We start from the raw sequence: 57671 nt of genomic DNA on the forward strand, positions 1-57671 counted from the left end.
CAAATCGGAGGCCGCGACAGTTCTATGCCCTATTATTGCTTTTGTCATTTGCGCTAATACATCTTCCTTTACACTTACTGGTCCTGGTATAAATAATTTCTTTTTCATGATTTTGCCCCCTTATAAATTTAAATTAAAAAAGCCCTTCATCCCTAATAAAAGGGACGAAAAGCTTGATTTTCCGTGTTACCACCCAAATTGATCATAGTTAATTTAGATAACAAAATATAATTTTTCTAAAAAATTATATAAAAAAAGCCCTTCATCCTAATAAAAAGGACGAAAGACTGTGTCTACCGCGTTACCACCTAAATTGATCTAATGATCCACTCTATGCATTATAACGGATGCCGCCGTCTTGTTTTTATACAAGACCTCCGAGGTAGCATAAGATAAATCTCAATACTTACTTTCACCAAATGTAAGCTCTCTAGAATTAAGGTTTTATCTCTTTCCCCATCTTCAGTTTATCGTATTAAAATTTATTATACAATATGTATCTATAAAATGCAAGGGTTTTATTTAAATATTTTGAAAATAAAATCTATAGAAATATTAGGTTGCGAAAACTTTATTTAAATATAAAAATTGTACCAATAAGAAGCAAAAACACCTCTTACAAAAATCTTGTAAGAGGTATTTTTATTATAGAAGCCAAGGATCATATTCAGGTAATACATAAGGCTCTGTATTTGTATGGATTTCCCTTCCAGGATCTACTGGTTTAGTAGGTATATTTAGTTCTGGATGTAAGTTATTGGCTTTTTTTAGATTTTCTTTTGAATCACTTGGCGGTAAGTTTAAATCCACATCATCAATGGAGATATTCAATGATTTTGCTACGCCCTTGCCATATTCAGGATCAGCTTTATAACAATGATAGATATGTCTATGTTTGATTTGAAGTGTTGAGTCGCCCATATTTCTGGCAGTATTATCAAAGAGTACTTGTTGTTGATCTTTTGTCATCGCTCGAAATAAGAGTCCGGGTTGTGTGAAGTAATCAGAATCATCTTTTCTAAAGTCGTATCTATAGACATCTCCACCTTTTTCTTTTGGCAAATTCTCTTTTGGATTGTCTTCCCAATTTCCATAGCTATTTGGTTCATAGTGCAGTTCACTACCAAGGTTTCCATCTACACGCATTTTACCATCACGATGAAAACTATGAGGGTTTTCAACTCCCTTAGACATATTTACAGGTATTTGATGGTGATTTACTCCTAGACGATATCTCTGTGCATCTCCATAAGAAAATAGCCTGCCTTGCAACATGCGATCAGGAGAAAAACTAATTCCAGGAACTGTATGGGCAGGATTAAAAGCGGCCTGTTCAATTTCTGCAAAATAATTAGCTGGATTTTCATTTAGTTCAAATTCTCCTACTGGCATAAGAGGAAAGTCTTTTTTAAGCCACATCTTAGTTAAATCAAAAGGATTATTTTTCATGCTATCGGCTTGTTCTTGAGTCATAATCTGGACATACATTTTCCATTTAGGATATATCTTTTTTTCAATAGCTTCGTAAAGATCTCTTTGATGTGATTCTCTATCCATTCCGACTACTTTTTTTGCTTCTTGATCTGTTAAGTTTAGTATACCTTGTTGAGATCTAAAATGAAATTTGACCCATACTCTTTCATTTTCTTTATTAATAAAGCTATATGCGTGGGAACTAAATCCGTGCATATGTCTGTAAGAAGATGGGATCCCCCTATCACCCATAATAATTGTAATCTGTAAAAGTGCTTCAGGTAATGAAGACCAAAAATCCCAGTTGCTATTTGGACTCCTCATATTGGTTCGAGGATCTCTCTTAATTGCATGATTTAGATCGATAAACTTTAGTGGATCTCGAAAGAAAAATACTGGAGTATTATTTCCTACCATATCCCAGTTACCTTCGTCAGTATAAAACTTTAAAGCAAATCCACGAATATCTCTTTCTGCATCTGCTGCTCCTCTTTCACCGGCAACTGTTGAGAAACGAGCTAACATTTTAGTTTCTTTTCCAATTTCTGAAAATATACTAGCTTTAGTATACTTAGTGATATCGTGAATTACTCTAAAAGTTCCAAATGCTCCCGAACCCTTTGCGTGCATTCTACGTTCAGGTATAACTTCACGATCAAAGTGAGCCATCTTTTCTAAAAACCATATGTCTTCTAATGCTACAGGGCCTCGTTTGCCCGCAGTCATAGTATCTTGATTGTCTGTTACTGGAGCTCCTGTTGCTGTTTTTATTTCAGGAATATCTCCTATAGTTTGATTTCTACTAGGAAGATGATTACCTAATCCATTTTTGTCCATGGGATTTTCATTAGCCACTTTTTCATGTTGGTATTTGTTTTCGTCCAAACTAATTCCTCCTTTAAAAAACGCTATACTTATTTCGTATATTCACCTATATCTATTAATTAGTATATTAAAATATGATTATTAAAAAAATAGATAAAATTTTAAAGGAAAAGTGTCAAGAGAGTGCTTGTCTACATATATTATATAGAGGACATTGTCTATAAAAAATATATGGAGGAGTGGAGAAAAATGGTTCATGGGTTTACTAAGATTACTCCAATAAATGGTTTTGATGCAATCAATCCTGATAATGCTAGGCAAAATAATTATGCGTGGTCTATGGCAGAAATGGGAGACTATATTTATGTAGGAACAGGGAGAAATATTTTTTACAATGTTTTTAAAGGTATTTCACAGAGTATAGGTATAGAAATTAATTTTCCTGATATCCTAATTCCTAAAAATTATGATAATAGTGCTGAAATATGGAGATATAAAAGGGACGGTTCAGAAGGATGGAAAAGGGTTTTTAAAGCCCAAGAAGGAATAGAAGGGTTTAGGTTTATGATAAGATATACTACGCCTGGAGGAGAAACAGCAATATATGCAGGTGTAAGTATTGGATATAGTATGGATGATGAAGCAGATGCTGAAGAAGTAGCTTTTTATCCTGGAGGATATAGCATAAAACAAAATATTTCAAATGAAGAACCTAAGGTAAAGATCTTTAAGTCTACAAATGGATATGATTGGGAAGAACTTCGATCAGATATTCCTGGAACTTCAACTAGAAGTATGGTTGTTCATAATGGCAAACTCTATATGTCAGTTTTAAATGAACTATCATCAGATTTTGGAACAAGAATCTATGTTAGTGAAGACCCAGAGTATGAAGGCTGGGAACTAGTTACTAGTCAGGGTGATAGAAATACTAATCCAAATGATGGTGTTGTTATTATGGAAAGCTTTAACAATCACCTATACGCTGGTACTGGACAGGATGAAGGTTTTGAACTTTGGAGAACTATAGGAGTTCATCCAGAGCAAAATAGATGGGTAAGGGTTATAGATAAAGGTGCTGGTGATGCATTAAATCAAGGACCTTTAACTCTTGGTGTATTTAAAAACCATCTATATGTAGGAGCTATCTACTCTCCTTTTGATGTAAATCTTAGATATGGTTCTTTTAAGCCATTTGATTTAATAAGAATAGATAAAAATGATAATTGGGAGTTAGTAGTTGGAGGAAGTCCTTTTGAACCAACTAATCCAGAGACGGGTGTGCGTGGACAAGCTTTAAGTGGATTACCTTCTGGTTTTGGCAATCCATTTAATTTATACTGCTGGCAGCTTCAAGAGCATAATGGAGAGTTTTATTTAGGTACTTTTGATTGGTTAGTGCTAGTTGTTCCAATGCTTCTTGCAAATCTATCTCTTATTACAGAAGATACTTCTATGGGAAACTTACTACAGGAAATTTTAGATTATATTCCAGCACAGTTCTTAAACTATATTATAAACCCACCTTTTAGTATTTTTAGAGGCTTTGATTTGTTTAAATCAAGTGATGGAGTAAGATGGGTTCCTGTTACTATTAACGGTTTAGATAATCCTTATAATTATGGTGTAAGAAATATATTTTCTTCAGAAGATGGACATCTATATTTAGGAACGGCTAATGTATTTGAGGGACTTGAGGTATGGAAGAAATAAAGATGAATTTTTTATTATTAACTACAATGTATTGGCATCATAAAGGCAACTAAATTAGTTGTCTTTATGATGCGTTTTTAGATTTATCAATAGAGACTTCTTCTTGTTTGGAAAGAGATAAAATTCCAAAAGGACAATTTACAACACAAGTGGAGCATTTGATACAGTTGGGATTGTCAAATTGATTCTCTTGTGAGAACTCCAAATATGGTGATAGTTGAAATGGACAAACCTTGGCACATTTTCCACATGAACGACACAATTCTGCATTAGAAATAGTAATCTTTTTCTCAGTCTTTTTAGTAACACCTAGTAACTTTCCAAATGTATGTGATGCTTTTTGTATAGATCCCATAGGACAAAATTGGCACCAAGTTCTTGCATTTAAAAATATTGCAAGAAATCCACCTACAATAAGTACCATTAAGTATGTATTAGAAAATAGCATACCTAGCTTTTCTAAGAAAGCAAAAGAGCCCCAGAGCTTAGAAATCTCTATAAGTTTTCTAGAAAAGTTAAAAGTAAAGAAAACTAAAAATCCTAATATCATAGGTTTTGACTTTATAAATTCAGGAATTTTCTTGTTTCGAGATATCGGTAACAATACTCTATCAAATAAACTTCCATGAGGACAAATATTCCCGCACCAGTACCTTCCAGTAAAGAAACCAGAAATAGTTAATCCAGCCATAATAAATACAACTATTAAACCGAGCCTAGGTTCCCACAGCCCTCCTATTGCAATTAAAACAGTAAGTAGCCAACCGTAATTCCTAAGAGGAGAGAAGATACGATTAGTTTTAATATAATAATTTTTCAAAATAAAACCTCCTAAACATCTATTGCCGACCCGGTGGGGTGGGGGTATGTAATTTAAATTATAATCTATTTATGTAGAAAAGTAAAGTATTATAAAAAACATTCTCATGCATCTTAGTTAACATATTTGACATATATAGTAAATGAATTAGGCTATAACCAAAACAAAGTAATATTTTCAAATATATAAAAAAATTAATATTTAAGATCTTATAATTAATTGTATAAGTATGTCGATTGTAATATACTGAAAGTTGTATACATATTTTAAGGAGGATGAGAAAATGGATGATATGAAATCAAAGTTTTTCAAGGCATCTAGTAGTGTGCAAGAAGGTTTAAAAAAGGGAAAGGAGAAGTTTGAAACTTCTCAAGAGTTAAATGAACTCAAGTTAGAAGTAAGAGATTTGCAACAAAATAGAACCAATCATATAATAGAACTTGGTGAGGCGGCTTATTTTAAGTTTAGAATGGGCAAAGAGACAAGTGTTCCTTTTGTAGAGGAAATCAAAGTATTAGATAAAAAGATATTTGATTTGTTAAAGGTGATTGAAAAAAAGACAAGGATAGAAAGTGCTAAGACATGTGAGTGCGGAAATCCTCTAACTTTAAAGGACAAGTTTTGTAAAGAATGTGGTAAGAGAGTAGAGGTTATTGAGAAAGTTGATATTAAAGATATGGTAGAGTGTTCTGATTGTAAAACTATTAATTTAAATAATAACAAATACTGCAATTGTTGCGGTTATAGATTAGTTTAGGGGGTTGAATTATGTTTTGTAGAGTTTGTGGAGAGAAAAATGATGAAACTTCCCTATATTGTTCTAAGGATGGGGAAAGGCTTGATAAAGATAATAAATCGCTTAATTTAGTAAATGGAAATACAAAGTTTTGTAAGGATTGTGGACAAGCAGTTGCTACCAGTGACTTATATTGTTTAAACTGCAGTTCAAGTTTATATATAGTAGAAGAGTATAAAAATTCAAATAAAGAAAAGTGTCTACAAGATATAAAATTAAAGTCTAAATTTGATATAGTTGATTTATTTAAATATAGTGCAATAGCTTCTGGGCTTGTTTTACTTATAAGTATCATAATTTCCAGTTTTATAAATACAAAATTTATAGAGTTGATGTCTAAAGAACTTGAATTCGATATAACTAATAAATTGATTAATTTTTTAGATGTAAGTTCAATATTGAATGGTTTTTCTCTAAATATAGGTTTAATTAGTAATGGAGCAAATTTATTGGATATAAATCTTAATAGCATGTTTTTTATATTGGCACTAATACCTATAGCTATATTCTCTATCATGGGGATATATATTTCTATAACACACAAAAAGAGAGAGCAAAGGTTGGAAATAAAAGATTGTTTAGTTATTGCATTATTTTATGGTGGTATCATATCATTACTTTCTTTATTTGCTAGTAGAAAGATGGACTTAAACATACCTGGTTTATTTGATGAGTTTGGTATTGGTAAGATAGTATTTGCTAAAAAATATGGATTTTTAAGTGCTTTTATCAATAGTTCGATTTTGTCTTTATTTTCATTGGGACTAGGTAATGGAATATATAGTTTGTTTGTAAATATGAGAGATAAAGAAGATAAATTCAATCCACTAGCTAGCAGTGCTTTTATATTTGTAGTGAGTTCTATATTTGTAGTTGGCTTTATCTTATTTGAAGACTTGGGAAATAGTGGATTTGATATGACAGGTTCAGGTGCTTTATTAGGAAAGATGACTATCCTTCAAATGTTTATATACTTACTTTTATTTGTAAATATGGGTACTTTTAAAATGGGTTATGAGACTGATTTTATTAAAGCGTCTTTATTTAGCAATATGGACGGGTTCAAAGAAACATTTGCTAATGCTCAATTTTTATATATTGGTTTATTTGTTTCAATAGCTTTATTTTTTCTTATTGGAAGAAATCTTAGAAAAAAAGGATATCAGCTTAAAATGATATTTTATACTCCAACATTATTTTCTCTGGGATTGGGTACATTAGCTTATCTTATAAGTACAAATATTAGTATGACTGGTATTTCAGAATATAGTTTTAATTCTATTGGATTTGATTTCTTAGAGTTTAGTTCTATATCTATATTTATATCAAGTTTTATAATTTTTTCTCTTTCAAGTTTTGGAGGATATCTTTTAACAAATGGGGGCAAGGAGAGGGTGGCTAGTCATGAATAGAAAAACTGAGATTTTGATTGGTAGTTTAGTAGTCGCAGTCATTTTAGTATTTTTAGGAATCAAGATATTTGGTGTATCTTTTGATCGCGATATGGTACTTCAAAAGATAGATGAAGCTATAGAAAAAAAAGATGTAAAATATTTAAAAGATCATATCGAAGTAAGAGGGGAGAATAAAGAATTAAGTGAAAAGGTTATTGAAGAGATAGTAGAAGAATTGGAGGACATATCAGTATATAGTTTAAGTGAATATAAAGATGATTCAGATACCAATATCTATATTAAGAAAAAGGGTAAAGAAAATATTATCTTTGATAAGTATACAATAGTTTTAAAACCTTATGATTTAACTATAAGCCAAAATATTGAAGGAACTAAGGTGTTTATAGATGATAATGAAGTGGGAAAGTTTAAAAATGATAAGGATTTTGTATATAAGAATCTTATGCCTGGAAAGCATATTGTGAAGATAGCTTATAAAGATGAGTATGTAAATATTGAAAAAGAAGAAGAGATAATGGCTTTTAATATGGATAATGGCAATGAGATATACTTATCTTTAGAACTAGAGGGAAGATATATAACTGTAGAATCTAACATTGAAGAAGCTACTTTATATATAGATGGCAAAGATACAGAGATAAATATATATAATGAGTACAGATTTGGTCCTATAGATGAAAAGAAGAAGATGAATATAAGTGCAAAGGCAAAGATAGATGGGAAAGAATATGAAAGTGAAAAGATAAATGTAGGAGATACTGATTATAACCACTTTGAACTATATATAGATTATGAAGAACCTATGAGTAGACAAGAGTTGCTTAGAGAAGTTGACAATCTTATAGATGGGTATGAAACAGGACTTGTAAATGCTATAAATTATAATTCTTATAGTTATCTTGATGGGTATATAGAGTATGGTAGTCCATTTATGAAAGCACAAAAGAAACTTATATCTAATCTATATGAAAAAGGCACTACTGAAGACTTGCTGTCTTATAATATTACAGATGTAACTAGTGTTTCAGATAATATTCTGTCTGTAACTGTAGAAGAAAGCCATATGATATATTTTGAAGGTGAAACTAAAAAGGAAGTAAACAATAAATGGAATTATACAGTTGTAAACATAGATGATGAGTTATTTATAAGGGATATAAAGGCTGCTAAATAGTAAAGATATAATATAATAGACCATGTATAAGCTTAAATATTGAAAACATTTTAAATGGGGGCGGGGCAATGGAAAAGCGAAGGATAGGAAGAAGCCTTAGAAAAGTAATTTTATTTACCTTTATTTTATTTACTATATTTAATACGAAAGTTTTAGCAGTAGAAGTTCCTGTAGTAAAAAGACTTGAAGGCAAAAATAGAGTAGAAACTTCTATAGCAGTTAGTAGGGAAGCTTTTAAGGACAAGGCTAATGTTGCCATAATAGTTGGTTATGATGGTGAAGTAGATGCTTTAACTGGAACTTTATTAGCACAAAAAAAGGGTGCTCCTATACTTATAAGTGATAAAAAAAGTCTTAGTGATGGCTTAAAAAATGAATTAAAAAGACTAGATTCTAGAGATATATTTATATTAGGGGGTACCAATGTAGTAAGTGAAGGGATTGAAGCTGAGCTTAAAGCTCTAGGCTTAAATGTAACGAGAATAAGGGGAGAAAGAAGAGAGGAAACGGCTATAAATATAGCTAATGAATCAATAGATGGTGAGGTCAATGAAGCGTTTTTAAGCCTTGGATATGGAGTTTATGCAGATGCACTTGCAATAGGTCCTATAGCAGCTACTAAAAATGCACCTCTTCTCTTAACCAAATCTAATGATATAGATCCTATCACTTTAGATTATTTGAAGTCTTTAAATATAAAGAAGGTAAATATAATTGGTGGGAAAAATGCAGTAAGTGATAATGTGAAAAAAGTTTTAGAAAATATGGGAATATCAGTTGTTAGAATAAGTGGTTCTAGTAGAGAGGAAACTGCTGTATCTATAGCTAATATTTATATAAAAAACCCTAGTAAAATATTTATAGCAAATGGCTATAAATATGCAGATGCAGTTGTTGGAGGATATTTGGCTGCAAAAGAAAATGTTCCTATCCTTTTAAGTGATTCTAATACTCTAAAAGAGATTAATCGAGAGTACATTCAAAAAAATAAACTAGATGTCAATATCTTAGGTGGAAAAGTCTCTATAAGTGATAGAGTATTAAGAGATATAAAGATAGAACTTGGAATTATAAAGGAAGAAATACCTTCAAATATTAAAGAGCTTAAAGAAGTTATAGACAGAGAGTTAAAAGATATAAATAAAAATATTACCATAAAATATCAAGGTACTCTCAAAATGGAGGAATTGACAAAATTAATAGAAGAAGCTTTCAATGATGGCTCATATATATCTGGAGTTTTAAATAGTATTAGCTATACTTTAAGCAATACGGGGAGTCTTTCATCTATCACTATGGATGTGAGCTATTTGCATACAAAGGCACAAGAAGAATATATAGATATAGAAGTAGATAGAATTATTAAAAACATAATAAAGCCCGGCATGATTGAGCTTCAAAAGGTAAAGACAATTCATGATTATATTATAAAAAATGCGGTTTATTCAGAGAAAACTAATACAAGTCCCCATTCAGCATATACTTTGTTAAAAGATGGAAAAGGCGTATGTCAAGCTTATGCACTTGCTACCTATAAGCTTTTAGATGCTGTAGGTATAGATAACTACTATGTAACAGGGGTAGCAAACGATGGAAGTGGATCAGAACCACATGCATGGAATTTAGTAAGAGTGGATGGAAGGTATTATCATATGGATGTAACTTGGGATGATCCTGAAGTAGTTGGTGGTGGGAATGTATTGTTATATGATTATTTTTTGATTTCACAAGAGACTCTATATAGAGACCATTTAATGGATAAAAATTCATTTCCAAAGGCTGTAGATAAAAGATATGAGGGGAAATTTAAATGAAAAAGATGAGTAAAGCATTTATGGTTTTTATTATCATTTTAAACTTATTTCTATACCCTGGTAGTACTGTAAATGCAACTACTGCACCAGTAGTTAAGAGAATTGGTGGAAATAATAGAGTGCTTACTTCGGTTAATGTAAGTAAAAATTCATTTAAAACCTCCGATACAGTAATACTTGTGGGTTATAATGGGGAGATAGATGCATTAGGTGGTACACTGCTTGCAAGTAGATTAAATGCTCCAATACTTATGACAGCTAAAGATAGTTTGACAGATCAAACTAAACTTGAAATCCAAAGGCTTGGAGCTAGAAATATAGTTATATTGGGCGGTGAAGGAGCAGTTTCTAAGGATGTAGTAAAGTCTTTAGATGCTTATAGTGTAGAGCGTATAGATGGCTATGATAGAGAGGATACTGCTATAAAGATAGCTAAAAAAGCTGTTGGAGAAAATGTAGATGAGGTTTTTTTAAGTCTTGGCTATGATGTATATGCGGATGCTCTAGCTATAGGGCCTATAACTGCTAAATTAAACAAACCTCTTCTTTTATCTAAAAAGATGAGTATATCTGATAGCACAGAGGATGCTCTTAGAGATTTAAAAGTAAAGAAGGTCACTATAGTAGGAGGTATGGCAGTTGTTCCAAAGAGTATAGAAGAGAAATTAAAATCTATGGATATAATTGTAGATAGAATATATGGAAACAATAGAGAGGAAACTTCTATAAAGATAGCAGAAGAATATTTAAAAGATCCAAGTGAAGTTATATTGGCAAATGGATATGTATTTCCTGATTCAGTTATAGGGGGGTACTTTGCTTATAAAAAAAATGCACCTATAATCTTGACTCGAAAAGATAAACTGGTAGATAGTACTTTTAGATATATAGATAAGACAAAAAAAGATGTCCATATATTGGGACTTTATAATGCAGTTGGAGATGGTGTAGAGAGATATCTAAATGTAATCTTAAAAACAAGTAGTTTTAAAGCCAAGTTTTTCTTACTCCCTAAAACTGGAAAGTATGAAAGTGTAGAAGCGGGTAAAATGATGGATAGAGTGATGAATATATCTCCTAAGATTATCAATAGTATATATAATGCAGGAGTTAGAATGAAGTTTTGCAATGGACCTATAACAGATGAGCCTGAGTATAGGGATTTAAAGGGACAGGTTCCAAGAGGATGGGAAGGACTGGGCAAGACTTGGGATGATGTACCAGGGGCAGGTGGAACGATTACTCCTATTGCTAGAATAGGATATAGCGAGCCCTCTACTAAAAATGGACACAGCTCTATAAATCTAGAGCTTCATGAATTGGCTCATAGCATAGATAATTATACACAAGGATCACCATATGGTGGATACAAGATTTCAAATGTCAGTAATTTTAATGATATTTGGATGGGAGAAGTTAGAAATATTCTTCCTGATTTTTATTATATCTCTTACAGAGAAGAATATTTTGCTGAGGCCTTTGCTATGTATTATTTAAGTGAAGAAACAAATTCTAATTTAAAGAAAAAAGCACCTAAAACTCATGCATTTATAAAGAGATTGGATTTGACAGAGTCATATGTAGTAGTAAAAAAGATGATGAAATATAGAAAAGTGGATTTACAAGATGCCATAAAAACTAAAGGAATGATTTCGTGATAGAAAAGGTTAATCTAAAGATAAAACCAAAATTTATAGAAAAATATAAGGATGGATATCCTCTAATATTTAAAGAGTCAATTTCAAATATATATGAATTAAAAGAGGAAGGAACTATAGTAGACCTTGTAGATGATAGAGATGAGTTTATAGCTCGGGGTTATTATGGCAAACAAAATAAAGGTTATGGGTGGGTCCTTACTCAAAAGGAAGATGAATCTATAGATTTAAGTTTTTTTATAAAGCGGTTTATAGTTGCTCTCAATAAAAGGACGAAGTTTTTTAATGACCCAGATACCAATTGCTTTAGAGTTTTTAATGGAGAAGGCGACGGAGTAGGTGGACTTACTGTTGAATACTTTGATGGATATTTTGTTATAAACTGGTATAGTAGGGGGATTTATGAGTTTAGAGATTTTGTTATAGAAGCTCTTAAAAGTGTAACTTCATTTAAGGGGATATATGAAAAGAAAAGGTTTGATGAAGATGGAAAATATATCGATCAAGATGACTTTATAACTGGAGAGAGAGCACCTATCCCACTGATTGTAAAGGAAAATGGAGTGAATTTTGCTATTTATCTAAATGAAGGGGCTATGGTTGGAGTGTTTTTAGATCAAAGAGAAGTTAGAAAGACTATTAGAGATAAGTATTCAAAGGGGAAAAAGGTGTTAAATACATTTTCCTATACAGGAGCATTCTCAATATTTGCATCCCTTGGTGGTGCTAAAACCACTACAAGTGTAGACCTTGCAAATAGAAGTCTGCCTAAAACTTCTGAACATTTTAAGATAAACGGTATTGATCCTGAAAAAGAAGAAATAATAGTTGAAGATGTTTTTAAATATTTTAAATATGCAGTAAAAAAGGAGCTAAAGTTTGATCTATGTATACTTGATCCTCCAAGTTTTGCTAAGTCTAAGAATTTTATATTTAGTGCGGATAAGGATTATAAGGATCTTTTAAAGCAAGTGATAGAAATAACTCAAGCTGGTGGAGTTATAGTTGCTTCTACCAATTGTGCTAATTTTAATAGAAATAAATTTAAAAGTTTTGTAAGTGATGCTTTTAAGGAACTTGGTTTAGGTTATAAGATACTAGAAGAATTTTCACTCCCTGAGGACTTTAAGACTATAGATAGTTTTAAAGAAGGCGACTATTTAAAGGTCTTATTTATTAAAAGACAAAACTAATAAAGAATATAAAAGGAAAATCCAACAGATAATTTTCTATTTGTTGGATTTTCCTTTTATACTATCCTATGATAGTAAATAAAAACTATCTCACTATATATATAGTGATGCATAAAATATAGAAAGTAGTGTGCATAAAATATAAAAAGGAGATGGTAAAATGGCAATACTTTGTTTTGACTACGGTCATGGGGGAGAAGATCCTGGTTCAGTTTATAAAGGGAGAAAGGAAAAGGCAGATAATTTAGAGATAGGAAAACTAGTTGCATCAGAAGTAAGACGTCATGGTATAACAGTTGATGAGACTAGAACCTCAGATAAAACTGTTAGCTTAAAAGCAAGAAGTGATTTTGAAAAGAAAAAAAAGTATGACTTTTTTATATCTTTTCATAGAAATGCATTTGAACCTGAAAAGGCTAGAGGGGTAGAAACTTACACTTATCTAAAAGGGAGTCCCAAGGCTAAAAGTTTAGCTAGAAAGATTCAAAAATCTTTAGTCGATGTAGTATTTGTAGATAGGGGAGTAAAGACTGCAAACTTTCATGTTTTAAGGGAAACCAGGTCTCCTGCAACCTTGATAGAAATTGGATTTATAGATAACACTCTTGATAATGAAATATTTGTAAAGAAAAAAGAAAAGATAGTAAAAGCTATAACTATCGCTATATTAGAAGAACTCAATATAAAATATAAAGAAGAAAATGAGGGAAAAGAAGATCTTTTATATAGGGTTATAGCGGGAGCTTTTAAAGACAAAGAAAATGCACAAAAGAGAGTAAAGGCTTTAAAGTCAGCTGGATTTGATGCGTATATCAAGGTGGAGAAATAGGTTGCTTCTTAGGAAGTAGCCTATTTTTTTTAATAAATATTGTATATTAAAGCACAATATTTATTAATTGAATTAAATTTAAAACTAAACAATAAAAGATTAAATAACAAAAATGGTAAAAGTATTCCAATTTATACCGATATAATATATAATGGCTCATGTAATCGACATGTAATAAGTATGAAATTGAAATGAAATTATATATTTTAAAAAAATAAGGAGGAAAAAAATGAAAAAGGTTAAAAAAATTATTTTATTTACATTTGTATTGTTTGTTTTGACAAATAATACTGTTTTAGGTGAGAAACTACATATGGTAAAAGGCATTAAGGGAAACAAAAGTGAAAAAATAGGTATAAGTGATGTTGGTATTGCGATTAAACCTATTAAGCCTAATGGAAATGAAGAGATAGGAGATTTTATTGTTTCAAGCAACTCTAGCATTCCAAGCAGTCCAAGTAAATCTACTAATCCTAATAGTTCTATAAATCTTAATGAGCTTAAAAAAGTGATGAGAAAAGAATTTGAATCTTTTAAATCTGATTTCATTATCGAGTATAAAGGAAATATAACTATTGAAAAGGTAAGAGAAGCTATACAAGATATCTATAATGATGGCTCATATATAGGAGGGGCTATATCATCTATAACTCCTAGGGTTATAAGTCTAGGAAATACAACGGAGATAAGTTTTTCAGTAAAGTATTATAATACTTTAGAAGAAGAAAAATTTATAGATTCAGAAGTAAGTAGGATTTTAAAGGCTATAATAAAGCCTAATATGAGCGAATTTGAAAAGGTAAGAGCAGTTCATGATTATATAGTAAATAATACAACTTATACTAAAAATACAAAAAAGACTCCTCATTCAGCTTATACCGTGTTTAAGGAAGGAAAAGGAGTTTGTCAAGGATACACACTTGCAGCTTATAGACTTTTAGATGCCCTAGGTATAGAAAACTATTATGTTGTGGGTAAAAGTATGGGTAAAACAAGCTGGGGTGCTCACTGCTGGAGCCTAGTTAAGATAGGTGGAAAATATTATAATATGGATATTACAAAAGATGATCCACTTGTAACTGATGGAAATGATATATTAAGTTATAAATACTTTTTAGTTTCAGATAAGAAATTTTCTCAAACTCACAAAGCTAATAGAGATGTTCTTCCTAAAGCTACTGATTCCAAGTATGAAATCTTAAATGGGGCTAGAGATCCTTTTGAGTATGAGGGAAATTTATATTTTGGAAATAAAAATGATAACAATAAATTATATAGTTTTTCTTTAAAGACTTTAAAGCTTAGAAAAGTAACTGATGCAAAAGCTCCATTTGTTGTAGCAGCTAAAGGTACAATATATTTTAGCAATTACTCGCAAGGAGGATATATTTATAAAACAGATTTAAATGGAAAAAAATTAACTCGAGTAAATAAAGTGCATTCTACAAATTTAAAACTAAAAAATAGAAAGATAACTTTCATTAATAAAACTACAAACAAATTAGCAAGTATAAATACAATGTAAATAGTGGAGGAAACAAAAGAGCTAGAAATTTTTCTAGCTCTTTTATCTGTAAACTTAAAATTTAAGGAGTTATCCATGGGGGGTATTTAGCCAATGGTTAATGACTAAGAGTGATAAGAAATGGTTATTATATAAATAATATGAGTAGAAAAATCAATATTAAATGGTTGTAATCTTCCATTTATGTTATAATATACTATTGAGAATAGACTTTAAATAAGCATCATACTTTTTATATAAAGTTTAAAAAGAAAGTTGAGGTATATATTGTGAAAGAAAAAATTGTTTTGGCTTCACCTCATATGGGAGGAAATGAAGAAAAATATGTAAAAGAAGCTTTTGAATCCAACTGGATAGCACCTTTGGGGCCTCAAGTAGATAAATTTGAAGAAGATATAGCCAGGTATTCCGGAAAAAAATATGCGGCGGCACTTAGTTCAGGTACCGCTGCTATCCACTTAGCTCTTATAACTCTTGGGGTTAAAAAAGGAGACAAAGTCTTTTGTTCAGATCTTACATTTGCTGCAAGTTGCAATCCTATTGTTTATCAAGGGGCTACTCCTATTTTTATAGATAGCGAGAGAGAAAGTTTTAATATGAGTCCTATTGCCCTTGAGAAGGCTTTTAAAGAGCATAAACCTAAAGCTGTGATAGTTGTTCATTTATATGGACAATCTGCAGATATGGATAAGATAAAAGAGATATGTCATAGAGAAGGAGTTCCTATAATAGAAGATGCAGCAGAATCACTTGGAGCTACATACAAGGATAAGATGAGCGGCACTATAGGAAGACTTGGAGTATATTCTTTTAATGGAAATAAGATCATCACAACTTCTGGTGGAGGAGTACTTATATCAGATGAAGAAGACATTATAAAAAAGGCTCGATTTTTAGCTACTCAGGCGCGTGAACCACAAAGGTATTATGAGCACAAAGAACTTGGATTTAATTACAGATTGAGCAATATTTCAGCTGCTATTGGTAGAGGTCAACTTGAGATTTTAGAAAAAAGAGTAGCCCAAAAGAAACATATATATGATACCTATAAAGAAGGATTTAAAGATATAAAAGAAATCTCTATGAATCCTGTGTGCGACTATGGAAGTCCAAATTATTGGTTATCTGTTATGGTTATAGATAAAACATCAAGCATAACACCACTTGATGTGATACTAGCTTTAGAAGAAGAAAATATAGAAAGCCGTCATGTATGGAAACCTATGCATATGCAGCCATTTTTTAAAGAGTATCCATTCTACAGTAGTGAAGAAGGTGATATGTCTGTAGGAGAGGATATATTTAAAAGGGGACTTTGTCTTCCGTCTGACACAAAGATGAGTGAAGAAGATATTCAAAGAGTAATAAAGACTATAAAAAAATTGTGGAGATAATATGGTATATAGACGTTTTTTTAAAAGACCAATAGATTTCATTCTGTCTTTAATAGCTATTATAATACTTAGCCCTGTTTATATCATAACAGCTATTTTAATAAGAATAAAACTAGGCTCACCGGTACTTTTTAAGCAAAAAAGGCCTGGTTTAAATGGTGAAATTTTTTGGATGTATAAATTTAGAACTATGACGGATAAAAAAAATGAAAATGGCGAACTTCTAGATGATGAATTTAGAATGACTAGATTTGGAAATATGCTTAGATCTACAAGTTTGGATGAACTTCCAGAGCTATTTAATATTTTAAAGGGAGATATGAGTATTGTAGGCCCTAGGCCTTTACTTGTGGAGTATTTACCTTTATACAATGACGAACAAGCCAGAAGACATGAAGTAAGACCGGGTCTATCTGGTCTTGCTCAAATTGGCGGAAGAAATGCAATTAGTTGGGAAGAAAAGTTTAAACTAGATGTAGAATATGTGGACAATATAAGTTTTATAGGTGATATTAAAATTATCCTTATTACTATAAAAAAAGTATTTGTTAGAGAAGGAATAAATTCAGAGGATTCAGTTACGATGGAGCGTTTTAAAGGAACTAAAGTAGAGAGTAGTCACCATTTAGAAGGGGATAAAAATCTTATGAAAAAAGAACTTGTTATAATTGGTGCAAGTGGCCATGGAAAAGTTGTTTCGGATATAGCATTAAATTTAAATAGATGGAATAAGATTTCTTTTTTAGATGATAATCTATCTTTAAAAACTTCTATGAACTTAGATATTATAGGCACTATAGAAGATGCTCCTAAATTTATAGATAAAGCAGAGATGTTTGTAGCGATAGGAAATAACAGTATAAGAAAAAGAATACAAGAAGATTTAAAGAGTAAGGGAGCTAATTTAGTGAGCTTAATCCATCCAAGTAGTATTATAGGATCCCATGTTAATATAGGACTCGGTACTGTCATAATGCCCGGAGCTATTGTAAACTGCGAAACTACTATAGGTGAAGGCTCTATTATAAATACTGGTTCTACAATAGACCATGACAATATTATTGGGAACTATGTTCATATATCACCAGGAGCACACTTAGCCGGTACTGTAAGGGTAGGAGATAGAACTTGGATAGGTGTTGGAGCTATAGTATCAAACAATATAAATATTTGTGAAGACTCTACCATAGGTGCAGGTGGAGTAGTTGTTAAAGATATAGATATAAAAGGAACATATGTAGGAGTTCCTGTTAAGATAATAAAGATTAAGGATAAAACTTAAAAGTTGTCTTAAGGGTAGAGTCTAAAACAAAACTTTATTTCTAAGGCTTTTTATTTACATATACATGTTTTGTGATATAATTTGAAGGTATAGTTGTTTTATAATTGGAGGAAATTATGAATAATAAGAAATATAATATAGTTATATTAAACCATCATGCAGGCTCTCCAGATGTTGGAGGTGGGGGGAGGCATTTTGATATTGCAAAAGCTCTTAGTGAAATGGGTCACAAGGTAGCGGTTTTAGCTTCTTCATATAATAATAGCAAAGACGAATACTACTGTGATGAGGAAATAATGAGACACAAGTTTAATGATAATTTAGAATTTATAAGGATTAGAACAACTCCTCCTTATAAGGATAATATAGGTAGATTTAGAAACTACTATGATTATATGAAAAAAGCTTCTCAGTTTGATGATTTTGGATTTGTTCCAGAGATAGTTATAGCTTCATCAGTACATCCTTTTTCATGGCCGGCAGGATTTGAAATAAGTAAAAGACATAAGGCAAAGTTTATAGTAGAAGTAAGAGACCTTTGGCCTCTTAGCATGTATGAAGATTTTAGTGGTATCATGAGAAAAGGAGTATTTACATTCTTTGAAGGTCTTGAAAGAAAATATTACAAATTAGCTGATGCTATAATAACAACAGCACCATTTGCCTATGAGTATATGGAAGAAAAGTTTAATATAGATAAGAGAAAAGTTTTTTATATTCCCCATGGAATAGATTTAGAAGAATTTGATAAAAACAAGGTAAAAGATTTAAACAATTTAGAATCAGGATTAGAAGATGTACTTAAAAACAACTCATGTATAACCTATACGGGATCATTTTCTAAAAGCGAAGGACTTCCTACATTTGTAGAGTCTGCAAAATATTTAAAGGACTTAGATTTAAAATTTGTAATAGTAGGTAGTGGACCTGAAGAAGATACTATGAAAGATATAATAGAAGCAGAGAGTCTTGAAAATGTATCTATATTTGGGATACAATCTAAGGATAAGATACCAATTATACTAGAGAACTCTAAGATACTATTTTGTGGTCTAAAAGAGAGAAAAGCTTTTTATTATGGAATAAGCAAAAATAAATTTTATGACTACATGGCCTCTAAAAAGCCTATAATTTTCGCATCAAGTGTGAGGGAGAGTTTAATTGACAAATCTGTATCTGGCAAGACAATAAAGCCTAATGATCCTTTAAACCTTGCTAATACCATTCGTGAAATCTATAAGGATATAGATACAGTGGGAAAAGAATATGGGCAAAATGGGAGAGAGTATGTAGAAAAAAATCATACAAATATGAGAATTACAGAACAGTTTTTAAATGTAATAGATTATGTTAGTAAAACTTCAAACTAAAGATTAGGAGAGTAAAACAATGGGAAATAAAAAATTGTGTGTAGTGGGATTAGGTTATATAGGGCTTCCTACAAGTGCTATGTTTGCAACTCATGGATATCAGGTATATGGAGTAGATGTAAATAAAAGAGTTGTAGATGCTTTAAATGATGGAAAGGTCGTTATCGAAGAACCATATTTAGATATATTGGTTCAAGCAGCAGTTAGATCAGGACACTTAAAGGCTGATACTAAGCCGCATGAAGCGGATGCATTTATCATAGCAGTACCTACACCTATGAATGAAGATAAGACAGCAGATATGAGATATGTAATATCAGCATCAGAAATGATAGTTCCATATTTGAAAAAAGGGGACATAGTTATACTTGAGTCTACATCTCCTACTGGAACTGTAGAAAATATACTAGTACCTATATTGGAAAAATCTGGACTTAAGATAGGAGAAGAACTATTTGTAGGACATTCTCCAGAGCGAGTTCTTCCTGGTAAAATCCTTTGGGAGCTTGTAAACAATGATAGAATAGTGGGAGGCGTAAATAGAGAATCTGCTAAAAAGATAAGAGACCTTTATAAAATATTTGTAAATGCAGAAATCTTTCTAACTACAGCTACTACAGCTGAAATGTGTAAGATGATGGAAAACACATATAGAGATGTAAATATAGCTCTTGCAAATGAATTAGCTAAAATCTGCGAAAAAACAGGTATAAACGCTTGGGATGTTATAGAATTTGCAAATAAACATCCTAGAGTAAATCTTCACCAACCAGGACCTGGAGTAGGTGGACACTGTTTAGCAGTTGACCCTTGGTTTATTGTTGAAAAGAATCCAGAATTAGCTAAGATAATAAGACTATCTCGTGAAACAAATGAATCTATGCCAGAGTTTGTATCTCAAAAGATAAATGGTATACTTGAAGATATAAAAGGGGTAAATACAGTTACGATCCTTGGAATAACTTATAAGCCTAATATAGATGATATGAGAGAGAGTCCTATTACTGAACTTGTAGAACTTTTAGAAAAGCAAAATATAAATGTAAAGATTTATGATCCTCATGTAGATTTAGAAAAGCATCAATATAGTAGTATCGTTGAAGCAACAAGTGGCAGTGATCTTTTGGTCTTAGCAGTAAATCACGATATATTTAAAAATTTACCACTTGGTGAGATATCTAAAGCTATGAAACATAAAAACATATTGGATACTAGAAACTTTTTAGATGAGGAAAAGATAAAAGATGAAGGGTTTAATTATTATTTACTAGGTAAGGGAGAATAAGGATGAAAGTATGTATAATTAGAAATGCTGAAGCCAGAACAAATGCCTCTTTAAAGAGAGTAATAAGTGGTGTATTGTCATCTGGAAATACCCCTATTTTACTTACTAGAAGCAGATATAGCAAAGAAAAGGGAGTATTTAAAAGAGAATATTCTCAGGAAAATGAGCTTATAGATAATTATGAAATAAATATAAAAGCTCAAACAGGTAGAGGCCTAAGTAATATCTTTCAGCTTTTAAATTATCAATTTGTCGTGCTAAAATGGCTTCTAAAAAACAAAGATAAATTTGATATTATACATGCTTTTGATCTAGATGCAGGACTTATGGTCTATCTATTTAGTAAGTATAGCAAGAAAAAATACATTTATCATATAGCAGACTTTTATATAGATAGTAGAGGGATAAATTCTAATCTTTTAAGGAAACTAGTTAGAAAACTAGAATATAGTGTTATAAACAATGCTCAAACTACTATTATATGTACAGAAAAAAGAAGAGAGCAGATAGCTGGAAGTAAGCCTAAGGATTTATTAGTACTTCATAATACTCCAAGTAAAAAAGAGATACTAGAAAGTTCTTTTAAAAATGATAAGATTACCTTTACTTATGTAGGAGGCTTAACTCGTAATAGGTTTATAGAAGATATAATAGATATATTTAAAGAAAATAAAAACTTTCAACTAAGACTTGCGGGTATGGGAAATGTGGATCAGTATGCTAAAGAAATGTCTCTTGAAAATGATAATATAGAATATTATGGTATGATTGATTATGAAGAGGCTTTAAAACTCTATGCTAAGACTGATGTGATGTTTGCAATTTATGATCCTAAAGTACCAAATTATAGATATTCGGCTCCAAACAAGGTATACGAAGCTATGATGTATGGTAAACCTATCATAGTAGCTCAAAACACTGGTGTAGATAATATAGTTTTAGATGAGAAAATGGGTTTTTCTATTCCGTATTCAAAGGATGGCTTTAAAGAAATATTAAAATCAATAGAAAAAGACCCTTCTGTTTTAGAAAAAATGGGAAAGAATGCTAGTCTTTCTTATGAAAAGTATTCTTGGAATGTTATGAAAGATAGACTTGTAGATTTATACAAAGATATTGAGATAAAACTATAGTAGGAGAGGGATATATGTATATTTTAATTTTATCTAGGGGTTATCCCACAAAAGAAAATAAAATACTTGGGATATTTGAAATGGATCAGGCAAGGGCGTTAAAAAGATTAGGCCATAAAGTAGTATTTTTATCTACTGATATTAGATCTATCAGAAGAAAGAGGAAATGGGGATATGAGAGAAAAACTATAGATGGAATTGAAATATATGGAATGAATATACCTCTTGGAAAAGTACCTCCCTTTATAGCAAATAAGGCATCTTCTTTGGCTATAAATTATCTTTATAAAAAGGTTATTGAAGAAGAGGGGAAGCCAGATATACTACATGCGCATTTCACTCATCAGGGATATTTGGGAAGTTTGTTGAAGGAAAAATATGGTATACCATTAGTAGTTACAGAACATTCTTCTCATGTTAATAAAGATAATATAAGAGCAGAACTCGTAGAAAAGGGAAATATAGCATATAAAAATGCAGATAGTCTTATAACTGTAAGCCCAACTTTAAAAAAACGAATCCAAGATAAATTCGGAGTGGATTCCATTTATATACCCAATATAGTGGATACTAGTTTATTTAAGTATCAGCCTCGGGAAAAAAAGAAACAATTTAGATTTGTTTCTACAGGCCATCTTATTCCAATTAAGGGAACGGAAACTACTATAAATGCATTTTATAAGGCCTTTAATGACAATGAGAATGTAAGTTTAACTATCTTTGGAGAAGGTAATGAAAGAAAGAAGTTAGAAACCTTAATAAGAGATTTAGGTTTAGAAAATAGAATAAAACTAATGGGTCAAACCGCTAGGGAAGATATGGCTAAAGAGTACAATAGCAGTGATGCATTTGTACTTGCTTCAAGGAGTGAAACTTTTGGAGTCTCTTATATAGAGGCATTATCTTCAGGCCTTCCTGTTTTAGCTACAAAATGTGGTGGACCTGAAGTGTTTGTAAACAATGAAAATGGTATGCTCTCTGATGTGGATGATGTGGATGGTTTAGCTAAAAACATGAGATTTATATATGAAAATGTGGATAAATTTAACAATCAAGAGTTATCACAAAGGGCAAGAGAAGAATTTTCTTCAAACAGTATAGGAGAAAAAATAGTGGAAGTATATAGAAGCATTTTATAAAGAGGAGTTTATATGGGAAAGATATTATATTTAATAGTTGCATCAGCTTTTTTAGGTGCAGGACTATTTTCGATAGATATTAGAATAATGCAACTTAGTTTATATAGGCTTAGTTTATTTGCTATGGTTTTTTATCTATTAATAAACAATCTCTTATTAGATAAAAAGGTCAATATAAGAATTAAGGATAGACAAAGTTTTATTATAAGATTTTATTTGTTTTGGGTTATATATGCCATTTATTCTTTGGCATGGGTACTTGATTTAACATCTGGACTTAAAATTTTATTTTTCATAGGTACTGGATTTTTATGTATTTGGTTATTTTCTACTTTTGTTAGAAAAGAAAAGGATTTTAAAGGTATTTTTAATACAATATTTTTGATGATTATTTTACATAATGCTTTGGCATGGTTTGAACTTCAAACTGGAAGATATTTTTTTGCAGATCTTAAAAAGATTGATAGATATAATAATTTTAGTTTTGATAAATCCGCTAGAGTACCTATTACGGTTTTTTCAAATACTAATGATTTTGCTACACTTATGACATTTGGGGTATTTATTTCTTTTATAGTTTTATTAAATACTAAAAAGATATGGGTTAGGATTTTAAGTTCTTTTACAATTATCTCTTCAGTTATATTGGTTTTTAGAAGTGGTTCAAGAGCTAATATGCTTGGTATTATACTAGGAGTAGTAGCAATATCTATGTTGATTATTCTTAAAAAAGTAAACAAATATGTTATTATAAGTTTAGGAATAGCAGGAATTGCTTTTGTCTTATTATATCCTCCTTTAAATGAAAGAATAATGGCCATAATAAGAAATAGAGTTCTCTCTCGTTTTGGAAGCCAATCTCTTAGTGTGAAATCCGATGAAGTTAGAGGCAATTTAATAAAAAATGGATTTATATTTCTGTTTAATACCTTAGGATTTGGTACTGGTGTTGGTAATATAGAGTATTGGATGCAAGAGAAGCAAGTGTTTTATGTTGGTAAAGTATTTAATATACACAATTGGTGGGTAGAAATACTTGTAGGATATGGAATATTTGTATTTATGGGTTATATATTTGTATATATATTAAAGACTCAAACATTGTTGATAGCCTATGTTAAATCTACTAGTGTATTTATAAGAAATACTTCCTTGGGCTTATTTGGATTTATGATAGCTTTTATAGTAAGTTCAGTATCTTCAAGCTCAAATATAAACACTGAATGGCTATGGCTTTTTTGGGCGGTACTCATTGCATTTATAGGTTATATTTTAAGGGATTTTAAAATGGCACAAAAAGTAGAAATAAACTAAAGAGGAGATAAACATGAAAAAAGTAAAAGTTTTAAGTATATTTGGCACTAGGCCTGAAGCTATAAAGATGGCACCGTTAGTAAAAGAATTGGAATCCAATGAAAAAATAGAAAGTTTTGTATGTGTAACAGCCCAACATAGAGAAATGCTAGATCAGGTTTTAGAAATGTTTCATATAAAACCAGATTTTGATTTAGATATTATGAAAGATAGACAAACTATAACTAGTATAACAACTAGAAGCTTAGAAGGATTAGAAAGAGTTATAGAAGAGCTAAATCCAGACTTGGTACTAGTTCATGGAGATACTTCTACTACATTTGCAGGAGCATTGGCAGCTTTTTATCATAAAGTTAAAGTAGGACATGTAGAAGCAGGACTTAGGACTTATGATAAATATTCTCCATACCCAGAAGAAATGAATAGAGTACTTACGGGAAATATTGCAGATTTACATTTTGCACCTACTACTACAAATAAAGAGAACTTATTAAAAGAAAATATAAATAAAGATATATTTATAACTGGAAACACTGTAATAGATGCATTAAATTATACTGTAGATAAGGATTATATCTTTAAAGATGAGTATTTAAAGGGATTAAACTTTAATGAGGAAAGATATATACTTCTTACAGCTCATAGAAGAGAGAATCTAGGAGAGCCTTTAGAAGATATTTGTAATGCAGTAAAATCTCTTATAGAAGATAATAAAGATATAAATGTGATATATCCTATGCACTTAAACCCAAGAGTAAGAGAAACTGTTAGGGGTATACTTGGTAATGTTAAAAGAGTTCATCTTATAGAACCTTTAGAAGTAACAGATATGCACAATTTAATGGATAGATGTTTTATGATAATGACAGATTCAGGTGGCATTCAAGAAGAAGCTCCAGCCCTTGGAAAACCAGTACTTGTTCTTCGTGCTGAAACAGAAAGACCGGAAGCTGTATCAGCAGGTACTGTAAAACTTGTTGGTGTTAAAGAAAAAGATATATTTAGAGAAGCAAATATTTTATTAAAAAAGCACGAAGAATATGAAAAAATGAAACATGCTATAAACCCATATGGTGATGGTCTTGCCTCAAAGAGAATAGTAAATTTCATATTATATAAATTTGGTTTAGAAGAAAAGGGTAAAGAATTCTAATATTCAATTGAAAGCTATAGTTTTATATTATATAATATAAACTATAGCTTTCAACAATTGGAAGTGTTTTTGCATAGTTCGCCGTGACTTAAGTAATTTTAGAGGGGAGATATAATGAAAAAAACAAATCAAACACCGAAAAGAGTAGTTGCTCTATCACTTGCTACTATCATAAGCTTAAACATGTCACCTATAGTATTTGCTCAGCCTGATATAGTTATTCCAAAACAAGCACCATTAGCTGTAGAAATGGAAGAGGTAAAAAAAGAAGCAGAAACTGAGGTAGAAAAGGTTGAAGAAAAGATAGAAAAAGAAGTACAACCACTTCAAGAAGAAGCTGTAGAAGTAGAAAAAGAGGAAGTTAAAAAAGAAGAAGTTAAAAAACAAGAAGTATATAATAACAAATACATAGAAACTAAAATCAGTAAGTCTAATTTACAAAGTTTTGAAATTGAAGGAAGTAAAGTTGCAAATAGCCCTCATATATTAAAGGCTAAGGCAAATAGTCAAAACGGAGTATTATATAAATTTTATGTAAAAGATTTATCTACAAATAAATGGACGGTTATACAAGATTATAGTGAAAAGACTACTGCTACTTGGACTCCTGGAAAAGATGGAGAGTACTGGTACGGAGTACATATAAAGGATAAAAAGAGTACAGAAGCTAAAGATGCACATCTTTATGTACCAATAACTATAGAAAAGCTGGAAAAAGCAAAGTTAGAAAGTTTAGAATTACAAGGTAGTGGACAAGTTGATAGTACTCATACTATAAAAGCTGCTGGTACAAGCCAAAATGGAGTATTATATAAATATTATGTAAAAGATTTATCTACAAATAAATGGACGGTTATACAAGATTATAGTGAAAAGACTACTGCTACTTGGACACCTAGTAAAAAGGGAAACTATTGGTATGGAGTTCATATAAAAGATAAGTATAGTAAAGATCCTGTAAGAGATACACATCTTTATAAAAATATTACTATAAAACCTTTAGAACCCGCTGTAGTTGATGCTTTTGAAATAGAGGGAAAGTTAGAAGCTAGAAGTCCTCAAGTTTTAAAAGCTAATGCAAGTAGCCCAAATAAAGCACTTTATAAATTTTATATAAAAGATTTATCTACAAATAAATGGACAGTTATACAAGATTATAGTGAGAAAAATACTGCAACTTGGATACCTGAAAAACCAGGAAATTACTGGTATGGAGTTCATGTAAAAGATATAGAAAGTAAAGAGATTATAAAAGATAATCATGTATATAAAAATGTAAAAATTAATCCACTTAGCCCTGCAAAACTTGAAGAACTTACAATTTCAGGTGGTGGATATGAGAAGACAAATCATATACTAAAAGCAAAGGCAAGCAGTACAAATGGCGCGCTTTATAAATTTTATGTAAAAGATTTATCTACAAACAAATGGATTGTTATACAAGACTATAGTACAAAAGATACTGCGACTTGGAAACCTAATAAAATAGGTAAATACTGGTATGGAGTTCATGTAAAAGATAAAATGAGTACCAATGATAAAGATACTCATAAATATACTCCTTTTACTATAAATCCACCAGTTTATTATAATATAAGTAACTATAGCGATACTTTAAGTCAAGCTTTAGATAAACAAATGAACGTAAGTGGTACTAAACCACAAACTTCGTATAATGGAGGATGGGTGAATGCTACTAGAAGTCAAGTAGAACAATATCTAGATCCTAGTAGATTTTTACAGTTTAAACCTGAAGGTGATATAAAACCAAATAATACAGAAGGTACTATTACAATTAGTTCTTTAAATGTAAGAAGCGGTCCTGCTACAACTTATGAAATAGTAGGAAAAACTACTCAAGGTAGAGTTCATAAGATACTTGGTGAATCAGGTGGCTGGTATTTAATAGATTTAGATGGAGTTAATGGTTGGGTATCAGGCTCTTATGTGAGCTTTACAAATTCAGGCAAGAGTGAAGATAAATATCTGATATCTCTTGAAATTACTGCAAGCGGACTAAATGTTAGACAAAACCCTGATACTGTAAGTCCAGTACTAGCAACAGTTTCAAATGGAAGTATATATGTAGTATTGGAAGATAAAGATGGATGGTACAAGATAAATGCTGGTGGAAAGATAGGTTGGGTATCAGGAGAATTTACAAAACTTATAAATGATGTTCCAAGGGAAATGTATCAGTTTATGGTGCTTTCTGGACAGTGTGGTGTAACAACTAGCCAAATGAACCATGAACTAAGAGGCAAGGGGATATTTGAAGGTAAGGGGTCTGCTTTTATAGAAGGATCTAAAAAATATAATGTAAATGAACTCTATCTTATGGCTCATGCATTTTTGGAAACTGGAAATGGAACTTCTAGCCTTGCTAAGGGTATACTTGTAAGTACTGTAGATGGAAAACCAGTAGAACCAAAAGTAGTATACAATATGTATGGAATAGGGGCGGTTGATTCAAACCCTATAAAAGGTGGAACAGAAAGAGCATATAAAGAAGGTTGGTTTACTCCAGAACTCGCTATAACAGAGGGTGCTCATTGGATATCAAAGAACTATATAAATAATCAAACATATAAGCAAGATACTTTATATAAGATGAAATGGAATCCAGTAAAGCCAGGAACTCATCAATATGCTACAGACATAGCATGGCCTTTAAAGCAAACTAGACAAATAAATATTATGATGGAGTTTTGCAGAAAGATAGAAGGAGTAATATTAAAATTTGATATACCAAAATATAGATAGATTATAGACATAAAAAAACTAGGTAAACTTTGAAGTTTACCTAGTTTTTTTATTCAACCTTAATATCATCATATATAAAAGATTTCAAAGCCTCTACATTATCTTCAAGAGTATTTGGTACTATATAAGCTACTCCATTAATTTTTTGTTCTAAGAGATAATTATTTAAAGGCAGTCTATACTTTTCAACTGTTTCTATGCCAGAAGTAAATACAAAAGTTCCAAGTGAAAGAATTTCTTTTTTGGAAAGACTAGTTTTTACAAAAGGAAGTGTAGTATTAAGTAATGAAGGATATTTACTTATTCCTGCATTTAATCCTTTGTGGATAACCTGTTCTAAGACAAATCTTTGTCTTTCAGTTCTTTCGAAGTCTCCATCGCCTGTTTTTCTTATCCTAGAATAGGCTACAGCTTGCCTACCGGTAAGATTTTGAAGTCCACTATCTGATAATTGTTTTCCTCTTTTGCCATCCATTATATTCATACCTCTAACACCCATGTTTACATATTTTACTTCATTGGGCTTTATATCTACTTCAAGTCCACCAAGGGTATCTATAATGCTTTCGAGTCCAAAAAAATCTACTGTTGCAAAATCACGTATATTCATATTAAAGTTTTGATTGATTGTTTTTATTGCAAGTTCAGGGCCTCCAAAACCATGAGCATGGTTTATCTTATCCTTCTGATGACCTGGTATATCTACATAAGTATCTCTCATAATAGATGTAAGCTTTATCTTTTTATGTACTTTATCAAGACTAGCTATTATTATACTATCAGATCTACCGCCGTTTTCTGCATCAGGTTCATCTAATCCAAAAAGTGCTATATTTATTACATCTCTATTTTCTACTGCATCATTATTTATACCAAGGTCTGTGTCATTTTTAGGAATTTTAACACTATCTACTTTATTTAGTATACTAAGACCATACATTACTCCAAATCCTAAAAGGGTAAAAATAAATATTGATGTTAGAAATACCCTGAAAAATGATCTTCTTTTTTTACGCCTATTTTTCTTATGTTCTCTACGAGACATAACTTTCCTCCTTCAATGGCTCTATTTATATAAATATATCACTTATTATACCACAATTAGACAAAATAAAGTAAAAAATATATAAAAACGACTTCAAATCTTATTTTAAATTTTTGAATAAGGTTTTCAATCCGGGGTATATATGATTAGTAGTTAAACTTAAAAAGGAGGGAAAAAAATGAAAAATTTACTTAAAAAAAGAAGACTAGACTCTCATAAGGGAGATTATGGAAGAGTTGGAGTTATTGGAGGAAGTACTGGAATGACAGGAGCGCCTTACCTATCAACACTTGCTTCACTTAGGACAGGCGCGGGTTATGCCTATACACTTGTACCCAGTGCCCTTGAAAATATAATGAGCATAAAAGTTACTGAAGGGATAGTAAGACCTATTGAAGACAATGGGGTTGGTCACTTTACCATGGAGTCTCTACAAGATATACTTATGTACATAAAAAACATGGATTCTATAGCTCTAGGGGTTGGTATGGGAGTTGATGGAGATAGAACTTATATCATAAGGGAAGTTATAAAAGCCGCAAAGGTACCGATAGTACTAGATGCAGATGCTATAAACTGTCTTTCAAATACTACACATATTTTGGACAATCATGAAAGTTCCTTAATAATAACACCACATCCTGGGGAGCTATCTAAATTTTTAGATATTAGCATAGAGGAAATACAGAAAAAAAGGGTTTATTACAGTGAATATATAGCTAAAAAATATAATATAATCGTTGTATTAAAAGGACATAGAACAGTTGTAGCATCTCCAAAATCTGGGATATACATAAATGAAACAGGTAATCCTGGTATGGCAACAGCAGGATCAGGAGATGTACTTACTGGTATGATAGCTTCTCTTTTAGCCCAAGGGTTAAACCCTTTTGATGCAACTAAACTAGGGGTACACCTTCATGGAATAGCAGGGGATCTTGCAAGGGAAAAGATAGGAGAATATGGAATGATAGCAAGTGATATTATAGCAAATATACCTTTTGCTATAAATTCATATAGCTTTAAAGACGAAAAATAGCTCTTGACAAGCCTTTTTTAAGATGATAACATTATATATGAATGTGATAACAACTTAATAAAAATCCTCACCCAAGCTGGTTGAGGTAGAGGCGCAAAGTGTTAAAAGTAGTTATTATGGAAGCTGGAAACTTGTGATATAATAATGAAAGGAACCTTTGCCGAAGCTTTAAATACCTAAAATTTAAGGCTGGGACTATATTTAATAGATATAGGACTGTCATCAATTTATTTACTCGGTAGATTGATGTTGAGCTATCTCATTTTGAGTCAGACAGGAGAGGTGTAATAAAGTCCATCAAACACCTAATAGCTATTAGGTGTTTTTTTTATACAAAAAATAAAGGGAGAGATTATTATGAAAAAAAGATTATTTAACATATTGGTATTATCACTTGTAGGACTATTTATCTTTAGCGGTTGTTCATCAAAAAAAGATACATTTAAAGTAGGGCTTGAAGCAGGATATGCTCCATTTAACTGGACACAACTTGATGATTCAAATGGAGGAGTTCAAATACAAGGTTCAAAAGAATTTGCTGGAGGATATGATGTTCAGATAGCTAAAAAAATAGCAGAGGGACTAGGCAAGGAACTTGTAATTGTAAAGACAGACTGGGATGGACTTCTTCCATCAGTTAACTCAGGAACAGTGGACGCTATAATAGCCGGTATGAGCCCAACAGCTGACAGAAGAAAGCAGGTAGACTTCTCTGACGGCTACTATACTTCAGACCTTGTAATGGTAGTTAAAAAAGGTGGGCCATATGAAGCAGCTAAAAAACTAGAAGACTTTAAAGGAGCAAAAGTTACAGGACAGCTTAACACTTTTCACTATACTGTGATAGATCAAATAGATGGCGTAGAAAAACAAACAGCTATGCCAGACTTTCCAGCTATGAGGGTAGCACTTGAATCTGGAATAATAGATGGATATGTATCTGAAAGGCCAGAAGGACTAAGTGCTTCTGCTGCAAATGATAAATTTTATATGGTAGAGTTTGAAGATGGATTTGAAGCATCAGTTGATGATAGATCTATTGCTGTAGGACTTAAAAAAGGAAGTAAACTTACTAAAGAAGTAAATAAAGCTTTAAAAGATATTTCAGAAGAAGAAAGACAACAAATTATGGAGGATGCAATTAAAAATCAGCCAGCGGCTAATTAGTAGCAATTTAAGGAGAGAAAATTAATGAGTTTTGAAGTAATGAAAGATATATTTATAAAAAACTGGCCCTTCTTTTTAAGAGGGGCTGGGATTACGCTTTGGATATCTATTATAGGAACCATAATAGGTGCTATAATAGGGCTTTTAGTAGGTGTAGTAAGAACAACACCAATACCAGAGAGTGGAGCTAAGAGAACAGTTCTAAAAGTATCAGATAGACTCCTTGATATGTATATAGGATTTTTTAGAGGTACACCTATGATGGTTCAGGCTATGGTAATATATTATGGAGTTGCATCCCAATTTGGAGTAGAGATAAATAGAATATATGCAGCTATATTTATAGTTTCTATAAATACTGGTGCATATATGGCAGAGATCGTAAGAGGTGGAATCAACTCTGTAGATAAGGGACAGTTTGAAGCAGCCCATGCTATAGGAATGAATCATGTTACTACTATGAAAGAGATAATACTTCCACAAGTAATAAGAAATATACTTCCAGCTACGGGCAATGAATTTGTAGTAAATATAAAAGATACTTCTATGCTTAGTGTTATAAGTGTTACAGAACTTTTTTTCCAAACAAGGTCTATTGCTGGAAGTACATTTAGGTTTTATGAACCATTTTTAATAACAAGTTTTATCTACCTTATAATGACTCTTACTGTTACTAAGATTCTTAGAATGTTTGAAGATAGATTAGCAGGAAGCAAAACTTATGATATGGTAGAAGAGACTATGGAATAGAAAATGGACGAAAGGATAGAAATATGGAAAAAATAATTGATATAAATCATTTAAAAAAGAGTTATGGAGAGAATGAAGTTTTAAAAGATATAGACTTCTATGTAAATAAAGGTGAAGTAGTTTCTATAATAGGATCATCTGGTTCTGGTAAATCTACGCTGCTTAGATGTATAAATTTACTTGAAAGGCCAAATGGTGGGGAGATAATCTATAGAGGTGAAAATGTCTTAAATAGCAGACAAGATATAAATAAATATAGAACTCATCTTGGAATGGTATTTCAAAACTTTAATCTTTTTAATACCTTAAACGTACTTGAAAACTGTACAGTAGGACAGATAAAGGTGTTAAAAAAAGGAAAAGAAGAGGCAAAGGAGATAGCCCTACACAATCTAAAGATTGTAGGAATGGAAAAGTATATAAATGCAAGACCAGAGCAACTTTCAGGTGGACAAAAACAAAGGGTTGCAATAGCAAGAGCCCTTTCTATGGAACCGGATGTACTCCTATTTGATGAACCAACATCAGCACTTGACCCTGAAACTATAGGAGAAGTATTAAAGGTTATGAAAGAATTAGCTAAAACTGGAATTACAATGATCTTAGTAACTCACGAGATGGAGTTTGCAAGAGATGTGTCAGATAGAGTTATATTTATGGACAATGGAGTTATAAGAGAAGAAGGAACGCCAGAACAAATCTTCAACAATCCAAAAGAAGAAAGAACAAAAGAATTCTTAAAAAGATTTTTAGCTTAGAAGGATAGGGTAACCTATTCTTTTTTATTTTATCATTAAATTTTCTTATAAAGTGTCGATATATGTAATATATAGACACAAAAAGAAAGGATGACAAAAGATGAAGTTGAAAAACAAGATTGTTCTTTTTACAGTACTCTTATGTATAGTTACTATAGTTTCTATGTCACTTATAAACTATGGTCTGTCTATAAGAGCACTGGAAAGAGAAGTAGATGAAAAGACTGAAATTGGAATTATAGTTATATCTAAAGAGTTTGATAAATGGCTGGGGAAAGAAAAGACTAATTTAGGTGAACTAATAGGAGGAATGACAGTAGCTAATAATTTTGAATTAAAGTATGCTAGAGACTATCTCGCAGCAGCAAAGGAAAGAAATGATGGGACAAACTATTACATATACTTTACTGATGGAGAGTTTATTCATCAAAATGTACCAGAGGATTATAATCCTTCAGAAAAAGATTGGTATAAGAATGCAAAGGAAACAGAGGACTTTTATGTAACTGAGCCATATATCGATAGAGACACTGGCGGAATTGTAGTTTCAATTTCAAAAGCATTTAAAACAAAAGAAGGACGAGCAGGAGTTATAGGTGTAGATATAGATTTAAATCATATAAATGAATATATTGAAAATGTAAATTTAAGTAATGGTTCATATGCATTTTTAATGGATGGAAATGGAAATATAATAAGTCATGCAAATAAAGACTTTAATCCAACAACAGAAAAGATTAAAAATGTAAAAGAACTAGCAGATGGAAAATTAGTTAAAATAATGAACTTAAAAGAAAGAAAAATAAAAGATAGAATTTTCAAAGACTATGATGGAGTAGAAAAGCTATTATTTTTTAATGATATGAGAGAAACTAACTGGAGAGTTGGTACTGCAGTCTCTTTAAATGATAGTCTTGGAATTGTTAATAATGTATTAAAGGCCACTATTATAACTGCGGTTATAATACTTATAATAGCTGGAGGTTTATCTTATATTATAGCTAATACTATTGCAAAACCTATAACTCGGGCAAGCCTTATAGCAGGGAATATTGGGAAATTAGATTTAACAGATAAGATAGATGAAGAAAGCTTGGCTCGAAAAGATGAGATAGGAGTTTTAGCAAGAGCATTTAAGAATGTAATAGATAAACTAAGTATATTTATAAACGAATTACAAGACTCAATAGATACAAATGAAGATTCATTTATTAAGTCAAGTGAGAAACTTAAATTTTTATTAAACGAAGCAGAAGATACATCGGCAACTACAGAAGAGCTATCTGCTGGTATGCAAGAGACCGCAGCTAGTGCCATGACTCTTGATGAATCAACTCGTGAGGTAAATAATGCTGTTTCAGACTTTACCCACAAGATGGAAGAGGGTTCTATTACTTCAGGTAAGATAAGTGAAAAAGCAGATGATTTAAGTGCAAAACTTATAGAGGCACAGGATCATACATTTGAAGTTTATTCTAGCACAAAAGAAGAAATAGAGGCGGCAGTTGAATCTGCAAAAGAAGTAAATAAGATAGATATACTTTCAAATACAATTCTTGCAATATCAGAACAGACAAGCCTTTTATCCTTAAATGCAGCAATAGAAGCAGCAAGGGCAGGAGAAGCTGGACGAGGATTTGCAGTTGTAGCAGATGAGATAAGAAAATTAGCTGAAAACTCAAATTCAACTGTTGGAGAAATTCAATCAGTAACTAAAGGAGTTACTTCTGTTGTAAACAAACTAGTTACAAGTGTTAATGGTCTAGTAAATTTTTTAGAAGAAAATGTAATAAGAGACTATGAGATGATAGTGGATGTAACAGAAGAATATAAAGAAGATGGAATAAGATTAAACAATATAATATCAGATTTATCTGCAACGGCAGAAGAACTTGAAGCTACTTTAAGCGAAACATTTAACACAATAAATGATATCTCAGTAACAGTGGAAGAATCTACAACAGCAACTACAAGTATAGCAGAGAAAAACTTGAATATAGTAGAAACTGTAGCAAATATAAATGAGATAATGGATACAAATAGAAAGATTTCACAAAAACTTCAAAATATAATTTCAGAAGTAAAACTATCTAAAGATAATGAAGAAGAAGTAAAAGAAAATAAAGAGCCTAAAAAAAGTTTAGCTTAAAAAATAGAGGATGAATCTTTTAGGGAATTCATCCTTTATTTTGTGGAAGACTAAGTAATCATATGATATGATAGTTTTAAGAAAATTTGAGGAGGAAAAAAATGAGTACACCACATATTAATGCAAAAAAAGGAGATATAGCTGAAACAATACTTCTTCCTGGAGATCCACTAAGAGCTAAGTTTATAGCTGAAACTTATTTAGAGGATGTAGTTAGATTTAATGAAGTAAGAAATATGTTTGGATATACTGGAACTTATAAAGGAAAAAAGATATCTGTAATGGGTACTGGCATGGGAGTGCCTTCTATAGGGATATATTCTTATGAATTAATCCATGAATTCGGAGTAAAAAATCTTATAAGAATAGGATCATGCGGAGCGTACAATAAAGATTTAGAACTATATGATATAATCCTTGGGATGGGAGCTAGTACAAACTCAAACTTTGCCAATCAATATAATCTTCCAGGGACTTTTTCTGCCATTGCTTCATGGGATCTACTTTATAAAGCAAAAAAGGTTGCAGAAGAAAAGAAAATAGATGTAAAGGTTGGAAATATACTTACAAGTGATGTATTTTATAATGATACACCAAATGTATATGAAAAATGGGAAAAGATGGGCATCCTAGCTGTAGAAATGGAAGCATATGCACTATACTGCAATGCAGTAGCCGCAGGGGTAAATGCACTTACGATTCTTACAGTATCAGACTCTCTAGTAAAAAAGATGGAAACGACAGCAACTGAGCGAGAAAAGAGCTTTACACAGATGATGGAAATAGCACTTGAACTAGCTTAAAAATATAGGCTAAAAATTCCTCGTATATAAGATTAAATATCGCACACAATATATACGAGGTGAGATATTTGAAAAAAGATAAAAGAAATTCAAGAGAAACAGATGATATTGACAGCCTTATAAAAGCTATGAATTATGAACTTGCAGGTGAAATTGGAGTAATAAGTCCAGAAGATATGAATAGAAATAAACAAGTTCCAAAGACAGAAATTAAAAGAGGAAGAAAAGATTCAAATTTAAAAAAGAAGAGATAGATTAAAAGCCTAGTTACAGCTATTTTGTAACTAGGTTTTTAAATTTTTAGATTCTTTAGGGAATTAAGGGAAGAATTCTCCATATTTCAATGGGAATTTCAATGGGAGATGAATTCCTTATTTCTTGATTTAGCATATATCTCATATATCAATATATTCGCTATTAGTTGTGTTTTACTAATAAACTGGGTATAATATACATATTAATAATAAATATATCTAAAGATAAAAAATTCATTATTAAAGTTATAGTATAATCTAAGGAGAAAAGGAATATAACTTCTAAGACAAAAGGAAAATTATAGTAGTCAAGTAAGTTCAATTGCACCAATAGTAAATAAAGATAATACTACTAAAACAAAAATAAAATATATAGGCTTATATATTGATAATAATATATTATTTGATGTAGATAGTATAAAAACTAAATAATAATAAAAAGGAGACAAGTATATGCAAATATCCAAACTAATAGATCACACTATATTAAAACCTGATGCAACAGAATTAGAAGTAAAGAAAATCTGTGATGAGGCTAAGGAATATAGTTTTAAGTCAGTGTGTGTTAATTCTACTTACGTTAAATATGTAAGTGAACAGTTAAAGGGAAGTGATGTATTAACCTGTTCAGTAGTGGGCTTTCCTTTGGGAGCTATGCCAACTGAAGTTAAATCATATGAAACTGATATGGCTATAAAAAATGGTGCTGATGAAATAGACATGGTTATAAATATTGGTGAATTAAAAGATAAAAAGTATGATCATGTTTTAAAAGATATCAAATCAGTAGTAGAAGCAGCAAAAGGCAAGACTGTAAAGGTGATTATAGAGACTTGTTTATTAGAAGATGAAGAAAAAGTTAAAGCTTGCGAGTTATCAGTTGAAGCAAGTGCTCACTATGTTAAAACATCAACAGGGTTTTCAACAGGCGGAGCTACAGAAGATGATGTTAAACTGATGAGAAAAGTAGTTGGAGATAAATTAGGAGTTAAAGCCTCTGGTGGAGTAAGAAGTTTAAAAGATGCTCAAAAGATGATTAAAGCTGGTGCATCTAGAATAGGAGCTAGCTCAGGGGTAAGTATAGTTTTGGAAGAACAAAGTAAAAATTAACAAGATCAAACCCTAGGTATAAGCATTTGTGCCTAGGGTTTATTTTTTTCTTCTATATAATAAAATAAATCCAAAAGAAATAATAAAAGAGATTAAAAAAATTAGTAAAATAGGGGATAAATAGAGATTATTTTAAATTACCATCAAATTAATCTTTATTTATCATCTCATAGAGTTTAATAGTATCTTCTATCTGTTTATTATTTGGATTGTTAAGATCTTTTAATTCCGCTCCCATAACTATTCCAATATATTCCACATCATCTTTTATAGCAAGGGTTGCCCAACATTGTCCTGCTTCATAAGTTGTCCCAGATTTACCACCTATTATCTTAAAACTATTTTGAGATAATCCATGAAGTTTTGAAAGCACAGTAGATTTGAGTGAAATCCCCTGTGGATGGTCCAAGGTAGAAGTGGTTTTGAAAGTTTCTTTGGTAAATATGGCACGAAAATGTCCATTATCTAGAGTATAATCTAAAAGTTTTGCCATATCATAGGCAGTAGTATACTGATTTTTATCATGAAGTCCTTCTGGATTGGTAAAATGAGTATTTTTGAGCCTAAGTTCAGCTGCCTTTTTGTTCATAAGATTGACAAAATCTTCGACACTCCCTGCAATATTAATAGCTAAGGAGTTGGCAGCTTCCCCACCAGAACTTAATATAGTTCCATAAAGCAAATCCCTATATGTAGTTTGTTCATTCCCATAAAACCCTGCCATTGAAGCGTTATTACTGACCATTTCCCTGTATGTATTTATATCTATTGGAGCAATAGCTGACAAATCATCTATATTTTCTAATGCTACTATGGTTGTCATAATTTTAGTTAAAGATGCAGGATAGGCTTTTGATTTATAATTTTTCTTAGCTACTTCACTTTTATCTTTACGGTTTAATACATATATGTATTTACTATTATAGTTCTCGTTAATAGAGTTTTGACTAAATACATTAATATCACCATTATATTTTTCCTTTACAAATAAAAGCCCAAATATTAAAAATGTAGTAAAAACAACTATTTTTATAAATTTAAAAAGTTTTTTCATATTTTCATCCCCCTACAATAAATAGGTTATCTTTTTTTAAAAAAGTATTTTAGCCTTAGATACCATATTATCACAAATTAAGACATTATATTTTATTTTTTATAATAATAACAAAATGACCATTAGATAAAAGCTTGTATTAGGAAGGTAAAATAAATCTTTTCCAATCAACTTTACTGATACTTTAAATTTTAAAAAATATAAATTGAACATTTTAAAGAAAATTGGGTATAGTATATAGTAATCAATACATAAGATAAATAAAAAAGATTTTGATTTAGTAGTAATTTTGATGTATAATAGTATTATAATTATAGAGTATTGTAATAGGAGGAATAGAAATGGCAACATCATCTTTTAATAAAGATTTTACTTTAAATACTAAAAAGGCAGTGGAGTCATTTGAGAGAATAATCTCTACTCCAACTAAGAGTATTAAAACGAATAAAAATTTATTTTCGCCTGAAAACGAAAGGCGAGGTGAGCAAAAATTAAAACAAATGTTATCTCGTTAAAGAAATTAATAGAAATGAGTAATGAGAGAAAAGCTCATGAACTCATTTCTATTTTTGTTTGTGAAAAGGATAAAGATATTGAAAGCTTCTTAAAAGAAAAAGCAATATTATTTGAAAAGCTTGGTAAAAGTAGGACTTATATTATAATTAATGAGGATGAAGATGAGTTTAATATATTAGCTTACTTTACATTAGCAATGCAGGTGTTAAAAATACCTGAAGATTTATTGTCAGGTCGTAAGACTAAAGCCTTGGATGGATTTAGTGGGAAAATAAGAGGTGCTAAAATTACTGAATTTCCAACAATTCTTATTGGACAAGTAGGTAAGAATGATTTACATAGAGAATTAATTTCAGGATTAGAGGTAATGGAATATTGTCTTGAAGCCATATTTAAAGGACAAGCTTTTCTTGGTGGTAGAATTGTTATGCTAGAATGTAAAGACATACCATATATAATAAATCTTTATGAAAAGTTTGGATTTCAGAAATTAGAAAGAGATTATGGGGAGGATGAACTTCTTCAAATGATTAAAATTCTTGAAGAGGATGAAATAATAGAGCCAAAAGACTACTAATAGTTTGAATATAAAATCATCAAAAATCATATTAATACCGAAATTAATAAACCATCATCAATAAAAATCATTTCATGGACAAGGGGTCAGACTCCTTGTCCATTTTATGGTAAAAAATAACTTGAAGTTCTTACTTTAATATTTTAATATAATAGGCATTTAAAGAGCAGCTATTATGGGTATAATATAAATTCAATTAAAATAAAAGGTTCGGAGGAAAGTTATGAGTGAATGGATAAATAATAGAGAATATAGACAGGAAAAGTTAAAAGAAGTAATACAAGAACTACATGAAGGAAAAACTGTAGATGAAGTAAAAGAAAAGTTTGGAAAGATAATAGAAGGAGTATCACCTGTGGAAATAGGTCAGATGGAAGTGCAACTTGTAAAAGAGGGACTTCCTATTGAAGAGATACAAAAGCTGTGTGATGTTCATGCAGCAGTCTTTAAAGGCAGCTTAGATGAAATACATCATCCGGAGCAAGTGCCAGGTCATCCTATATATACTTTAAAGAAGGAAAATGAAGCACTTGAGTCTTATATAGAGAATACTTTAAAGGTAAATATAGAAAAATTTAAAGAAGATGATAGTAAAGACAATATATTAAAAATTAGAGAGGATTTCAACTTTCTTTGGGATATAGATAAACATTATAGTAGAAAAGAAAATCTAATATTTCCATATCTTGAAAAGTACGGTGTAACTGCTCCTCCTAAAGTAATGTGGGGAGTAGATGATGAGATAAGGGCTAAGATAAAGACTGTGATATTAGATTTAAGAAATTATATGGGAGATAAAGATGAATTGATCTTAAAGATGGAAGATTGTATCCATCAAATCAAAGAGATGATATTTAAGGAAGATAGTATCCTCTTTCCTATGAGCTTAGAAACTCTTACAGAAGATGAATGGATTACCATATATAAAGAATCAGAGGAGGTAGGATTTGCCTTTGTATCGCCTGAAAAGACTTGGGAATATAAGCGTATAAAATCTCAACAAGATCAAGAAAAAGAAATACAAACAGAAACTAAAGACATAAGTGGAACTATAAAATTTGAAAATGGATCTTTAACTCCAGAAGAAATAAGAAGCATATTTGAAGTGATTCCTGGTGAAGTTTCATTTGTAGATAAAAATGATAAGGTAAAGTTTTTCTCAAAAGGAGAGCAGAGGATATTTACCCGTACTAAGGCTGTTATAGGGCGTGAAGTTTCAAACTGCCATCCACCATCATCAGTTGACATGGTAGATAAAATAGTAGATGATTTTAAATCAGGCAAAAAAGATAGTGAAGACTTTTGGATACAGATGGGGGAAAAGTTTGTTTTAATAAGATTTTTTGCTGTTAGAAATGAAGAAGGCGAATATCTAGGAACACTAGAATATGTTCAAAATGTAGCACCTATAAGAAATCTAGAAGGTGAGAAGAGACTTATAAGTGAGTGAAAAAATGATGTAAAATACTTAAATATTCACAATTTAAAAAACTTTTAAAATAGTACTTGACATTCAGTATGTCTATACTATATAATCATCATTAATAGAAAAACAAAAATGCAATTAAGAAGAGAAAGATATTCCGATTTGATTTTAGAGAGCTAATTCTTGGTGAAAATTAGCATCAAAAGAATATGTAATACTAGCTTCTTAGGCAGTTTATCCCAAAATGAAAATTAGTAGGATAAGACGTTTTCCACCGTTATATGGATACTAGATATTGGTCTAGGAAAGAGGCAGATTACTGTGAATTAGGGTGGTAACACGAAAGGTTTATCCTTCGTCCCTATAAGTTTATATAAACTTATAGGGACGAGGGATTTTTTTAATTTAAGGGGGAATTTTAATGGATAAAAAAATATATTTTTTCGATACAACTTTAAGAGATGGAGAGCAGTCTCCGGGATGCAGTATGAATAAGAGAGAAAAACTACTTTTAGCTAAGCAGCTTGAAAGATTAGGAGCAGATGTTATAGAGGCTGGATTTGCTGCTGCATCTGAGGGAGATTTTGAATCTATAAGAGAGATAGCCGGTGAAATAAAAAACTCTACAGTGGCAGTCTTAGCAAGAACTGTAAAGAGTGATATAGATAAGGCTTATGAAGCTGTAAAAGATGCAAAGAAACCAAGGATACATACATTTATAGCAACTTCTGATATTCATATGAAGTATAAACTTAAAATGACACCAGAAGAAGTAGTAAAGAGAGCAGAGGAGATGGTCAAATATGCAAGTAGTCTCGTCCCCGAGGTGGAGTTTTCTGCGGAAGACGCCACTAGAAGTTCTACAGACTTTTTAGCAGAGATATTTGATAAAGTTATATTAGCAGGGGCTAAGATTATAAATATACCAGATACGGTCGGTTATATGACTCCAGATAAATTTTATGAATTTATAATGGAAGTAAGAGAAAAGTCAAAGTATCTAGATACGGTCACTATATCGGTTCATTGTCATAATGACTTGGGGCTTGGAGTTGCAAATACACTAGCTGCACTAAAAGCAGGAGCAAGACAATTTGAATGTACTATAAATGGTATAGGTGAAAGGGCAGGTAACGCTGCACTTGAAGAACTTGCAATGATTCTAAAGACTAGAAAAGATGTATATGATTTTGAATCTAATATAGTAACTGAAGAGATATCTAAAACTAGCAATCTTTTAAGTAGTATTACGGGGGTATATGTTCAGCCCAATAAAGCAATCGTAGGAGCAAATGCCTTTGCACATGAGTCAGGAATTCATCAACATGGAATGCTTAGTAATCCTGAAACTTATGAGATCATGACTCCTGAATCTATAGGGCTTAAGGAAACTAAGATGGTACTTGGAAAACATTCTGGAAGGCATGCTTTTAGAGACAAGATAAAATCTCTTGGGTTTGACTTAAAAGAAGAAGAAGTAAATGAAGCTTTTGAAAAGTTTAAAGAATTAGCAGACCAAAAAAAGACTATATATGATAGTGATATAGAAGTAATCCTTACAAGAGGGATAAATGGAGAAGATGATAAGTATAAACTTAAGCGATTTGTGGTAAATAGTGGAAACACAATCTCTACTATGGCTTCAGTACTACTTGATATAGATGGAAAAGAAGTAGAGGGAATAGCTTCTGCTGGTGGACCAATAGATTCAGCCATCAGAGCAATAGAAAAGTGTTTGGATATGGACATTACCTTGGAAGATTATTCACTACAATCAATAACAGAGGGAACGGATGCACTTGGATATGCAACTGTAAAACTTAGATATGGAGACAATCACTATTTGGGAAGAGATGTGAGTGTAGATGTTGTGGAAGCAAGTATAAATGCATATTTAGATGCAGTTAATAAGATTTAAATATAAGGAGAGATAAAAAATGGCAATGACAATGACTCAAAAGATATTAGCAGAACATGCAGGGCTTACTGAAGTCTATCCGGGACAATTTATAGAGGCTAGACTAGATATGGTACTTGGAAATGATATCACAGCGCCAGTAGCCATAAAGGAATTTGAAAAGATAGGTGTAAAAGATGTATTTGATAAGACTAAGATAGCACTTGTTCCAGATCACTTTACACCCAATAAGGATATAAAATCAGCCCAGCAATGTAAAGCTATGAGAGAATTTGCATGGGAAAAGGAAATTGAAAACTATTTTGAAATAGGAGAGATGGGTATAGAGCATGCCCTACTTCCTGAAAAGGGACTTGTAGTTCCAGGAGATGTGGTTATAGGTGCAGATTCACACACTTGTACTTATGGAGCACTTGGAGCTTTTTCTACAGGAGTTGGAAGTACAGATATGGGAGCTGCTATGGCGCTTGGAAAATGTTGGTTTAAAGTTCCTGAAGCTATAGAGTTTGAACTAATAGGAAAACCCACTAAATGGGTAAGTGGAAAAGACATCATACTTCACATAATAGGAAAGATAGGGGTAGATGGTGCGAGATACAAGTCCATGGAGTTTACTGGAGATGGAGTAGCAAACTTGAGTATGGATGATAGATTTACTATAGCAAATATGGCGATAGAGGCAGGAGCTAAAAATGGAATATTTGAAGTAGATGATAAGACTTTAGAATATGTAAAGGAACATTCAAAGAGAGATTTTAAAATCTATAAAAGAGATCCTGATGCCGAGTATAGTGAAAAGATTACTATAGATTTAAGTACGATAAGACCAACTGTAAGTTTCCCTCATAGTCCAGACAATACTAGAACTATAGATGAGGTAGGAGATATAGAAATAGATCAAGTGGTTATAGGATCTTGCACAAATGGTAGGATAGATGATTTGAGAATAGCTGCAAAGGTACTTAAAGGTAAAAAGATCAATAGAAGAGTTAGAACTATTATATTTCCAGCTACTCAAAATATATATTTAAAGGCCATGGAAGAAGGCTTACTAAAGATATTTATAGAAGCAGGCGCAGTCGTCAGTACTCCGACCTGTGGACCTTGCCTAGGAGGACATATGGGAATCCTAGCAGAAGGTGAAAGAGCAGTTGCAACTACAAATAGAAACTTTGTAGGTAGAATGGGACACCAGAGTTCTGAAGTATATCTTGCAAGTCCAGCAGTTGCTGCAGCTTCAGCAGTTATGGGTAAGATAGCAAATCCAGAAGATTTAATTTAGGAGGTGGTAGGATGAAGACAAAGGGAAAAGCATTTAAATATGGAGACAATATAGATACAGATGTAATAATTCCTGCAAGATATCTTATGAGCTTTGATCCACAAGAACTTAAAAAGCATTGTATGGAAGATATAGACAAAGACTTTGCAAAAAAAGTAAAGCCAGGAGATGTAATAGTTGGAAGAAAAAACTTTGGATGTGGCTCTTCTAGAGAACATGCTCCAATAGCTATAAAAGCATCGGGAGTATCTTGTGTAATAGCTGAAAGTTTTGCCAGAATTTTTTATAGAAATTCATTTAATATAGGGCTTCCAATAGTAGAAAGTAAGGAAGCATCAGAAAGAATAGATGCAGGCGATGAGATAGAAATAGACTTTTCAGAAGGTGAGATAAAAAACATAACTAAAGATGAAGTCTATAGAATAGAAGCGTATCCAGAATTTATTCAAAATATAATATCTAATAATGGATTAATAAATTATGTAGCAGAGAGGATAGGAAAAGAAAATGGACTATAAAATAGCAATAGCAAAAGGAGACGGGATAGGACCTGAAATAGTTGAAAGTGCAATGGAGGTCTTAGATGTAATAGGTAAGATAAAGGGACACAAATTTATATATAAAGAAGCTCCTGTAGGAGGCTTTGCATATGACCTATATGGTGATCCCCTCCCTCTTGAGAGCATAAAAACTTGTAAAGAAAGTGATTCTGTTTTATTTGGAGCAGTAGGAGGGCCTAAATGGGATAATCTTCCAGGGGATAAAAGAGCTGAGACTGCTATCTTAGGGCTTAGAAAAAATCTAGAGACCTTTGCAAATTTAAGACCAGGATATTTGTTTAAATCACTTAAAGATGCCTCTCCACTAAAGGAAAGCATTATAGGAGATGGATTTGATATATTAGTTGTAAGGGAACTTACGGGTGGAATATATTTTGGAGAAAAAGGCTATAAGGAGACAGAAAATGGAAAAGCGGCCTTCGATATCGAAATTTATAGCGAGATGGAGATAGAAAGAATAGCTAGAATAGGCTTTGAAATGGCTATGAAAAGAGATAAGAAACTTACAAGTGTAGATAAGTCAAATGTCCTTGAGAGTTCTAGACTTTGGAGAAAAGTGGTAGAAGAGGTTTCTAAGGATTATAAGGAAGTCAGTTTAAATCATATGTATATAGATAATGCAGCTATGCAAGTTATAAGAGATCCAAAACAGTTTGATGTAATTCTTACTTCAAATATATTTGGAGATATACTTTCAGATGAAATAAGTATGATAACAGGATCTATTGGGATGCTAGCTTCTGCAAGCATTGGTAAGGATAAGAAGGGAATATTTGAACCAATACATGGTTCAGCTCCTGATATAACAGGTAAAGGGATTGCAAACCCTATAGCAACTATTCTTTCAGCAGCTATGATGCTAAAATATTCATTTGGATTGGAAGAAGAAAGTAAGATGATTGAAGATGGAGTAGCTAAAACTTTAGAAGAGGGATATAGAACTTCTGATATAAGAGGAGATGGTGATTGGATAAAGACAGGGGAAATGACAGAAAAGATAATAAAAACTATACAAAAAATGGTACAAAATTAAAATTGATAATACAAATATCTTGACTAATCAGAAGATTTAGTATACAATTAATTTTAATTTAATAAATAATAGTTGTGACGGAGACAGTTATATATAAATTGATAATTACAGAGAACTGATACTTGGTGAGAGTCAGTGTTAAGATTATATATAAAAATCACTCCAGAACTATCAAGATGAAGAAAGAGTAATCGAGATCGGGATTCTTTTTAATAAAAGAAGTGCCACCGTTATATGGCTAGAGCTAATTTTTAATTGGCTTTAAAAGTCGGTTTGTGTGAACAAATCGTAAATCAAGGGTGGTACCACGACAATCTCTCGTCCCTAGAATACAAATATTGTGTTTTAGTTGCGAGAGATTTTTTATTTAGAGACTTACAAAAAGAAAGGTGGCGGAAAAAATATGGAAAAAAAGATGATAAATGGTGCAAGGATTCTTTTAGAATCACTATATAGGCTTGGAATAAGAGATATATTTGGTTACCCGGGAGGAACTGTTATCCCTATATATGATGAGATATATAAGTTTGAAGGGATAAATCATTACTTTTCAAGACATGAACAAGGTGCAGCCCATGAAGCTGATGGATATGCTAGGGCTAGTGGAAAAGTAGGTGTATGCCTTGCCACATCAGGACCTGGAGCTACAAACTTAGTCACTGGAATCATGACAGCCCATATGGACTCAACTCCCATGATAGCCATCACAGGGCAAGTAGTAAGCTCTCTTCTTGGTAAAGATGCATTTCAGGAAAGTGATATTGTGGGCATAACAGTACCTATTACAAAGATGAATTATTTGATACAAGATATAAGGGAACTTCCAAGAGTAATAAAAGAAGCCTATTTTATAGCTTCAACAGGAAGACCAGGGCCAGTGCTTATAGATATACCAAAGGATATTCAAACTCACACGATCACTATGGATGAATTTGAAACTATATTTGAAGAGGCAATAGATTTAGAAGGATATGATCCAAATTATCATGGTCATCCAGTTCAGATAAAAAAGGCAAGAAAGCTTATAGCAGAAGCAAAAAGACCTATAATCTTAGCAGGAGCTGGAGTACTTAAATCAAAGGCATCTGGGGAATTGTTAGAATTGGCAGAAAAAGCTCAAATTCCAGTTGCATCAACATTATTAGGACTTGGAGGATTTCCAAGTAGTCACCCATTATCTTTAGGAATGATTGGTATGCATGGTACTGTAAGTGCTAACTATGCTACAGATGAGGCAGATTTAATAATAGCAACAGGAATGAGATTTGATGATAGAATAACTGGCGATACATCTAAGTTTTGTAGAGGTGCTAAGGTGATTCATATAGATATAGATCCTGCAGAAATAGGTAAAAACAAATGTATAGATGTTCCTATAGTAGGAGATTTAAAAAATGTATTAAAAGAATTAAATGAAAAAGTTGATAAAAAGAATCACTCTCAATGGATAGATAAAATCAACGCATGGAAAGAAGAATTTCCACGTGTATATGTAAGAAAAGGTAGCGATAGGCTTATGCCTCAAGAAGTTCTTATAAAATTAAATAGCATAGTTAAGGGTGATGCTATTGTAACAACAGATGTAGGGCAACATCAGATGTGGACTGCTCAGTTTATGGATTTTGAGAATCCAGACTCTATTATAACATCTGGAGGGTCAGGAACTATGGGATTTGGACTTCCTTCATCTATAGGGGCTCAAATAGCAAAGAGAGATAAAAAGGTAATAGCCATCGTAGGAGATGGAGGCTTTCAAATGACTTATCAAGAGCTTATGTTATTAAGACAATACGATTTACCAATAAAAATAGTATTGCTTAATAATTCATATCTTGGAATGGTAAGACAGTGGCAAGAGTTATTTAATGAAAAGAGGTATTCATTTGTAGATCTGGACTACAATCCAGACTTTAACAAAATTGCAGATGCTTATGGAATAAAGAATGCAATTATAAAAACTAAAGAAGAATTAGAAACACAATTAGAAGATTTAATAAACTTTGATGGACCAGTTTTAATAAATGCAATAGTTGAAAAAGAGGCCAATGTATATCCTATGATACCAGCGGGAGCTGATGTATCTAAGATGGTGGGAATAAGGGGGGTTCTATAGATGACAAAGACACATGAGATATTAATTATTGCAAAGAATACAAATGGAATAGTAGTTAGGATAATGTCTCTTTTTAATAGAAGAGGATATTTTGTCAAAAAAATGACTGCAGGAATTACAAATAAACCTGGTTATGCAAGACTTACTCTTAGTGTAGAAGGAGAAGATGAAATATTAGATCAAATTCAAAAACAGGTTTATAAGATTGTAGATGTAGTAAAGGTTAAGATATTTCCAGATGCAGGTGTTATAAGGCGTGAGATGATGCTTATAAAGATTAAAGCAGACAATGAAACAAGATCTCAGATAGTACAAATAGCAGATATTTATAGGGGTAAAGTTTTAGATATTGCTCCAGGGTCTTTGACTATAGAACTTACAGGAGATGTGGAAAAGTTAAGAGGTTTTGTGGAGATGATGGAAAAGTATGGTATACTTGAAATTGCAAAGACAGGTATACTTGCAATGAGCAGAGGAGAAAAACTTTAAAAAATTAAAATATTAAAATAAAGGGAGAGATTGTAATGGCAAAGATGTATTATGAAGAGGATTGTAAAATAGAGAATATAAACACAAAAAAGGTTGCAATAATAGGATATGGTAGTCAAGGTCATGCACATGCTTTAAACCTTAAAGAATCAGGAGTAAATGTAACTGTTGGGCTTTATGAAGGAAGTAAGTCTTGGGCTAAAGCAGAAGAAGCAGGACTTGAAGTAAAAACTGCAAAAGATGCTGCGGCTTGGGCAGATGTAATCATGATACTTATAAATGATGAAAAACAAGTTAAACTATACCAAGAAAGTATAAAAGAAAATTTAACTCCTGGAAAATACTTAGCATTTGCCCATGGATTCAATATTCACTATGGTCAGATTGTTCCTCCAAAAGATGTAAATGTATTTATGATTGCACCAAAGGGACCAGGGCATACAGTAAGAAGTCAATTTGAAGAAGGAAAAGGAGTACCATGCCTTGTAACTGTATATCAAGATGAAACTGGAGATACTATGGATGTAGCACTAGCTTATGCTGCAGGACTTGGTGGATCAAGGGCTGGAGTACTTGAAACTACATTTAAAGAAGAAACAGAAACAGATCTTTTCGGTGAGCAAGCTGTACTTTGTGGTGGAGTAACTGAACTTATGAAAGCTGGGTTTGAAGTACTTGTAGAAGCAGGATATGATCCAGAAAGTGCTTACTTTGAATGTGTACATGAAATGAAACTAATAGTTGATATGATAAATGATGGTGGGTTAAGCAATATGAGATACTCTATAAGTGATACAGCAGAGTATGGAGACTATACAGTAGGAAAGAGAATTATCACAGAAGAAACAAGAAATGAGATGAGAAAGGTTCTTAAAGAGATTCAAGATGGAAGCTTTGCTAGAAATTGGATCTTAGAAAATCAAGCAAATAGACCATACTTCAATGCTACTAGAAGAATAGAAAGAGAACATCCTATGGAAATAGTAGGTGCTAAGCTTAGAAAGATGATGAGCTGGCTTAAAAAATAAACTAAAACTTTAGAATTTTAAATTTAAGGAAGTGGTTTTGTGAAGAGTTCAGTTGTAAAAATGGGAGTTGAAAAAGCGCCTCATAGATCTCTTATGAAGGCCTTAGGACTTATAAATGAAGAAATAGAAAAACCTTTAATAGGTGTAGTAAACACTTTTAATGAGATAGTTCCAGGACACAAGCATTTAAGGGAAGTGGCGGAAGCAGTAAAAACAGGAGTAAGAATTGCAGGGGGAACTCCATTGGAGTTCCCTTCCATAGCAGTTTGTGATGGTATAGCTATGAATCATGAAGGAATGAAGTATTCTTTAGTTAGTAGAGAACTTATAGCAGATACAGTTGAAGTTATGACACTTGCCCATGGACTTGATGGACTTGTAATGATACCAAATTGTGATAAAGTAGTTCCAGCTATGCTTATGGCAGCAGCAAGGCTTAATATACCCGCTATCATAGTAAGTGGTGGTGCTATGCTAGCTGGAAAGCATAAAGGTAAAAATATAGACCTTAGCACTATGTTTGAAGCAGTAGGTCAAGTAAATGCCGGAACTCTTTCTAGATGTGAATTAGACGAGATGGAAAACAGTGCTTGTCCAAGTTGTGGTTCTTGTTCAGGAATGTTTACCGCAAATTCTATGAACTGTATGACCGAAGCACTTGGAATGGCACTACCTGGAAATGGAACAATCCCTGCTGTCTATTCTGAAAGAATGAGACTTGCAAAATATACTGGTATACAGATTATGGAGCTTGTAGAAAAAGAGATAACTCCAAGTATGATACTTACAGATGATGCATTTCATAATGCATTGGTAGCTGATATGGCTCTAGGATGTTCTACAAATACAGTTCTTCATCTATCTGCTATAGCTCATGAAGCGGGAATTAAAATGGATTTAGATAGAATAAATGATATAAGTTCAAAGACACCAAACCTTTGTAAACTTAGCCCGGCTGGCCCATATCATATACAGGACTTATATGAAGCAGGTGGAATAATGGCTTTGATGAATGAACTAAGTAAAAAAGATCTATTGAAACTAGATAGTCTTACAGTTATGAATGAAACGATTGGAGATATCATAAGGGTAAGTGAAGTCTTAGATCATAAGATTATAGCGCCTATAGACAAACCTTATAGTGAAACTGGAGGAATTGCAGTGCTAAGGGGCAATTTAGCACCAGATGGAGCAGTAGTTAAAAGATCTGCAGTAAGCAAAGAGATGTTAACTCACAAGGGGCCTGCTAGAGTATTTGAAAGTGAAGAAGAAGTAGTTGATGCTATTTTGACTCGAAATATAAACAAAGGTGAAGTCCTAGTTATAAGATATGAAGGACCAAAAGGTGGACCTGGGATGAGAGAGATGCTTACACCAACTTCAGCATTAGCAGGAATTGGTATGGATAAAGAAGTAGCACTTATAACAGATGGAAGATTTTCAGGGGCTACTCGCGGCGCTTCAATAGGACACGTTTCTCCAGAGGCAGCTGTTGGTGGACCTATAGCTTTTGTAGAAGATGGAGATATTATAGAAATAGATATGAACTCTGGGAAATTACAACTTAATGTAGATGAAAAAACTCTAGAGCAGAGAAAGAAAAACTGGAAACCAAAAGAGTCAAATGCAAAAGGATATCTTTATAAATATCAAAAAATCGTGACCTCTGCATCTACTGGAGCAATATGTAAACCGTAATATAGAAATAAAGGAGTGAACGATTATGACACTAAAGTATGCAGATAGAATGAGTAGAATGAAGGCATCTGATATTAGAGAGTTACTTAAATTAACCCAAGATCCAACTATAATATCATTTGCAGGTGGACTTCCAGCAGAGGAGCTTTTTCCAGTAGAAGAGCTAATGGAGATAAGTCAAAAAGTGTTAGAAGATCTTGGTGGAAAGGCTTTACAATATAGCACTACAGAGGGACATATACCACTTCGAAAGGCCATTGCAAAGAGAATGAAAAAGCTTGGAATAGATATGACAGAGGAAAATATACTTATAACTAATGGATCACAACAAGGACTAGAATTTTCAGGGAAATTATTTATAAATGAAGGCGATGTAGTTCTTTGTGAAAGGCCAACCTATCTAGGTGCTATAGATGCATTTAAAGCTTATGGACCTGAATTTATAGAGATACAAACAGATGATAATGGTATGATTATGGAAGATTTAGAACGTGTACTTAAAGAAACTAAAAAAGTTAAATTTATTTACCTTGTTCCAGACTTTCAAAATCCATCAGGGCGAACTTGGAATAGAGAAAGAAGAAAAAGGCTTGTAGAACTAGCAAATCAATACGATGTAGCTATAATAGAAGACAATCCCTACGGAGAACTACGATTTGAAGGAGAGCTACTACCTGCGGTAGCTCACTATGATACTACAGGCAATGTAGTGTTTCTTGGAACTCTTTCAAAAATATTTTGTCCAGGTCTTAGAATAGGATGGATAGCAGCAAAAAAAGAAGTAATAGAAAAATATGTCCTGATAAAGCAAAGTTCAGACCTTCAAACAAATACTCTTAGCCAGATGCAGGCTTCTATGTTTTTAGAAGAATATGATATTGAAGCTCATATAGAAAAGATAAAAAATCTATATAGGACTCGTAGAGATTTAATGATGAAGACAATGAAAGAGGAGTTTCCTGAAGGAGTAAGTTGGACATATCCAGAAGGGGGTCTCTTTATATGGGTAGTTCTTCCAGAACATATGAATGGAAGAGAACTTGCTATAAAGGCTTTAGAACAAAATGTAGCATATGTTCCAGGAGGAGCATTTTTTGCTAACGGTGGTCAGGAAAATACATTTAGATTAAACTTTTCTAGTATGGACGAAGCTAGAATAGTAGAAGGTATAAAAAGACTTGGAAAAGTTTTAAGAGAAGAAATCTAAAATGGTTTTAAATAAAAAAAGTTTCTCCCTAAAGAGAAACTTTTTTTATTTAAAATATTATTAGGGGGTAAGAATGTAGAAAGGGGTGAGTTTATGGAAATTAAGACAAATCGGATGAAAAGATTGATGTTTTTGATATTTTTTGCAATACTTATATGGTGGATATTTGATAATATAAAATTTGTAGGAAAAGGATTTAATTTATTTTTAGGAATAATAGCACCATTTATAGTAGGTCTTGTAATAGCATTTATATTAAATAAGCCTATGAGTTTTATTGAAGAGAAGTTATTCTATAAAGGCAAGGTATTTGGAGGGTTAAAGGAGAAATATAAAAGACCTATTAGCTTTTTACTTACATTGATTCTTTTTATTGTTACAATTGCTGTAGTTTTAGCTCTAGTAATACCAAACCTTATAGGTGCAGGTGAAGAACTAGCAGATAAACTTCCTAGGTACTGGAAAAATATGCAAGAATATATAGAAAAGAGTTCTATAAAATATTCTAAGATAAACGATTTAATTCAAGATATTGACTTTGATGAGATAAATAAAAACATTTACTCTTTTGTAAAAGGAGGGCTATTGAACTGGCTTGGTTCTACATTTTCAGTTTTTTCTTCTGTAGTAGGTGTAATGGTTTCATCAGCACTTGGATTTGTATTTGCAGTTTATTTTTTACTTCAAAAAGAGACTCTTATCCAGGGGCTTAAAAAACTTATATACGCCATATTTCCTTTAAAGGTAGCTAGAAAAATCTGTTATATAGGAACAGTAACTAGAAACTCTTTTTCACAGTTTTTGACAGGTCAAACATTAGACGCTCTTATACTTGGAGGACTATTTTTTGTAGCTATGATGATATTTAGATTTCCATATGCTTTGATGGTTAGTATAATAATAGCTATAAGTGCATTTATACCTATAGTGGGTTCTTTTGTGGGACTTTTTATAGGTGCGTTTTTAATTTTTGTAGAAAGTCCAAAGATGGCAGGATTTTTTATAATCTTATTTTTTACTCTTCAACAAATCGAAGGAAATCTTATATACCCTAAGATAGTAGGAAAGGCATCAGGGCTTTCATCAGTATGGATCTTAGCTGCTGTAACTCTTGGAGGAAGTCTTATGGGCATAGTTGGAATAATCCTTTTCGTACCACTTTTTTCTGTAATCCAAAAGTTGTTAAGTGAGTATGTAGATGAAAAATTAAAAGAAAAAGAGATAGAGATAATAGATTAAAATATTTTTAAAGATAAATATATTATATAGGATTTTATCTTAAGATAAAATCCTATATAAAAATAAATGACTAAATAGTTGATTCCCAAAGATAACCTTGTTTAAAGGATTATTTATATTGACTCAAGTCTGAAAGTTTAGTATAATGAAACAAATATTAAGATAAATAAAATTTATTAATTTTAATATTTATTTACTTAATTATATATCAAAATAGGAGGGGCATTTATGAAAAAAAAGTTAATTATACTTGGATTAATCATCGTTTTAGCTTTAAATCTTGCAGCTTGTGGCGGCACAGATACCGGTAAGACACCAGATGGTGGAGATAAGGGTGCAGGTCAAAAGTCTAATACAGATATTGTTATATCTACAGCGGTAGACTTTATAACAATGGATCCAGCAGATACAAATGATACTCTATCAGGTTCAGTTCAAAGGACAATGATGGAAGGATTATTTGGTTTTGATAAAGAAATGAAGGTAGTTCCTCTATTAGCAGAGAGCTATGAGGCTAATGATGAGGCAACAGAATTCACTCTTAAGTTAAAAGAGGGAGTTAAGTTCTCAGATGGAGAAGAATGGAACGCAGATGCAGCTAAAGTAAACTTTGATAGATTAGCTGATCAAGAGCAAGGTTTAAAGAGAAATACTTTATTTAAAGTAGTTAAGTCTACTGAAAAACTTGGAGACTATGAAATTAAAATAACATTAAGTGAGCCTTTTGGTGCGTTTGTAAATACATTAGCTCATCCAGCAGCTTTAATGATTAGTCCTAAAGCATTAGAAAAACATGGTAAAGAAGTTTCTCAAAATCCAGTTGGTACAGGACAATATACTTTTAAAGAATGGAAACCAGGAGAGAGCTTAACAATAGAAGCAAATAAAGACTATTGGGGTGGAGCTCCAGAGTTTACATCTATAACATTTAAGCCAGTTACTGAAAATGGAACGAGAATATCAATGCTTAAATCTGGAGATGCAGATTTTATATTCCCAGTGCCAACAGAGCAGATAGAGGCATTAAAATCTGAGAAAGATATAGAAGTAGCTACTCTTCCATCAATAATAGTTAGATATATCACTCTAAACACTGCAAAACCACCTTTTGACAATATAAAGGTAAGGCAAGCACTAAACTATGCTATAGATAAAGATGCTTTTGGTAAAGTAGTTTATGATGGATTTACTGCTCCTATGGATTCACTTATAGCTGGTAATGTTCAATATCATAGTGCTCAAAAGCCATATGACTATGACATTAAAAAGGCAAAAGAGCTTTTAAAAGAAGCAGGTTATGAAAATGGATTTGAAACTACAATTTGGAGTAGTAATACAACTACTAATATAAAAGCTACTCAGTTTATACAACAACAATTAGCTGAAATTGGAGTTAAGCTTAAAGTTGAAAACATGGAAATTGGAACTTTGGATGAAAAAGTAACTGGATATGCAGAAGGTACTCCAGGTAAAGATGCTGGAGTAGAGATGTATATGATAGGATGGTCACCTTCAACAGGAGATGCAGACTGGGGTCTAAGACCACTTGCTGCGAGTGAATCATTCCCACCAGTATCATATAATGTAGCTTATTATAGCAACCCGGAATTTGACAAAGCGATATACGAAGCACTTCAAACTGCTGATAGCGACAAGAGAAACGAAGCATATGAAAGAGCACAAAAAATCGTATGGGAAGATGCACCTATGATATATTTAACTGTAGATGAAACATCATTTGCAGCAAGAAACAATATCAGTGGAATATATATACTTCCTGATGGATCTTTAAGTGTAAAAGATGGAAAAGTTAATAAATAATAAAACTAAATAGTAAATATTGATAAAACATGGGTATAACCAAAATTATATCCATGTTTTATTAAATTAAATAAGAATTAAAAAAGGAGAATTAGGTATGTTTAGATATTTTTTAAAGAGAACCTTAGCTGTGATACCAACAATCCTGATTGTATCTGTATTTGTATTTATGTTTGTAAGATTCATTCCAGGAGATCCGGCTAGACGTGTAGCTGGGCCTGATGCTACATTAGAAGATGTAGAAAACATAAGAGAAACTTTGGGATTAAATAAATCAATACCAGAGCAATATAAAGATTATATGTTAGGACTAATGAAGGGAGATATGGGAACTTCCTTAAAAACTCAAAGACCAGTTACATATGAAATAGGACAAAGGTATATGAATACTGTAAGATTAACTGTGGTAAGTCTTTTATGGTCTGTTATAGCTGGAGTTTTAATTGGGGTATTTTCAGGAAAGAATAGATCGAAATGGCAAGATTATACAGGGATGACTTTGGCAGTATCTGGTATATCTGTACCATCGTTTTGGCTAGGGCTTATGCTAATAAGTGTATTTGCGGTAAATTTAAAATGGTTTCCAACAGTTGGCTCTGAAGGACTTAAATCTTTAGTACTTCCTTCTATAACACTTGGAGCAAGTGTTGCAGCTATCATTGCTAGATTTACTAGATCTTCTATAATTGAAATATTAAAAGAAGATTATATAAGAACTGCAAGGGCAAAGGGGCTTAGAGAAAACAAAGTAGTTTGGAAACATGTATTTAGAAATTCTATGATAGCAGTTGTTACAGTTGTTGGTCTTCAGTTTGGTTTCTTATTAGGCGGTTCTGTAGTTACTGAATCTGTATTTGCATTTCCAGGTCTTGGAAGTCTTCTAATAGACTCTGTAAATTTTAGAGACTATCCTATGATACAATCTCTAATCTTAATCTTTTCACTTCATTTTGTTGTAATAAACCTAGTTATAGATTTATTATATGCAGGATTAAATCCAGAAATACAAATGCAATAGAAAGGGGGCATATCATGAACAATGAGAATTTATTAAATGAAAAGCATGAAAAAGACTTAAACTATAAAAGAGATATGAGAAGTCCATTTTCAGAATTTGTAGGTAAGTTTAAGAAACAAAAAACAGCTATAGCTGCAAGTGTTTTTATCTTAACACTTATTATATTATCTTTAATAGGAAATAAAGTAGTTCCATATGATTATAGCGAATACGACTATGCAAATGTATTACAAGGTCCATCAGGTGATCATTTTTTTGGTACAGATGAATTTGGTAGAGATATTTTTAGTAGAATAATAATTGGGACAAAGATATCCCTCTTTGTGGGACTTTTATCAGTTACAATAGGAGCAGTAGCAGGTACAGCACTTGGTCTTATAAGCGGATATTATGGAGGGTTTTTAGATAGTATAATAATGAGAATATCGGATGTATTATTTGCATTTCCTGGCGTTATCTTAGCCATAGGAATTATAGCAATATTAGGTCCTGGTATAGGAAATGTAATAATAGCAGTTGCCATATTTAGTACTCCTTCTTTTGCAAGAATTGTACGGAGTACTACTTTAGAGTTAAAAGAAAGTGTATTTGTAAAGGCTGCAAAGAACTTAGGGGCAAGTGATGCTAGAATACTCTTTAAGCACATTTTACCGGGAGCTATGTCTAATATAATAGTTTACTACACTATGACAATAGGTTCTTCTATACTTACTGCTTCAAGTTTAAGTTTCTTAGGAATGGGTGCACAGGCACCAAGTCCAGAATGGGGTCTTATGCTTAGTACTGGTAGAGCATATATAGGACTTAATTGGCATATGACATTTTTCCCAGGGCTAGCTATATTTCTAACAGTTTTATCATTTAATCTTTTAGGCGATGGTCTTAGAGATGCACTAGATCCTAAATTAACTGAGTAAGAGAGGAAGAGGTATAAATGAAAAAAGTGGAAAACAAAAATATATTAGAAATAAAAGATTTACATACCTACTTCTATACAGATAATGGAATTGTAAAAGCGGTAGATGGTGTAGATATAAATTTAAAAGAAGGTTCAACACTTGGAATCGTAGGAGAGTCAGGAAGTGGAAAAAGTGTAACTGCACTCTCTGTAATGAATCTACTAGAAGGTACTAAAGGTAAGATAGTAAAAGGTGAAATCCTATTAGATGGAAAAGATATAGTAAATATAAGTAAAGAAGAAAAAAGAAAACTTAAAGGAAGTCAAATAGGTATGATTTTCCAAGAGCCTATGACTTCTTTAAACCCTGTATTAAAAATAGGCGATCAAATAATGGAAGGCCTTCTCCAGCATTCTGATATGAGTAAACAAGAGGCTAAAGAAAAGACTATAAAGATTCTTGAACAAATAAGTATCCCTAGAGCAGATAAGATAATAAATGAATACCCTTTTCAGCTCTCAGGAGGGATGAGACAAAGAATAATGATAGCCATGGCTCTAGTATGTAATCCAAAGATACTTATAGCGGATGAACCTACAACTGCTCTTGATGTTACTATTCAAGCTCAGATACTAGAACTTATATTGGAG

At 31.9% G+C, this 57671-nt stretch carries 48 protein-coding genes, 1 riboswitch and 3 other annotated features (2 of these 52 cut by a window edge); of the genes, 43 read left to right on the forward strand and 5 right to left on the reverse strand.

The genetic code is table 11. From position 1 onward, the window contains the following. Nucleotides 1–108, reverse strand: the beginning of a protein-coding gene (locus TICRE_RS06980) for a pyridoxal-phosphate-dependent aminotransferase family protein (protein ID WP_075726508.1). It extends 984 nt beyond the left edge of the window; only the first 108 of its 1092 coding nucleotides appear in the window; its start codon is at nucleotides 106–108; its stop codon lies off the left edge, out of view. A gap of 164 nt (nucleotides 109–272) precedes the next feature. Continuing rightward, nucleotides 273–472 (reverse strand) — a binding site (T-box leader). A 173-nt stretch (nucleotides 473–645) separates the two neighbouring features. Further along, the gene (locus TICRE_RS06985; RefSeq protein WP_269843981.1) at nucleotides 646–2358 is read right to left on the reverse strand and encodes a catalase; all 1713 of its coding nucleotides are present in this window, start codon (nucleotides 2356–2358) and stop codon (nucleotides 646–648) included. 189 nt (nucleotides 2359–2547) lie between these two features. Here TICRE_RS06985 and TICRE_RS06990 point away from each other — a divergent pair, with 189 nt between their 5' ends. After that, nucleotides 2548–4011 carry a hypothetical protein gene (locus TICRE_RS06990; RefSeq protein ID WP_075726510.1) on the forward strand — a complete coding sequence of 488 codons (1464 nt, stop codon included), beginning with the start codon at nucleotides 2548–2550 and terminating at the stop codon, nucleotides 4009–4011. 64 nt (nucleotides 4012–4075) lie between these two features. Here the strand turns inward: TICRE_RS06990 and TICRE_RS06995 are convergent, their stop codons facing one another. Beyond that, nucleotides 4076–4831, reverse strand: a complete 756-nt coding sequence (locus TICRE_RS06995; RefSeq protein WP_075726512.1) for a 4Fe-4S binding protein — start codon at nucleotides 4829–4831, stop codon at nucleotides 4076–4078. A 283-nt stretch (nucleotides 4832–5114) separates the two neighbouring features. On the opposite strand from TICRE_RS06995, the gene TICRE_RS07000 reads away from it, so the two are divergent. The 17 genes from TICRE_RS07000 (at nucleotide 5115) to TICRE_RS12955 (ending at nucleotide 28068) form a co-directional block, all read left to right on the forward strand. Then, nucleotides 5115–5588, forward strand: a complete 474-nt coding sequence (locus TICRE_RS07000; RefSeq protein WP_075726514.1) for a zinc ribbon domain-containing protein — start codon at nucleotides 5115–5117, stop codon at nucleotides 5586–5588. An 11-nt stretch (nucleotides 5589–5599) separates the two neighbouring features. After that, complete coding sequence (locus tag TICRE_RS07005) at nucleotides 5600–7039, forward strand: zinc ribbon domain-containing protein (RefSeq protein WP_075726516.1); 1440 nt, start codon at nucleotides 5600–5602, stop codon at nucleotides 7037–7039. Continuing rightward, on the forward strand, nucleotides 7032–8216 hold the full coding sequence (locus TICRE_RS07010; protein WP_075726518.1) for a TcaA NTF2-like domain-containing protein: 1185 nt from the start codon (nucleotides 7032–7034) through the stop codon (nucleotides 8214–8216). The genes TICRE_RS07005 and TICRE_RS07010 overlap by 8 nt, the downstream gene beginning before the upstream one ends. Nucleotides 8217–8284: 68 nt before the next feature. Beyond that, nucleotides 8285–10030: a cell wall-binding repeat-containing protein gene (locus TICRE_RS07015; RefSeq protein ID WP_075726520.1), complete on the forward strand. Its 1746-nt coding sequence runs from the start codon at nucleotides 8285–8287 to the stop codon at nucleotides 10028–10030. Then, complete coding sequence (locus TICRE_RS07020; protein ID WP_075726522.1) at nucleotides 10027–11688, forward strand: cell wall-binding repeat-containing protein; 1662 nt, start codon at nucleotides 10027–10029, stop codon at nucleotides 11686–11688. Before TICRE_RS07015 ends, TICRE_RS07020 begins: the two co-directional genes overlap by 4 nt. Continuing rightward, nucleotides 11685–12881: a class I SAM-dependent rRNA methyltransferase gene (locus tag TICRE_RS07025; RefSeq protein WP_075726524.1), complete on the forward strand. Its 1197-nt coding sequence runs from the start codon at nucleotides 11685–11687 to the stop codon at nucleotides 12879–12881. The genes TICRE_RS07020 and TICRE_RS07025 overlap by 4 nt, the downstream gene beginning before the upstream one ends. A 160-nt stretch (nucleotides 12882–13041) precedes the next feature. Continuing rightward, nucleotides 13042–13710, forward strand: a complete 669-nt coding sequence (locus tag TICRE_RS07030) for an N-acetylmuramoyl-L-alanine amidase (protein WP_075726526.1) — start codon at nucleotides 13042–13044, stop codon at nucleotides 13708–13710. A gap of 229 nt (nucleotides 13711–13939) precedes the next feature. After that, nucleotides 13940–15235, forward strand: coding sequence for a transglutaminase domain-containing protein (locus tag TICRE_RS07035; RefSeq protein ID WP_075726528.1), 1296 nt, complete (start codon nucleotides 13940–13942; stop codon nucleotides 15233–15235). Between the two features lie 269 nt (nucleotides 15236–15504). Further along, nucleotides 15505–16629 (forward strand): DegT/DnrJ/EryC1/StrS family aminotransferase, encoded by a 1125-nt coding sequence (locus tag TICRE_RS07040; protein WP_198927514.1) that lies wholly within the window; start codon nucleotides 15505–15507, stop codon nucleotides 16627–16629. 1 nt (nucleotide 16630) lies between these two features. Continuing rightward, on the forward strand, nucleotides 16631–17911 hold the full coding sequence (locus TICRE_RS13750; RefSeq protein WP_075726532.1) for a NeuD/PglB/VioB family sugar acetyltransferase: 1281 nt from the start codon (nucleotides 16631–16633) through the stop codon (nucleotides 17909–17911). Between the two features lie 116 nt (nucleotides 17912–18027). Next, nucleotides 18028–19281 (forward strand): glycosyltransferase family 4 protein, encoded by a 1254-nt coding sequence (locus TICRE_RS07050; RefSeq protein WP_075726534.1) that lies wholly within the window; start codon nucleotides 18028–18030, stop codon nucleotides 19279–19281. Nucleotides 19282–19300: 19 nt separating this feature from the next. Continuing rightward, nucleotides 19301–20566: a nucleotide sugar dehydrogenase gene (locus TICRE_RS07055; protein ID WP_075726536.1), complete on the forward strand. Its 1266-nt coding sequence runs from the start codon at nucleotides 19301–19303 to the stop codon at nucleotides 20564–20566. A 2-nt stretch (nucleotides 20567–20568) separates the two neighbouring features. Beyond that, on the forward strand, nucleotides 20569–21699 hold the full coding sequence (locus tag TICRE_RS07060; protein WP_075726538.1) for a glycosyltransferase family 4 protein: 1131 nt from the start codon (nucleotides 20569–20571) through the stop codon (nucleotides 21697–21699). A gap of 14 nt (nucleotides 21700–21713) precedes the next feature. Further along, nucleotides 21714–22838 carry a glycosyltransferase gene (locus TICRE_RS07065; RefSeq protein WP_075726540.1) on the forward strand — a complete coding sequence of 375 codons (1125 nt, stop codon included), beginning with the start codon at nucleotides 21714–21716 and terminating at the stop codon, nucleotides 22836–22838. Between the two features lie 12 nt (nucleotides 22839–22850). Next, nucleotides 22851–24152, forward strand: a complete 1302-nt coding sequence (locus TICRE_RS07070) for an O-antigen ligase family protein (protein WP_075726543.1) — start codon at nucleotides 22851–22853, stop codon at nucleotides 24150–24152. Between the two features lie 13 nt (nucleotides 24153–24165). Then, nucleotides 24166–25305, forward strand: a complete 1140-nt coding sequence (gene wecB / locus TICRE_RS07075; protein ID WP_075726545.1) for a non-hydrolyzing UDP-N-acetylglucosamine 2-epimerase — start codon at nucleotides 24166–24168, stop codon at nucleotides 25303–25305. 114 nt (nucleotides 25306–25419) lie between these two features. Next, nucleotides 25420–28068 carry an SH3 domain-containing protein gene (locus tag TICRE_RS12955; RefSeq protein WP_084191884.1) on the forward strand — a complete coding sequence of 883 codons (2649 nt, stop codon included), beginning with the start codon at nucleotides 25420–25422 and terminating at the stop codon, nucleotides 28066–28068. Nucleotides 28069–28117: 49 nt separating this feature from the next. Here TICRE_RS12955 and TICRE_RS07100 read toward each other — a convergent pair whose 3' ends face one another. Then, nucleotides 28118–29113, reverse strand: a complete 996-nt coding sequence (locus TICRE_RS07100) for an LCP family protein (protein ID WP_075726547.1) — start codon at nucleotides 29111–29113, stop codon at nucleotides 28118–28120. Between the two features lie 178 nt (nucleotides 29114–29291). Between TICRE_RS07100 and TICRE_RS07105 the strand changes: the two genes are divergently transcribed. The 8 genes from TICRE_RS07105 (at nucleotide 29292) to deoC (ending at nucleotide 37143) form a co-directional block, all read left to right on the forward strand. Beyond that, the gene (locus tag TICRE_RS07105; RefSeq protein ID WP_075726549.1) at nucleotides 29292–30152 is read left to right on the forward strand and encodes an NAD(P)H-hydrate dehydratase; all 861 of its coding nucleotides are present in this window, start codon (nucleotides 29292–29294) and stop codon (nucleotides 30150–30152) included. 78 nt (nucleotides 30153–30230) lie between these two features. Further along, nucleotides 30231–30417, forward strand: a riboswitch (Lysine riboswitch). Nucleotides 30418–30509: 92 nt separating this feature from the next. Then, nucleotides 30510–31319, forward strand: a complete 810-nt coding sequence (locus TICRE_RS07110) for a transporter substrate-binding domain-containing protein (RefSeq protein WP_075726550.1) — start codon at nucleotides 30510–30512, stop codon at nucleotides 31317–31319. 24 nt (nucleotides 31320–31343) lie between these two features. Next, nucleotides 31344–32069: an amino acid ABC transporter permease gene (locus tag TICRE_RS07115; protein ID WP_075726553.1), complete on the forward strand. Its 726-nt coding sequence runs from the start codon at nucleotides 31344–31346 to the stop codon at nucleotides 32067–32069. A gap of 23 nt (nucleotides 32070–32092) precedes the next feature. After that, nucleotides 32093–32827: an amino acid ABC transporter ATP-binding protein gene (locus TICRE_RS07120; RefSeq protein ID WP_075726555.1), complete on the forward strand. Its 735-nt coding sequence runs from the start codon at nucleotides 32093–32095 to the stop codon at nucleotides 32825–32827. 100 nt (nucleotides 32828–32927) lie between these two features. Beyond that, complete coding sequence (locus TICRE_RS07125; RefSeq protein WP_075726556.1) at nucleotides 32928–34976, forward strand: methyl-accepting chemotaxis protein; 2049 nt, start codon at nucleotides 32928–32930, stop codon at nucleotides 34974–34976. Between the two features lie 101 nt (nucleotides 34977–35077). Further along, entirely contained in the window at nucleotides 35078–35779 is a 702-nt protein-coding gene (gene deoD, locus TICRE_RS07130) for a purine-nucleoside phosphorylase (RefSeq protein ID WP_075726558.1), read from the forward strand. 68 nt (nucleotides 35780–35847) lie between these two features. Continuing rightward, a complete protein-coding gene (locus tag TICRE_RS07135) occupies nucleotides 35848–36033 on the forward strand; it encodes a hypothetical protein (RefSeq protein WP_075726560.1) in 186 nt (61 codons plus the stop codon). A 453-nt stretch (nucleotides 36034–36486) separates the two neighbouring features. After that, the gene (gene deoC / locus TICRE_RS07140; protein WP_075726561.1) at nucleotides 36487–37143 is read left to right on the forward strand and encodes a deoxyribose-phosphate aldolase; all 657 of its coding nucleotides are present in this window, start codon (nucleotides 36487–36489) and stop codon (nucleotides 37141–37143) included. A gap of 148 nt (nucleotides 37144–37291) precedes the next feature. Here the strand turns inward: deoC and TICRE_RS07145 are convergent, their stop codons facing one another. Next, nucleotides 37292–38197 (reverse strand): D-alanyl-D-alanine carboxypeptidase family protein, encoded by a 906-nt coding sequence (locus TICRE_RS07145; protein WP_075726564.1) that lies wholly within the window; start codon nucleotides 38195–38197, stop codon nucleotides 37292–37294. Nucleotides 38198–38538: 341 nt separating this feature from the next. On the opposite strand from TICRE_RS07145, the gene TICRE_RS13470 reads away from it, so the two are divergent. From TICRE_RS13470 to TICRE_RS07225, 17 genes are all read left to right on the forward strand, one after another. Then, nucleotides 38539–38712 carry a hypothetical protein gene (locus TICRE_RS13470; RefSeq protein WP_198927515.1) on the forward strand — a complete coding sequence of 58 codons (174 nt, stop codon included), beginning with the start codon at nucleotides 38539–38541 and terminating at the stop codon, nucleotides 38710–38712. Nucleotides 38713–38726: 14 nt separating this feature from the next. Next, the gene (locus TICRE_RS07150; RefSeq protein ID WP_075726565.1) at nucleotides 38727–39290 is read left to right on the forward strand and encodes a hypothetical protein; all 564 of its coding nucleotides are present in this window, start codon (nucleotides 38727–38729) and stop codon (nucleotides 39288–39290) included. Nucleotides 39291–39513: 223 nt separating this feature from the next. Further along, complete coding sequence (locus TICRE_RS07155; RefSeq protein WP_075726568.1) at nucleotides 39514–40740, forward strand: DUF438 domain-containing protein; 1227 nt, start codon at nucleotides 39514–39516, stop codon at nucleotides 40738–40740. Between the two features lie 104 nt (nucleotides 40741–40844). Continuing rightward, nucleotides 40845–41082: a binding site (T-box leader), on the forward strand. A 55-nt stretch (nucleotides 41083–41137) separates the two neighbouring features. Continuing rightward, nucleotides 41138–42634 carry a 2-isopropylmalate synthase gene (locus tag TICRE_RS07160; RefSeq protein WP_075726570.1) on the forward strand — a complete coding sequence of 499 codons (1497 nt, stop codon included), beginning with the start codon at nucleotides 41138–41140 and terminating at the stop codon, nucleotides 42632–42634. A gap of 19 nt (nucleotides 42635–42653) precedes the next feature. After that, a complete protein-coding gene (gene leuC / locus TICRE_RS07165) occupies nucleotides 42654–43916 on the forward strand; it encodes a 3-isopropylmalate dehydratase large subunit (RefSeq protein WP_075726572.1) in 1263 nt (420 codons plus the stop codon). An 11-nt stretch (nucleotides 43917–43927) separates the two neighbouring features. After that, nucleotides 43928–44434, forward strand: coding sequence for a 3-isopropylmalate dehydratase small subunit (gene leuD / locus TICRE_RS07170; protein WP_075726574.1), 507 nt, complete (start codon nucleotides 43928–43930; stop codon nucleotides 44432–44434). Beyond that, entirely contained in the window at nucleotides 44424–45509 is a 1086-nt protein-coding gene (gene leuB, locus TICRE_RS07175; protein ID WP_075726576.1) for a 3-isopropylmalate dehydrogenase, read from the forward strand. The genes leuD and leuB overlap by 11 nt, the downstream gene beginning before the upstream one ends. A gap of 65 nt (nucleotides 45510–45574) precedes the next feature. Next, nucleotides 45575–45838, forward strand: a binding site (T-box leader). 74 nt (nucleotides 45839–45912) lie between these two features. Continuing rightward, a complete protein-coding gene (ilvB, locus tag TICRE_RS07180; protein ID WP_075726578.1) occupies nucleotides 45913–47622 on the forward strand; it encodes a biosynthetic-type acetolactate synthase large subunit in 1710 nt (569 codons plus the stop codon). Then, nucleotides 47623–48111, forward strand: coding sequence for an acetolactate synthase small subunit (gene ilvN, locus TICRE_RS07185; protein ID WP_075726580.1), 489 nt, complete (start codon nucleotides 47623–47625; stop codon nucleotides 48109–48111). A gap of 35 nt (nucleotides 48112–48146) precedes the next feature. Then, complete coding sequence (gene ilvC, locus TICRE_RS07190) at nucleotides 48147–49139, forward strand: ketol-acid reductoisomerase (RefSeq protein ID WP_075726581.1); 993 nt, start codon at nucleotides 48147–48149, stop codon at nucleotides 49137–49139. A gap of 39 nt (nucleotides 49140–49178) precedes the next feature. Continuing rightward, nucleotides 49179–50837 (forward strand): dihydroxy-acid dehydratase, encoded by a 1659-nt coding sequence (gene ilvD / locus TICRE_RS07195; RefSeq protein ID WP_075726584.1) that lies wholly within the window; start codon nucleotides 49179–49181, stop codon nucleotides 50835–50837. A gap of 25 nt (nucleotides 50838–50862) precedes the next feature. Further along, on the forward strand, nucleotides 50863–52044 hold the full coding sequence (locus tag TICRE_RS07200) for an aminotransferase-like domain-containing protein (RefSeq protein ID WP_075726586.1): 1182 nt from the start codon (nucleotides 50863–50865) through the stop codon (nucleotides 52042–52044). A 93-nt stretch (nucleotides 52045–52137) separates the two neighbouring features. Next, nucleotides 52138–53283 (forward strand): AI-2E family transporter, encoded by a 1146-nt coding sequence (locus TICRE_RS07205; RefSeq protein WP_075726588.1) that lies wholly within the window; start codon nucleotides 52138–52140, stop codon nucleotides 53281–53283. 228 nt (nucleotides 53284–53511) lie between these two features. Further along, the gene (locus TICRE_RS07210) at nucleotides 53512–55104 is read left to right on the forward strand and encodes a glutathione ABC transporter substrate-binding protein (protein ID WP_075726590.1); all 1593 of its coding nucleotides are present in this window, start codon (nucleotides 53512–53514) and stop codon (nucleotides 55102–55104) included. Between the two features lie 97 nt (nucleotides 55105–55201). After that, nucleotides 55202–56122: an ABC transporter permease subunit gene (locus TICRE_RS07215; RefSeq protein ID WP_075726592.1), complete on the forward strand. Its 921-nt coding sequence runs from the start codon at nucleotides 55202–55204 to the stop codon at nucleotides 56120–56122. Between the two features lie 14 nt (nucleotides 56123–56136). Next, the gene (locus tag TICRE_RS07220) at nucleotides 56137–57039 is read left to right on the forward strand and encodes an ABC transporter permease subunit (protein WP_075726594.1); all 903 of its coding nucleotides are present in this window, start codon (nucleotides 56137–56139) and stop codon (nucleotides 57037–57039) included. A 17-nt stretch (nucleotides 57040–57056) separates the two neighbouring features. Further along, nucleotides 57057–57671, forward strand: the 5' portion of a protein-coding gene (locus TICRE_RS07225; RefSeq protein ID WP_075726596.1) for an ABC transporter ATP-binding protein. Its footprint extends 387 nt past the window's final position; 615 of the gene's 1002 nt are visible here — the first part of the coding sequence; it begins with the start codon at nucleotides 57057–57059; the stop codon falls past the right edge of the window.

It is taken from the genome of Tissierella creatinophila DSM 6911, from assembly GCF_001940565.1.
Taxonomy (GTDB): Bacteria; Bacillota; Clostridia; order Tissierellales; family Tissierellaceae; genus Tissierella_A; species Tissierella_A creatinophila.

Coding starts and splice junctions, on each gene's coding strand:
- TICRE_RS06990 (WP_075726510.1), top strand. CDS start 2,548: ATGGTTCATGGGTTTACTAAGATTACTCCAATAAATGGTTTTGATGCA.
- TICRE_RS07000 (WP_075726514.1), top strand. CDS start 5,115: ATGGATGATATGAAATCAAAGTTTTTCAAGGCATCTAGTAGTGTGCAA.
- TICRE_RS07005 (WP_075726516.1), top strand. CDS start 5,600: ATGTTTTGTAGAGTTTGTGGAGAGAAAAATGATGAAACTTCCCTATAT.
- TICRE_RS07010 (WP_075726518.1), top strand. CDS start 7,032: ATGAATAGAAAAACTGAGATTTTGATTGGTAGTTTAGTAGTCGCAGTC.
- TICRE_RS07015 (WP_075726520.1), top strand. CDS start 8,285: ATGGAAAAGCGAAGGATAGGAAGAAGCCTTAGAAAAGTAATTTTATTT.
- TICRE_RS07020 (WP_075726522.1), top strand. CDS start 10,027: ATGAAAAAGATGAGTAAAGCATTTATGGTTTTTATTATCATTTTAAAC.
- TICRE_RS07030 (WP_075726526.1), top strand. CDS start 13,042: ATGGCAATACTTTGTTTTGACTACGGTCATGGGGGAGAAGATCCTGGT.
- TICRE_RS07035 (WP_075726528.1), top strand. CDS start 13,940: ATGAAAAAGGTTAAAAAAATTATTTTATTTACATTTGTATTGTTTGTT.
- TICRE_RS13750 (WP_075726532.1), top strand. CDS start 16,631: ATGGTATATAGACGTTTTTTTAAAAGACCAATAGATTTCATTCTGTCT.
- TICRE_RS07050 (WP_075726534.1), top strand. CDS start 18,028: ATGAATAATAAGAAATATAATATAGTTATATTAAACCATCATGCAGGC.
- TICRE_RS07055 (WP_075726536.1), top strand. CDS start 19,301: ATGGGAAATAAAAAATTGTGTGTAGTGGGATTAGGTTATATAGGGCTT.
- TICRE_RS07060 (WP_075726538.1), top strand. CDS start 20,569: ATGAAAGTATGTATAATTAGAAATGCTGAAGCCAGAACAAATGCCTCT.
- TICRE_RS07065 (WP_075726540.1), top strand. CDS start 21,714: ATGTATATTTTAATTTTATCTAGGGGTTATCCCACAAAAGAAAATAAA.
- TICRE_RS07070 (WP_075726543.1), top strand. CDS start 22,851: ATGGGAAAGATATTATATTTAATAGTTGCATCAGCTTTTTTAGGTGCA.
- wecB (WP_075726545.1), top strand. CDS start 24,166: ATGAAAAAAGTAAAAGTTTTAAGTATATTTGGCACTAGGCCTGAAGCT.
- TICRE_RS12955 (WP_084191884.1), top strand. CDS start 25,420: ATGAAAAAAACAAATCAAACACCGAAAAGAGTAGTTGCTCTATCACTT.
- TICRE_RS07100 (WP_075726547.1), bottom strand. CDS start 29,113: ATGTCTCGTAGAGAACATAAGAAAAATAGGCGTAAAAAAAGAAGATCA.
- TICRE_RS07105 (WP_075726549.1), top strand. CDS start 29,292: ATGAAAAATTTACTTAAAAAAAGAAGACTAGACTCTCATAAGGGAGAT.
- TICRE_RS07110 (WP_075726550.1), top strand. CDS start 30,510: ATGAAAAAAAGATTATTTAACATATTGGTATTATCACTTGTAGGACTA.
- TICRE_RS07115 (WP_075726553.1), top strand. CDS start 31,344: ATGAGTTTTGAAGTAATGAAAGATATATTTATAAAAAACTGGCCCTTC.
- TICRE_RS07120 (WP_075726555.1), top strand. CDS start 32,093: ATGGAAAAAATAATTGATATAAATCATTTAAAAAAGAGTTATGGAGAG.
- TICRE_RS07125 (WP_075726556.1), top strand. CDS start 32,928: ATGAAGTTGAAAAACAAGATTGTTCTTTTTACAGTACTCTTATGTATA.
- deoD (WP_075726558.1), top strand. CDS start 35,078: ATGAGTACACCACATATTAATGCAAAAAAAGGAGATATAGCTGAAACA.
- deoC (WP_075726561.1), top strand. CDS start 36,487: ATGCAAATATCCAAACTAATAGATCACACTATATTAAAACCTGATGCA.
- TICRE_RS07145 (WP_075726564.1), bottom strand. CDS start 38,197: ATGAAAAAACTTTTTAAATTTATAAAAATAGTTGTTTTTACTACATTT.
- TICRE_RS13470 (WP_198927515.1), top strand. CDS start 38,539: ATGGCAACATCATCTTTTAATAAAGATTTTACTTTAAATACTAAAAAG.
- TICRE_RS07150 (WP_075726565.1), top strand. CDS start 38,727: ATGAGTAATGAGAGAAAAGCTCATGAACTCATTTCTATTTTTGTTTGT.
- TICRE_RS07155 (WP_075726568.1), top strand. CDS start 39,514: ATGAGTGAATGGATAAATAATAGAGAATATAGACAGGAAAAGTTAAAA.
- TICRE_RS07160 (WP_075726570.1), top strand. CDS start 41,138: ATGGATAAAAAAATATATTTTTTCGATACAACTTTAAGAGATGGAGAG.
- leuC (WP_075726572.1), top strand. CDS start 42,654: ATGGCAATGACAATGACTCAAAAGATATTAGCAGAACATGCAGGGCTT.
- leuD (WP_075726574.1), top strand. CDS start 43,928: ATGAAGACAAAGGGAAAAGCATTTAAATATGGAGACAATATAGATACA.
- leuB (WP_075726576.1), top strand. CDS start 44,424: ATGGACTATAAAATAGCAATAGCAAAAGGAGACGGGATAGGACCTGAA.
- ilvB (WP_075726578.1), top strand. CDS start 45,913: ATGGAAAAAAAGATGATAAATGGTGCAAGGATTCTTTTAGAATCACTA.
- ilvN (WP_075726580.1), top strand. CDS start 47,623: ATGACAAAGACACATGAGATATTAATTATTGCAAAGAATACAAATGGA.
- ilvC (WP_075726581.1), top strand. CDS start 48,147: ATGGCAAAGATGTATTATGAAGAGGATTGTAAAATAGAGAATATAAAC.
- TICRE_RS07200 (WP_075726586.1), top strand. CDS start 50,863: ATGACACTAAAGTATGCAGATAGAATGAGTAGAATGAAGGCATCTGAT.
- TICRE_RS07205 (WP_075726588.1), top strand. CDS start 52,138: ATGGAAATTAAGACAAATCGGATGAAAAGATTGATGTTTTTGATATTT.
- TICRE_RS07210 (WP_075726590.1), top strand. CDS start 53,512: ATGAAAAAAAAGTTAATTATACTTGGATTAATCATCGTTTTAGCTTTA.
- TICRE_RS07215 (WP_075726592.1), top strand. CDS start 55,202: ATGTTTAGATATTTTTTAAAGAGAACCTTAGCTGTGATACCAACAATC.
- TICRE_RS07220 (WP_075726594.1), top strand. CDS start 56,137: ATGAACAATGAGAATTTATTAAATGAAAAGCATGAAAAAGACTTAAAC.